At 56.1% G+C, this 57,671-nt stretch carries 48 protein-coding genes (2 of these 48 cut by a window edge); 29 read left to right on the top strand and 19 right to left on the bottom strand.

Annotated elements, in window-relative coordinates; genetic code table 11:
- The 9 genes from pgsA to hflX all read left to right on the top strand — a co-directional run.
- Positions 1-928, top strand: partial view of a CDP-diacylglycerol--glycerol-3-phosphate 3-phosphatidyltransferase gene (pgsA, locus tag Q0D41_RS01820; protein WP_294374318.1) — the 3' portion only. The gene continues 287 nt to the left of window position 1, outside the view; the window shows 928 of its 1,215 coding nt (coding positions 288-1,215); its start codon lies off the left edge, out of view; its stop codon occupies positions 926-928.
- 287 nt (positions 929-1,215) lie between these two features.
- Positions 1,216-2,247 carry a recombinase RecA gene (gene recA, locus Q0D41_RS01815; protein ID WP_294374312.1) on the top strand — a complete coding sequence of 344 codons (1,032 nt, stop codon included), beginning with the start codon at positions 1,216-1,218 and terminating at the stop codon, positions 2,245-2,247.
- A 43-nt stretch (positions 2,248-2,290) separates the two neighbouring features.
- Complete coding sequence (locus Q0D41_RS01810; RefSeq protein WP_294374309.1) at positions 2,291-3,145, top strand: regulatory protein RecX; 855 nt, start codon at positions 2,291-2,293, stop codon at positions 3,143-3,145.
- A gap of 240 nt (positions 3,146-3,385) precedes the next feature.
- Positions 3,386-4,915 (top strand): ribonuclease Y, encoded by a 1,530-nt coding sequence (gene rny / locus Q0D41_RS01805; protein WP_294374306.1) that lies wholly within the window; start codon positions 3,386-3,388, stop codon positions 4,913-4,915.
- A 62-nt stretch (positions 4,916-4,977) separates the two neighbouring features.
- On the top strand, positions 4,978-6,060 hold the full coding sequence (locus Q0D41_RS01800; protein WP_294374304.1) for a sensor histidine kinase: 1,083 nt from the start codon (positions 4,978-4,980) through the stop codon (positions 6,058-6,060).
- A gap of 181 nt (positions 6,061-6,241) precedes the next feature.
- Positions 6,242-6,535 (top strand): stage V sporulation protein S, encoded by a 294-nt coding sequence (locus tag Q0D41_RS01795; RefSeq protein WP_123219119.1) that lies wholly within the window; start codon positions 6,242-6,244, stop codon positions 6,533-6,535.
- Positions 6,536-6,578: 43 nt separating this feature from the next.
- Positions 6,579-7,937, top strand: a complete 1,359-nt coding sequence (gene miaB / locus Q0D41_RS01790; RefSeq protein WP_294374300.1) for a tRNA (N6-isopentenyl adenosine(37)-C2)-methylthiotransferase MiaB — start codon at positions 6,579-6,581, stop codon at positions 7,935-7,937.
- Entirely contained in the window at positions 7,930-8,883 is a 954-nt protein-coding gene (gene miaA / locus Q0D41_RS01785; protein WP_294374297.1) for a tRNA (adenosine(37)-N6)-dimethylallyltransferase MiaA, read from the top strand. Before miaB ends, miaA begins: the two co-directional genes overlap by 8 nt.
- A gap of 9 nt (positions 8,884-8,892) precedes the next feature.
- Entirely contained in the window at positions 8,893-10,188 is a 1,296-nt protein-coding gene (hflX, locus tag Q0D41_RS01780) for a GTPase HflX (RefSeq protein WP_294374294.1), read from the top strand.
- An 85-nt stretch (positions 10,189-10,273) separates the two neighbouring features.
- Here hflX and lexA read toward each other — a convergent pair whose 3' ends face one another.
- Complete coding sequence (gene lexA / locus Q0D41_RS01775) at positions 10,274-10,942, bottom strand: transcriptional repressor LexA (RefSeq protein ID WP_287538063.1); 669 nt, start codon at positions 10,940-10,942, stop codon at positions 10,274-10,276.
- 19 nt (positions 10,943-10,961) lie between these two features.
- Between lexA and Q0D41_RS01770 the strand changes: the two genes are divergently transcribed.
- The 4 genes from Q0D41_RS01770 to gdhA all read left to right on the top strand — a co-directional run bounded on the left by Q0D41_RS01770 (position 10,962) and on the right by gdhA (position 14,297).
- Positions 10,962-11,450, top strand: a complete 489-nt coding sequence (locus Q0D41_RS01770) for a hypothetical protein (RefSeq protein ID WP_294374284.1) — start codon at positions 10,962-10,964, stop codon at positions 11,448-11,450.
- A 286-nt stretch (positions 11,451-11,736) separates the two neighbouring features.
- Complete coding sequence (gene nrdR / locus Q0D41_RS01765) at positions 11,737-12,186, top strand: transcriptional regulator NrdR (protein ID WP_114615568.1); 450 nt, start codon at positions 11,737-11,739, stop codon at positions 12,184-12,186.
- Positions 12,187-12,239: 53 nt separating this feature from the next.
- The gene (dut, locus tag Q0D41_RS01760; RefSeq protein ID WP_294374277.1) at positions 12,240-12,683 is read left to right on the top strand and encodes a dUTP diphosphatase; all 444 of its coding nucleotides are present in this window, start codon (positions 12,240-12,242) and stop codon (positions 12,681-12,683) included.
- Positions 12,684-12,941: 258 nt separating this feature from the next.
- The gene (gdhA, locus tag Q0D41_RS01755; RefSeq protein ID WP_294374276.1) at positions 12,942-14,297 is read left to right on the top strand and encodes an NADP-specific glutamate dehydrogenase; all 1,356 of its coding nucleotides are present in this window, start codon (positions 12,942-12,944) and stop codon (positions 14,295-14,297) included.
- 140 nt (positions 14,298-14,437) lie between these two features.
- Here the strand turns inward: gdhA and Q0D41_RS01750 are convergent, their stop codons facing one another.
- On the bottom strand, positions 14,438-15,025 hold the full coding sequence (locus tag Q0D41_RS01750; RefSeq protein WP_294374273.1) for a zinc-ribbon domain-containing protein: 588 nt from the start codon (positions 15,023-15,025) through the stop codon (positions 14,438-14,440).
- Position 15,026: 1 nt separating this feature from the next.
- Complete coding sequence (locus tag Q0D41_RS01745; protein WP_294374271.1) at positions 15,027-15,701, bottom strand: hypothetical protein; 675 nt, start codon at positions 15,699-15,701, stop codon at positions 15,027-15,029.
- A 152-nt stretch (positions 15,702-15,853) separates the two neighbouring features.
- On the opposite strand from Q0D41_RS01745, the gene rnhA reads away from it, so the two are divergent.
- Complete coding sequence (gene rnhA / locus Q0D41_RS01740; RefSeq protein ID WP_294374268.1) at positions 15,854-16,330, top strand: ribonuclease HI; 477 nt, start codon at positions 15,854-15,856, stop codon at positions 16,328-16,330.
- A gap of 702 nt (positions 16,331-17,032) precedes the next feature.
- A complete protein-coding gene (locus Q0D41_RS01735; RefSeq protein WP_294374265.1) occupies positions 17,033-19,684 on the top strand; it encodes a hypothetical protein in 2,652 nt (883 codons plus the stop codon).
- Between the two features lie 97 nt (positions 19,685-19,781).
- Here Q0D41_RS01735 and Q0D41_RS01730 read toward each other — a convergent pair whose 3' ends face one another.
- The 6 genes from Q0D41_RS01730 to Q0D41_RS01705 form a co-directional block, all read right to left on the bottom strand.
- Entirely contained in the window at positions 19,782-21,701 is a 1,920-nt protein-coding gene (locus tag Q0D41_RS01730) for a heavy metal translocating P-type ATPase (protein WP_294374262.1), read from the bottom strand.
- Between the two features lie 21 nt (positions 21,702-21,722).
- On the bottom strand, positions 21,723-21,941 hold the full coding sequence (locus tag Q0D41_RS01725) for a cation transporter (protein ID WP_288483984.1): 219 nt from the start codon (positions 21,939-21,941) through the stop codon (positions 21,723-21,725).
- Between the two features lie 34 nt (positions 21,942-21,975).
- Positions 21,976-22,260, bottom strand: coding sequence for a helix-turn-helix transcriptional regulator (locus Q0D41_RS01720; RefSeq protein WP_294374464.1), 285 nt, complete (start codon positions 22,258-22,260; stop codon positions 21,976-21,978).
- A gap of 443 nt (positions 22,261-22,703) precedes the next feature.
- Positions 22,704-24,581 carry an MFS transporter gene (locus Q0D41_RS01715; protein WP_294374254.1) on the bottom strand — a complete coding sequence of 626 codons (1,878 nt, stop codon included), beginning with the start codon at positions 24,579-24,581 and terminating at the stop codon, positions 22,704-22,706.
- A 210-nt stretch (positions 24,582-24,791) separates the two neighbouring features.
- Entirely contained in the window at positions 24,792-26,000 is a 1,209-nt protein-coding gene (locus tag Q0D41_RS01710) for a helix-turn-helix transcriptional regulator (RefSeq protein WP_294374251.1), read from the bottom strand.
- 163 nt (positions 26,001-26,163) lie between these two features.
- Positions 26,164-26,346, bottom strand: a complete 183-nt coding sequence (locus Q0D41_RS01705; RefSeq protein WP_294374248.1) for a hypothetical protein — start codon at positions 26,344-26,346, stop codon at positions 26,164-26,166.
- 184 nt (positions 26,347-26,530) lie between these two features.
- Here Q0D41_RS01705 and Q0D41_RS01700 point away from each other — a divergent pair, with 184 nt between their 5' ends.
- From Q0D41_RS01700 to Q0D41_RS01690, 3 genes are all read left to right on the top strand, one after another.
- On the top strand, positions 26,531-28,126 hold the full coding sequence (locus tag Q0D41_RS01700) for an FAD-binding protein (protein WP_294374246.1): 1,596 nt from the start codon (positions 26,531-26,533) through the stop codon (positions 28,124-28,126).
- Positions 28,127-28,518: 392 nt separating this feature from the next.
- Positions 28,519-29,274: a DUF364 domain-containing protein gene (locus Q0D41_RS01695; RefSeq protein WP_294374244.1), complete on the top strand. Its 756-nt coding sequence runs from the start codon at positions 28,519-28,521 to the stop codon at positions 29,272-29,274.
- A gap of 973 nt (positions 29,275-30,247) precedes the next feature.
- Positions 30,248-31,306 (top strand): branched-chain amino acid aminotransferase, encoded by a 1,059-nt coding sequence (locus tag Q0D41_RS01690; RefSeq protein WP_294374241.1) that lies wholly within the window; start codon positions 30,248-30,250, stop codon positions 31,304-31,306.
- A gap of 468 nt (positions 31,307-31,774) precedes the next feature.
- On the opposite strand, the gene sstT is transcribed toward Q0D41_RS01690, so the two are convergent.
- From sstT to Q0D41_RS01675, 3 genes are all read right to left on the bottom strand, one after another.
- A complete protein-coding gene (sstT, locus tag Q0D41_RS01685) occupies positions 31,775-33,028 on the bottom strand; it encodes a serine/threonine transporter SstT (protein ID WP_294374237.1) in 1,254 nt (417 codons plus the stop codon).
- 378 nt (positions 33,029-33,406) lie between these two features.
- A complete protein-coding gene (locus Q0D41_RS01680; RefSeq protein WP_294374234.1) occupies positions 33,407-34,744 on the bottom strand; it encodes a dicarboxylate/amino acid:cation symporter in 1,338 nt (445 codons plus the stop codon).
- Between the two features lie 18 nt (positions 34,745-34,762).
- A complete protein-coding gene (locus Q0D41_RS01675; protein ID WP_294374231.1) occupies positions 34,763-35,617 on the bottom strand; it encodes an NAD(P)-dependent oxidoreductase in 855 nt (284 codons plus the stop codon).
- Between the two features lie 238 nt (positions 35,618-35,855).
- Between Q0D41_RS01675 and Q0D41_RS01670 the strand changes: the two genes are divergently transcribed.
- The 4 genes from Q0D41_RS01670 (at position 35,856) to Q0D41_RS01655 (ending at position 41,027) form a co-directional block, all read left to right on the top strand.
- On the top strand, positions 35,856-36,566 hold the full coding sequence (locus tag Q0D41_RS01670) for a response regulator transcription factor (RefSeq protein ID WP_294374228.1): 711 nt from the start codon (positions 35,856-35,858) through the stop codon (positions 36,564-36,566).
- Between the two features lie 3 nt (positions 36,567-36,569).
- Positions 36,570-38,093 carry a HAMP domain-containing sensor histidine kinase gene (locus Q0D41_RS01665; RefSeq protein ID WP_294374225.1) on the top strand — a complete coding sequence of 508 codons (1,524 nt, stop codon included), beginning with the start codon at positions 36,570-36,572 and terminating at the stop codon, positions 38,091-38,093.
- Between the two features lie 68 nt (positions 38,094-38,161).
- Positions 38,162-38,938, top strand: a complete 777-nt coding sequence (locus Q0D41_RS01660; RefSeq protein WP_294374223.1) for an ABC transporter ATP-binding protein — start codon at positions 38,162-38,164, stop codon at positions 38,936-38,938.
- Positions 38,928-41,027 carry an FtsX-like permease family protein gene (locus Q0D41_RS01655; protein WP_294374220.1) on the top strand — a complete coding sequence of 700 codons (2,100 nt, stop codon included), beginning with the start codon at positions 38,928-38,930 and terminating at the stop codon, positions 41,025-41,027. The genes Q0D41_RS01660 and Q0D41_RS01655 overlap by 11 nt, the downstream gene beginning before the upstream one ends.
- 73 nt (positions 41,028-41,100) lie before the next feature.
- On the opposite strand, the gene Q0D41_RS01650 is transcribed toward Q0D41_RS01655, so the two are convergent.
- The gene (locus Q0D41_RS01650; protein ID WP_294374218.1) at positions 41,101-42,555 is read right to left on the bottom strand and encodes a PLP-dependent aminotransferase family protein; all 1,455 of its coding nucleotides are present in this window, start codon (positions 42,553-42,555) and stop codon (positions 41,101-41,103) included.
- A gap of 157 nt (positions 42,556-42,712) precedes the next feature.
- Between Q0D41_RS01650 and pdxS the strand changes: the two genes are divergently transcribed.
- Together pdxS and Q0D41_RS01640 are read left to right on the top strand one after the other, a co-directional pair.
- A complete protein-coding gene (pdxS, locus tag Q0D41_RS01645; RefSeq protein ID WP_294374215.1) occupies positions 42,713-43,597 on the top strand; it encodes a pyridoxal 5'-phosphate synthase lyase subunit PdxS in 885 nt (294 codons plus the stop codon).
- Between the two features lie 374 nt (positions 43,598-43,971).
- A complete protein-coding gene (locus tag Q0D41_RS01640; RefSeq protein ID WP_294374212.1) occupies positions 43,972-44,640 on the top strand; it encodes a pyridoxal 5'-phosphate synthase glutaminase subunit PdxT in 669 nt (222 codons plus the stop codon).
- 86 nt (positions 44,641-44,726) lie between these two features.
- On the opposite strand, the gene Q0D41_RS01635 is transcribed toward Q0D41_RS01640, so the two are convergent.
- Positions 44,727-46,511: a hypothetical protein gene (locus Q0D41_RS01635; RefSeq protein ID WP_294374208.1), complete on the bottom strand. Its 1,785-nt coding sequence runs from the start codon at positions 46,509-46,511 to the stop codon at positions 44,727-44,729.
- Positions 46,501-47,160: an RNA polymerase sigma factor gene (locus tag Q0D41_RS01630; protein ID WP_294374204.1), complete on the bottom strand. Its 660-nt coding sequence runs from the start codon at positions 47,158-47,160 to the stop codon at positions 46,501-46,503. Before Q0D41_RS01630 ends, Q0D41_RS01635 begins: the two co-directional genes overlap by 11 nt.
- Before the next feature lie 424 nt (positions 47,161-47,584).
- On the opposite strand from Q0D41_RS01630, the gene mfd reads away from it, so the two are divergent.
- Positions 47,585-51,541, top strand: coding sequence for a transcription-repair coupling factor (mfd, locus tag Q0D41_RS01625; RefSeq protein WP_294374201.1), 3,957 nt, complete (start codon positions 47,585-47,587; stop codon positions 51,539-51,541).
- Between the two features lie 67 nt (positions 51,542-51,608).
- Here mfd and Q0D41_RS01620 read toward each other — a convergent pair whose 3' ends face one another.
- A complete protein-coding gene (locus Q0D41_RS01620) occupies positions 51,609-51,863 on the bottom strand; it encodes a hypothetical protein (RefSeq protein WP_294374198.1) in 255 nt (84 codons plus the stop codon).
- Between the two features lie 13 nt (positions 51,864-51,876).
- Here Q0D41_RS01620 and Q0D41_RS01615 point away from each other — a divergent pair, with 13 nt between their 5' ends.
- The gene (locus tag Q0D41_RS01615) at positions 51,877-52,530 is read left to right on the top strand and encodes a glucosaminidase domain-containing protein (protein ID WP_294374196.1); all 654 of its coding nucleotides are present in this window, start codon (positions 51,877-51,879) and stop codon (positions 52,528-52,530) included.
- Between the two features lie 149 nt (positions 52,531-52,679).
- On the opposite strand, the gene tatA is transcribed toward Q0D41_RS01615, so the two are convergent.
- Positions 52,680-52,997 carry a twin-arginine translocase TatA/TatE family subunit gene (gene tatA / locus Q0D41_RS01610; protein ID WP_294374193.1) on the bottom strand — a complete coding sequence of 106 codons (318 nt, stop codon included), beginning with the start codon at positions 52,995-52,997 and terminating at the stop codon, positions 52,680-52,682.
- 151 nt (positions 52,998-53,148) lie between these two features.
- Positions 53,149-54,030, bottom strand: coding sequence for a TerC family protein (locus Q0D41_RS01605; RefSeq protein WP_294374190.1), 882 nt, complete (start codon positions 54,028-54,030; stop codon positions 53,149-53,151).
- A gap of 253 nt (positions 54,031-54,283) precedes the next feature.
- Here Q0D41_RS01605 and Q0D41_RS01600 point away from each other — a divergent pair, with 253 nt between their 5' ends.
- Positions 54,284-55,063 (top strand): hypothetical protein, encoded by a 780-nt coding sequence (locus tag Q0D41_RS01600; protein WP_294374189.1) that lies wholly within the window; start codon positions 54,284-54,286, stop codon positions 55,061-55,063.
- Positions 55,064-55,417: 354 nt separating this feature from the next.
- On the opposite strand, the gene Q0D41_RS01595 is transcribed toward Q0D41_RS01600, so the two are convergent.
- A complete protein-coding gene (locus tag Q0D41_RS01595) occupies positions 55,418-56,323 on the bottom strand; it encodes a diacylglycerol kinase family protein (protein ID WP_294374186.1) in 906 nt (301 codons plus the stop codon).
- A 73-nt stretch (positions 56,324-56,396) separates the two neighbouring features.
- Here Q0D41_RS01595 and rnd point away from each other — a divergent pair, with 73 nt between their 5' ends.
- A complete protein-coding gene (gene rnd, locus Q0D41_RS01590) occupies positions 56,397-57,551 on the top strand; it encodes a ribonuclease D (RefSeq protein WP_294374181.1) in 1,155 nt (384 codons plus the stop codon).
- 95 nt (positions 57,552-57,646) lie between these two features.
- A protein-coding gene (locus Q0D41_RS01585; RefSeq protein ID WP_367113797.1) for a zinc metallopeptidase crosses the window boundary here: on the top strand, positions 57,647-57,671 show its beginning. It continues 668 nt past the right edge of the window; only the first 25 of its 693 coding nucleotides appear in the window; its start codon is at positions 57,647-57,649; the stop codon falls past the right edge of the window.

Genomic DNA, 57,671 nt, shown 5'->3' with positions numbered 1-57,671 from the left:
CAAATTCATGGATCCTTTGGCCGACAAGGTGCTCGTCGTTGCAGCGCTGCTCGTGCTCATTGAACTTGGGTCGCTACCGAGTTGGCCCGTGCTCATTATCGTCGCCCGCGAATTCATCGTAAGCGGCGTGCGCATGGTCGCCGCGAGCAAGGGCGAAGTCATTGCCGCCTCGTGGTATGGCAAGTTCAAGACGGTATTCCAAATGATCGCCATCGTGCTGTTCGTCGTGAAGGAAAGCCCCGCGATCACGGGCATGCTTTCGCATGAGCTCAATGTCACGCTCTATATCCTGAGCTGGCTTGTCATGGCGGCCGCCCTCGTGCTCACGATCATCTCTATGGCCGATTACATTTGGAAGGCTCGCCACCTCATTGGTTTCAAGCCTAAGGGCGGTCGCGCGCGCGTCATCAACAATGACGATATTGCGGCGCAGTCCGAAGTCGATTTTGACAGCGAGATTCGCGTTGAAGCGGCACGCGCTGTCGTGCAAAAGGCGCTCGCTGCGAAGGCGACGGTCGCAACGGCCGAAAGTTGCACGGGCGGCCTTATCGCCGCATCGCTCACCGAGGTGCCGGGTTCTTCGGCCGTGGTGCGCGGCGGCGTGGTGAGCTATGTCAATGACGTGAAAATGAAGAGCCTCGACGTTCCTGAAACTGCGTTCATCGATGGCAGCGCCGTGTGTGAAGACGTTGCCGTAGCTATGGCGCGCGGTGCGGCATCTGAGCTCGGCGCGGATGTGGCGTGCTCCGTTACGGGCATTGCGGGCCCTGGTGGCGAGGAGCCCGGGAAGCCGGTGGGCACGGTATGGATTGGCATCTCTTCCAACGGTAACGCATTCGCGAAGGAATTCCATTTCAAGGGCAATCGCGAAAACGTGCGCGCGCAAGCGACCCAGGCCGCACTTGAAATGCTTCTCGAAGCGCTGTAGTGCCTTGTTGTCGCGGGGAAAACGCGGCATTTTAGAGGGCATTCTGCGAGGAAACTGAGGGAAACGCATAGGAATCTTCAAGGGAAACCGATAGAAATAGGCGATAGTTCGCCTTTAAAAATGCGGCATCCGGGCAAGATTCCGGCAAGGTTTGCGTGCTTGAATTCGTTCAACGATTTCTTTCGCAACGATGCGAATTATTTTCGCGTCGCACTTGACGTAAGAACATCTGTTCGTAATAATGAGCGCGGTACATAAACCGGCTCTGCCGGCGGCAAGGAGATGTAATGGCTCAGACTCAAAACAAAGATAAAATGCTCGAGCTCACGACTGAGCGAATCGAGAAGAAGTTCGGCAAGGGCGCCATCATGAAACTCGGCAACAATGCCGAACACCTTGAGGTTGCCGCTATTCCTACGGGCGCTTTGCCGCTCGATGCGGCGCTCGGCATTGGCGGCGTTCCGCGCGGCCGTATTGTTGAAATTTACGGTCCTGAGTCCAGCGGTAAAACGACGCTCGCATTGCAAATTCTCGCCGAGGCACAAGCTCTTGGCGGCGTTGTGGCATTCATCGACGCGGAACATGCCCTCGATCCAACGTACGCCGCGCGTTTGGGCGTCGATATCGACGAGGTGCTCATCTCGCAGCCCGATACGGGCGAGCAAGGCTTGGAAATCTGTGACATGCTCGTTCGCTCCAACGCTATCGACTGCATTGTCATCGACTCCGTAGCCGCTTTGGTTCCTAAGGCCGAAATCGAAGGCGAAATTGGCGACTCGAGCGTTGGCCTTCAGGCCCGTCTTATGTCCCAGGCGCTTCGCAAGCTTGCCGGTTCTCTTTCGAAGTCGAATACTACCTGCATCTTCATCAATCAGCTCCGTGAGAAAATCGGTGTGATGTTCGGCAATCCCGAAACCACGACGGGCGGCCGCGCTCTTAAGTTCTTCTCGAGCGTTCGCATCGATATTCGTCGCATCGAAACGCTCAAGAATAAAACCAACGACGCTGTGGGTAACCGCGTGCGCGCCAAGGTCGTGAAGAATAAGGTCGCGCCTCCGTTTAGGCAGGCCGAATTCGACATCATGTATGGTCAGGGCATCTCTCGCGAGGGCTGCATCATCGATATGGGCGTCGAGGCTGGCGTAGTGAAAAAGAGCGGCGCTTGGTACACCTATGGCGAAGATCGCCTGGGCCAGGGTCGCGAGGCCGCCAAGGAAATGCTGCGCACCCATCCCGATGTTCGCGACGAAATTGAGCAGAAGGTTCGAGACCATTTCGAGATCCCCACGGTCAAGCCCTTCAGCGAAACCGAGGAATAAGCCTTTTACGCCCGCTTTTGCCCATGGCGAAGCGGGCGTTTTCTTGAGCGCAGCGATTGGGGCCGATATGCCGTATATCGATAAGCAATATGCAGAAGAGCTTTTGAAGAAATCCCAAGCCCATGCCAATGGCGGGCCTTTCCGCGCCGCTGGCGGCACAGAGCAAGAGGCGGAAAAACCTCAAGCTTACACCCATGACATGCCTTCGCGTGACGTAGATGGCGCGGGGCAAGAGGCTTGCATTGCTTGCAAGTCGAGTAGCGCCCGCTTCGGTTCGCTTGACCAAAGTAGGCTCCAGCCGAAGTCTCGCGCTCGCTCGCGTTTGCAGAATGCATCGTTGAGCCTCGAGCCAATCATGGCCGAGCGCACCGAAGACGAAACGAAGGCTTTCGAAAAAGTCACTCGCCTTGCCTGTGCGCGAGAGCGTGGTTCTCGCGAGCTCATCGATCGGCTTGTGCACGATGGGTTTTCGCGCCAAGTGGCGGAATCCGCCGTGCAGCGCGCCCTCGATTGCGGCCTCATCGACGATGTGCGTTATGGCTCCGTGCTTGTTCGTACGCGCGTCGCCCAAGGCCGCGGTCGCAAGGGCATTGAAGACGAACTCGATCGGGCTGGAATTTCCGCAACCGATATCCCTGGATGGCCCGATGAATTCTTTTCCCTCGGTGACTTCGATCCGTTTCGCGTCGCCAGCAATGACGAAGATGGGCTCATTGGTTGCTCGTTTGGTTGCGAGTTTAATGAAGAGCAAGAAGTCGAGCGCGCACTCGCGCTTTTGCGCCGAAAACCGCCGCGTTCCAAAAATATTCGGGCCTCCGCATATCGCAAACTCATGACGAAAGGGTACTCCTCGTCGGTCGCGAGCGCGGCAACTCGTCGTTTTATGGAGGAGAATTAAGGCGCTGAGCGATTTATTTCAAAACGGTGGAGGGAAAACACTCGAGCACGGTGTATCATAAAAGGGCTTGAGTGCAGTAGCGCCCACAAGGCGCTTTCTCGATATATAACAATCGCATAGCCGAACTCTTTCTCGGCGTTAGCTCTACTGTTGTGTATTCACTCATGCCAGGCATATGCCCGGCATTTTCTTTGCCGGCAGCCTGTCTTCGTATATGAAATTAGAAGAAAGGGGAGGCCGATGGAAATCGCACTTTTGATCGTCGGCTTGGCCGTTGGCATCGCCGGTGGCTATTTTATTACCCGCTACGTCGCAAATTCGTCCACCAAACGCGCCCATGAAGAGGCTGAACAGGTGGTATCTGAGGCGAAGCGCCAGGCAGAAACCATGCGCCGCGAAGCTGTGGTTGAAGCTAAAGACGAAGTGTTCAAAATGAAGCAGGAGGCTCAGGCTGAGCACAAAGAGCGCATGAAGGAAGTTCGTGCCGCCGAAAACCGCGTTTCTCAGCGTGAGGAATCCGTTGATCGCCGTGTCGAGAGCCTCGATGCCCGCGAGCATCAGCTCTCTTCCATGCAGGGTCAGGTCGAGCGTCGCGAGCGCGATCTGAACAGTGCCATTCAAGAAGTGAATGTGCGCCTCGAGCATGTCGCCGGCATGACGCCCGAAGAGGCGAAGAAGGAACTGCTCGACAACCTTCGCGATGAGGTTACGCATGAAAGCGCCGCCATTATTCGCGAGGCCGAGCAGCGCACCAAGGCCGAAGCCGACAAGAAGTCGCGCGAGATCTTGAGCCTCGCAATTCAGCGCGTCGCCGCCGATCACACGGCCGAAACCACGGTGAAAACCATCCACATTCCGTCCGACGACTTGAAGGGCCGCATTATCGGTCGCGAAGGCCGCAATATTCGCAGCTTCGAGCAGCTTACGGGCGTGAACCTGCTCATCGACGACACGCCTGAGTGCGTAACCATTTCGTGTTTCGATCCCGTTCGTCGTGAAATTGGCCGCGTCACCATGGAAAACCTCATCGCCGACGGCCGCATTCATCCCGCTCGCATCGAAGAGATGTATGCGAAGGCCGAAAAGCTCGTAAACCAGCAAATCCAAGAGGCTGGCGAGCAGGCGACGTTCGACGTCGGCATTCACGACTTGCACCCCGAGCTCGTTCGCACGCTTGGCCGCCTGCGCTTCCGCACCTCGTTCGGCCAGAGCGTTTTGAACCACTCGCTCGAAGTCGCGTATCTGTGCGGCGTTATGGCTTCCGAGCTTGGTCTCGATCCCGTTCCCGCTAAGCGCGCAGGCCTTCTGCACGACCTCGGCAAAGCCGTCGACCATGAAGTCGAAGGCCCTCATGCCGTGATCGGTGCCGACCTTGCTCGTCGTTTCGGTGAAAAGCCAGAAATCGTGCACGCCATCGAGGCGCACCACGCCGATGTCGAGCCGAACAGCGTGCTTGATGTTTTGGTCCAGGCCGCCGATGCTGTTTCCGCTGCTCGCCCCGGCGCCCGCAAGGAAAGCCTTGAGAGCTACGTGAAGCGCCTTGAGAAGTTCGAGGAAATCGCGAATGCCCACAAGGGCGTCGAACGCACCTACGCCATGCAGGCGGGTCGTGAGATTCGCGTTATGGTTGTTCCCGAAATGGTCGATGAAGCTGCTGCCGTTGTTCTGGCGCATGACATCGCCAAGCAAATCGAGGATGAAATGCAGTATCCCGGCCAGGTCAAGGTGGTTGTTATCCGCGAAAGCCGCGCCGTTGACTACGCGAAATAATTTCGAACGTTGAAGAGGCGCCATATTGGCGCCTCTTTTTTGTATGGTACGAGGGGCTTACTATGTCCGAATCTGAAAAGCTTGCCGCATTTCTCGACTCGCTGCCCGCTGGTACAAGGCTTCGCGTTGAAGACGATTTGGGCGATGGCTTCGTTCGCCTGCGCGTGTCGGAAGCCGAGCGCCGCCAGGCGAAGCAGGACATTCGCTGCGTTGAAGATGCGGTTATCGAAATGCTCCGCAATGCGCGCGACGCCCACGCCCGAACGATCATCGTTGGAACGTCGCGGTCTGGCTCTATGCGGCGCATCGTCATGGCCGACGATGGCGATGGCGTGCCAGAGCGTTTGCGCGATCGAATATTCGAACCTCGTGTGACTTCGAAGCTCAATTCTATGACCATGGACGATTGGGGCGTGCATGGGCGTGGCATGGCGCTTTATTCCATTCGGGAAAATGCCGCGCGCGCAGAATGCATCGCCTCCGTCGAAGGCAAGGGCAGCATTTTCCTTGTCGAGTTCGATTGCGCTAAAACGCCCGAGAAAAGCGACCAGAGCACGCCACCGTCGCTCGTGAAGCAAAGCGACGGAACGTGGACCGTTGGGTCGGGCCCGCATAGCATTTTGAAATGCGCATCGGAATTCGCGCTCGCCAATCGAGACGTGTGCACAACGTATCTCGGCAGTCTCATCGATTGCGCGGCGACAATGTACGCATTCGGCCGCCAGTTCCTTGGCGCGGACGATTCCGTGAAAACCGCCGCGCCCATCAAGCGTCTTGGCCTTATGCGCGATGCCGCCTCGCTGGTCGATGGCGCTCAGGCCCTCGGCATCGATATGTCTACGCGCAGCGCACACCGCATTCTTGCAGGGGAAATAGCTCCGCTCGCGCCGCTTCTCGAAACGCTCGATCGCGTGCGCGAGGGCGAGCTGGAATCAACGAAAAAGGCCGCAAAGCCAACTGCTTCCGCGAACCGCGACTTTCGCGGCCTCAAAATTGCGCCCGACGATTTGGAATCGTTTTCCTCGGCGTTGAAGAAGGCGTATGCCGAATTCGCCGAATCGTATTACCTCGAAGCCGACGTTGAGCCCTCAATACGAATATCGGGCGATAGCGTGCACGTGGCTTTCCCGCTTTCGAAGCTTTAGGGCAGCTTTGGGCAACATTGCCCATTGAACCGCACATTCCCGCGTGTGAGTAATGTGGCTCAAGCGTGCTCACGCGCAGTTCAGCCGCTCTATGCGGTACAATCGGCCAGATAAAAAGATGCTTGAGCCCCTAAGGCATACATGCAACATAACGCACTCTAAACATCGTAGAAGGACGCACATGCCAGAGCATTTTGAAAACGGGCAGCATGCAGGCTGCTTGAAGGTATCGTCGAAATCGTCACCTGCATCGGTCGCTGGCGCCATTGCCGGCATGATTAAAGACGGTTCGTGCGTAGAAATTCAATCGGTCGGCGCGGGTGCAGTGAACCAGGCGGTGAAGGCCATCGCGATTTCTCGCGGCTTTCTGTCGCCCATCGGCATCGAAATCGTTTGCGCGCCGTCGTTTGCCGATATCGTGATCGATGGCGAATATCGCACCGCCATCCGCTTCAACGTCGAACGCCGCTCGTAAATACCCGTACAACAGATCTCTATAGAAAGAGGTAGCTCGCTGTATGCTGTCTCCCATTTCCGATAAGACCTTTTTCCTGCAAGTTTTCGGTTGCCAAATGAACGAACACGATTCCGAGCGAATCGCGGGCATGCTCGAATCGCTCGGCGCGATTCAGGTGCCCGAGCTCGAAGAATCTGAAATCGTCGTATTCGTGACGTGCTGCGTGCGCGAAGCCGCCGATACGCGCCTTATGGGCCAGGTCGCCTCGATGAAGAACATTCCGCTTCCGCAGGGTAGCAAGCTCGACAAGCGCATCGTGTGCATTGGCGGCTGCATCGGCCAGCGCGACGGCGCGAAGCTCATGGAAAAACTGCCTCATGTCGATGTGGTGTTCGGCACGCAGAATATCGATCGCTTGCCACGCCTTATTGAGTCGGTGCTGGTGGGCAAGGGACACCAGGCCGAAGTGTACGAGGCCAGCGAGAAATTCGCCACCGACCTGCCCAGCAAGCGCGTGCACACATGGGCCGCATGGCTGCCCATTACCTCGGGCTGCAACAACTTCTGCACCTATTGCATTGTGCCTTACGTGCGCGGCCGCGAAAAATCGCGCACCATCGAAGACGTGGCCGCCGAAGCGCAGGCGCTTGTTGCCGATGGCGTGAAGGAAATCACGCTGCTCGGCCAAAACGTGAACTCCTACGGGCGCGATTTGTATGGCGAGCCGCGCTTCGCCGACGTGCTGCGCGCGGTGGCCGCCACGGGCGTCGAGCGCATTCGCTTCGCAACCTCGCATCCGAAAGATTTGACCGACGAGGTCATTGCGCTGTTCGGCGAGCTGCCCAACCTCATGCCCGCGCTGCATTTGCCGGTTCAGTCGGGCAGCGATCGCGTGCTCAAGGCCATGAACCGCCGCTATACCGCCGACCACTATCGCGAGCTCGTGCGCAAAGTACGCGCAGCCAACCCCGATGTGGCGCTTTCGACCGACATCATCGTGGGCTTCCCGGGCGAAACCGAGGAAGATTTCCAGGCCACGGCGAACCTTGTGCGCGAGGTGGGCTATGGCCAGGTGTTCACGTTCATCTACTCGAAGCGCGAAGGCACGCCGGCGGCAAAAATAGACGATCCAACGCCGCATGAAACCATTCAGCGCCGCTTCGACGAGCTTGTCGACATCGTGCAGGAAGGCGCCCATGAGCAAAACCAGCGCTTTACCGGCCGCGTGCTCGATGTGCTTGTCGAGGGCACGTCGAAGCGCGATGAAGACGTGCTTGCGGGCCGCAGCCCGCACAATGTGACCGTGCATGCGCCCATTCCCGCTGGTAAAACCATCGACGAGCTAGAGGGCACCATTGTGAAGGTACGCATCGACGAATCGCTCACCTGGTATTTGTCGGGCGAGGTCGTCGATGCCTAAGACGAGCGGAAAGCCGGCTCTTGAGCTGTCGCAGCCCGTTATCGTTATTGTGGGACCCACGGCGTCGGGCAAAACCGATGTCGCGCAGGAAATCGCACGTCGCGTAAATGGGGAAGTGGTATCGGCCGACTCCATGCAAATTTATGAAGGCATGGATATTGGCACGGGTAAACTGCCCGCGGCCGAGCGCGTGGTACCGCACTGGGGTTTTGATATTCGCAAGCCGGGCGAGGCATATTCGGCGTCGCTGTTCCAGGAATACGCGCGAACATGTTTCGCCGACATCGATGCGCGCGGCAAGCGCTGTGTGCTCGCGGGCGGCACGGGGTTCTATGTGCGGGCCGCAATTGACGACTACGATTTCGCGTCGGGCGAGCAGGTAGGCAACCCCGTGCGCGAGAAGTGGGCCGCGTTTTTGGCCGAGCATGGCTCCCAGGCGCTTTGGGATGCGCTCAACGAGCGCGATGCGGAAAGCGCCGCCATCATTCATCCCAACAACTCTAAACGCGTGGTGCGTGCGCTCGAGATGCTCGAGCTCGACGGCGTTTCGTACGCCTCGCAGCACAAAGGGCTTGCCACGCTCGGCCAGGTGGTGCCTGCGCTCTTTTTCGGGCTTTCGGTTGATCCGGAGCTTTTGAAAAAGCGCATCGACGCACGAGTCGACGGCATGTTCGAAGCGGGGCTCGTCGATGAGGTTCGCGCGCTTTGCGAGCAAGGCTTCACCGAGGCGCTCACGGCGCGTGAGGCTATTGGATATAAAGAAGTAGTCGCCGCGCTCGAAGGCCGTTGTTCCATGGAAGAAGCCTCCGAGGCCATCAAGCTTGCTACGAGGCGCTATGCGAAACGCCAGCGTTCATGGTGGCGCCATGACGAGCGGGTGCGTTGGGTCGCCGCAGACGATGGCGACGTCGCGCGCATGGCCGATGAAATTCAACAGTTGCTCTAGGAGGCCTGCGTGTCTTTCGCCGATTCACTTTCTACGATGGACGAGGGTTGCGAACGCGCCATTCTCGTTGGCATTCAACTCAAGGGCGACGATGCCTCAACGCTCACGTCGTCTCTTGAGGAACTCGCGCGTTTGACCGACACGGCGGGCGCCGAAGTGGTTGCGACCACCTACCAAAAGCTCGATGCACCAAACCCGCGCACATTCGTCGGGTCGGGCAAGGCGGAAGAAATCGCCGAAATGTGCCATGCGTATGCGGCTGATATCGTGATTTTCGACGATGAACTCACGCCGTCGCAGCAGAGCAATTTGGAAAAGGTCGTGCCGAAGGATGTGAAGGTCATTGACCGAACGGCACTCATTCTTGATATTTTCGCGCTGCATGCCACCACGAAAGAGGGTCGTCTGCAGGTGCGTCTGGCACAAAACCAGTACCTGCTGCCGCGTTTGCGCGGCATGTGGGCGCATTTGGCGAGCAATCGCATGGGCGGCGGCGTAGGCTCGCGCTTCGGCGAGGGCGAAAGCCAGCTTGAGGTCGACCGTCGCATGGTACGCAAGCGCATCACGTCGATTCGCCGCGAGCTCGAGCAAGTTTCGCGCATGCGTGAAACGCAACGAAGCGCGCGCTATGCATCGGGCGTATTCAAAATCGCCGAGGCAGGCTACACGAATGCGGGCAAATCGAGCCTGATAAACCGCCTCGCCGGTGCCGACGTGCTGTCCTATGACAAGCTTTTTGCCACGCTCGATTCGACCACGCGCAAGCTCGTGTTGCCCGAAGGCCGCGAAGTCACGCTTACCGATACCGTCGGCTTCATCCAAAAACTTCCCACGACGCTCGTCGAGGCGTTCAAGAGCACGCTCGACGAAATTCGTGGCGCCGATTTGGTGCTACACGTGATCGATGCATCGTCGCCCGAGCGCGAAATGCAAATGAAGGCTGTCGAGGAAACCCTGCAGCAAATCGATGCGCAAACCATTCCGCGCATCACCGTGTTCAATAAAATCGATTTGGTCGATGACACGCAGGCGGCGGCGCTTGCTCGATTGCACCCAGGTGCGGTGTTCGTGTCGGCGGCAACGGGGCAGGGGTGCGACGAGCTTATCGAGGCCATCGCGCGCGCCGCTACGGCTACGGAAGAAACTATGAATGTCGTTGTGCCGTTTTCGCGCGGCGATTTGGTATCGCTCGCTCACTCGAAATGCACCATCATAGCTGAGGTGTTTGATGAAGATGGAGCGAATCTCACGGTTCGCATTCCTCGCGATTTATTGAGGCAATTTGAGCCCTATAAAGCTTCGTGAGAAATGTAAGGCCCCTGGTACTTCGTTGGACAACGGAGCACCAGGGGCCTGCGTAATTCTTGCTACGATTTAAGGTTGCAGCGATTTAGAGACGACGAAAGACCGCGACGACTTTGCCGGCGATGGAGACGTTCTCGCGCACGATGATGGGCTCCATCGATGAGTTTTCGGGTTGCAAACGCACGTGACCCTTTTCTTTATAGAAGCGCTTCACCGTTGCGCCATCGTCGACAATGGCGACCACGATATCGCCGTTGTTGCAGGTGGGTTGTTCTTTCACGGCAACATAATCGCCATCGTTGATGCCGATTTCGATCATGGAATCGCCGCGAACCTTCAAGAGGAACGAGCTTGAATCTCCCACAATTTCGACGGGCAGGGGAATGGTTTCCGTTACGTTCTGCTCGGCAAGAATGGGCAAACCCGCAGCAACGTTACCAACAACGGGAAGCGAGACCACATCGGAAAACGCCCCGGCACCGACTGGTTCGAGCTCGGGTTCTTTCGCCTTTTGCTCGCGACCCACGATGGTAATGCATCGAGACTTCAAAGGGTCGCGATGGATGTAGCCCTTTTCCTCGAGCGTTTTCAAATGCACATGCACGGTAGAAGGCGAGGAGAGGCCTAACCCGTCGCAAATATCGCGAACTGTAGGGGCAATGCCCGTTTCATCGATTTGCTGTTCGATGAAATCAAGCACAGCCTTTTGCTTCTTCGTTATTTTCTTGGTGTTCTTGACCTCTTCGGCGCCCATGCGAACTCCTGTCGAACAAATGTTTGAAAAATCATTGACACGAACTTTTGTGCGATTTATTATAACCACGAACAAAGGTTCGTTGCAAGTGCTATTCGAAGGAGTTGTCATGAAAACGGTTGTTAACAGCGCAAAGCCCGCTTATCCCTCATATGACCAGGCCGATTTCTTTGATGGCACCGCGGCGCGCAAAATCGAACATGGGGCTCGCATTATTCCGGTCGACCGTCGTTCCGTTCTCGCGTCTGAAGCAAATACGCAGGGAGCAACGCGTCGCAGCGAAGCAAATGCCCGCGCGTACGCTCCTCATGTTCAAAGCGCTTCAACGGCAACGTTCCGCGACGATCTTGCATTTTCGATACGTGCTCTTGGCGCATTCGAGCTTCTTGGTCCCAACAACGAAACCGTCGCTAACCATGCGTCGATCAAAGCTGCGCCCTCGTTTTCGAAGCTTACTGCCGCAGGGTTCGTCGCGTTTCTTGCAACGCTTTTCGTTATCGCGATTTAGCTCCATCTTCGCCCGCCGTCGTTTTTGCTGCATTAAGCGACGGCGTGGCGCTGCGTACGTCGTTCCCATTGCGACAATGCATCTGTCGCCGTACTCGATCGCCTGGCGTTATATGCAACTTTACGGTGGGTCGATTCGGGTTTTACGGTTCGCCGCGCGCTCTTACTTATCGTGTATATTCTTTTTCGTTTCGGCGGCTTTCGCTTCAAGCGTGTATCATGAACGACATATTGTCGATTCGTACGCTTGCTTCGCTCTGTGCGAGGTGGGTATGATTGGAGGGCATATGCGCTGCCCCGTTTGTGGCCACCCCGAATCTAAAGTCGTTGATTCTCGTCCCTCCGATGAGTTCAACTCAATTCGCCGTCGTCGTGAATGCCTGAAATGCGGAAACCGTTTTACGACCTACGAACGCCTCGGTGATAACCCAATTATCGTTGTGAAATCTGACGGCACGACGCAAGTCTTTGACCGCGAGAAGCTTTATCGCGGCATTAGCATCGCGTGCGCTAAGCGCCCCAATATCCCGAACGAAAAGAAAGCGGAAATTATCGACGACATTGAAGCTGAGCTTCGTGCCGCAGGCCGCCTCGAGATCAAATCGAAAGATCTTGGCGATATCGTTCTTGAGCATCTGCGCGGCCTCGATGATGTTGCCTATATCCGATTCGCGAGCGTCTACAAAGATTTTCAAACCGTTGAAGAGTTCCGCGAAGCACTCGAAGGCCTTCAATAGGCGATTCCAGCTCGCTTCATATGCGCTGCATGAACAATAGGAAAGTTGGCAAAATGGCATCTCTCACTATTCCCATTACCAAACTTCGTGATGATGCGGTAGTTCCATCGTACGCGTATCCTGGTGACGCCGGCGTTGATTTGCGCGCCGTAGAACCTGCGACTCTTGCCCCGTTTGAACGCGCACTTGTACCCACGGGCCTTGCGATTGCAATCCCTGAAGGATATGCGGGTTTCGTTCAGCCCCGCAGCGGCCTTGCGATTAAGCAGGGCGTTACCGTGCTCAATACCCCCGGCCTCATCGATAGCCATTATCGCGGCGAGCTTAAAGTTGCGCTTATCAATCTTGACGCGCATTCAACTTTTGAAGTCGCACCGGGCGATCGAATCGCCCAACTTGTCATTCAAAAAGTCGAGAATGTCGAGTGGAACGTCGTTGACGCGCTCGACGAAACCGAACGCGGCTGCGGCGGCTTCGGCAGCTCCGGCGTCCAATAAACGCTTGCACCTTTTATACCTTCGAAACGGCCAGAGCTCTTCGCGTCGCGCAAGCCTCTGGCCGTTTTTCTTAAACGGTATTGCTCACGGGGCAAACGGTAGAAATGTTCGATATTTTTACTGCACTCGAAACTTTCTCGCAATGCGTAACATTCACGAAACACGCGCCACGTATGCTAACCTCATCAGAAGGGGAGACGCATTAGGCGTCCTGCGGCCTTGGCCGACCCGCATTAGTATTGCGTAAAGGAGAATTGCATGTCCTACGCCGAACGAATCCTTGAAGAGCTCAAGGCCAAGAACGCCGACCAGCCCGAATTCATTCAGGCAGCCACGGAAATCCTGAGCACGCTTGGCCCTGCGCTCGATGCTCATCCCGAATATGAAGAGAACGCTCTGCTCGAGCGTTTTGTCGAGCCTGAGCGCGTCGTGATGTTCCGCGTTCCTTGGGTCGATGATTCTGGTAAGGTCCAGGTCAATCGCGGCTATCGCGTCGAGTTCAACTCCGCCATTGGCCCCTACAAGGGTGGCCTTCGCTTCAACCCCACGGTTACGCTCGGCATGCTGAAGTTCCTGGGCCTGGAGCAGATTCTTAAGAACAGCCTCACCACGCTTCCAATGGGCGGCGGCAAAGGCGGTTCCGACTTCGACCCCAAGGGTAAGTCGAACAACGAAATTATGCATTTCTGTCAGTCGTTCATGACTGAGCTGTGCCGCCACATCGGTCCCAACACCGACGTTCCTGCGGGCGACCTGGGCGTTGGCGGCCGCGAAGTTGCCTATATGTTCGGCCAGTATAAGCGCATTCGCAACGAGTGGACCGGCGTGCTTACCGGCAAAGGCCTCTCGTTTGGCGGCTCGCTCGCTCGCACCGAGGCCACGGGTTATGGCCTGGTGTACTTCGTTGACGAATATCTGAAGTCGAACGGCGATTCGTTCGAGGGCAAGAATGTCGTCGTTCACGGCTCCGGCAACGTTGCGATTTACGCTGTTCAGAAGGTTTCCCAGCTCGGCGGCAAGGTGCTTGCGTGCTCCGACACCCATGGTTGGGTTGAAGACTCCGAGGGCATCGACTACAAGGTGCTCGAGAACGTTTACAACAAGAAGCGTTCTGGCCACGACAAGGGCGTTACGCTCGCCATGTATCTCGACGAGCGTCCGAATGCTATTTGGCATGCCGAAGACGGCCGTGGCGTATGGCAGCTTCCTTGCGACATCGCGCTTCCGTGCGCTCGCGAGAACACCCTGCTCCTCGAAGACGCTCAGGCGCTTGTGGCCAACGGCTGCAAGGTCGTAGGCGAGGGCGCCAATATGCCGTCTACCATCGAGGCGACCAACTACTTCCTCGAGAACGGCGTTGCTTTCATGCCCGGCAAGGCAGCGAATGCGGGCGGCGTGCTCGTTTCTGGTCTCGAAATGAGCCAGAATGCCGAGCATCTCTCTTGGAGCTTCGAGGAAGTCGATGGCAAGCTCGAGCAGCTCATGCGCGGTATGTTCCATAACGTTGACGACACCGCCAAGAAGTACGGCCACGAAGGCAACTTCGTCATGGGCGCTAATATCGCTGGCTTTGAAAAAGTCGCCGACGCCATGATCGCTCAGGGCGTTTGCTAAAAAAGCGATTTCTTGAATTAATCAAAAAACGCAGGTCATATGGCCTGCGTTTTTTTGTTTCCTAAACTAAGAGACCGAACGTCAATGTTCCAGCATTCGGAATAGCGGATTCTGCAGAATGGCAAAACCTTGAGCGGCTCCTATTCGGCTTTGCACTCGCTCGCAGCATTGGCCTCGGCTTTAGGCGCATCGGAAGCTTCGCCTGAGGGTGCGCCCTCGGTTACTTCGACTTCACTTTGGGCTGCCTTTTCGGCGGCTGGCTCATTGCCGCTTTCCGCTTCAGTCGATACGGGCGCAGCAGGCTCGGGCTGAACGTCGATAGGCATCGGGTAACCGCAATGCATGCAGAACTTCGCATCGATGCCAACCTCGCCTCCGCACTCGGGACATGTTTTCACTCGTCCTGCACGACGGGCGGCTTCTGCTTCCGCTGCGATGCGCTGCAGTTCGTCGGCGACATCGGCTCGTTCTTTGGCGATTGCATCGAGGTCGGCCATCATTTGCTCGCGACCCGACAAAAGGGCGGGGTCGGCTTTGACCGCTTCTATCACGCTTTCGCCCAAAGCGGCGCAGGCATCTTTCCAACGACGATCGATTTCGCCCTGCTTAAAACGCAGATTCGCGCTATCGGCCATGCGTCCCGCGGCGGAGGCGCCCTTATTGAGCATATCGCCAGCTGCAGCCGCGCTCTTGTTGAACATATCGTTCAAATCGTCCATAAAGCCCATGCTAGTCCTCCTTCGTAGGTGATGGCTCCATCATAGCAACGTAAGCAGAATAGGCCGCGCTTCGTGTCGAAACCGTAATAGAACGTTTTGCGCCATCTTCGAAGGTGCGTTCAAACGTCACCTTGCTCGGCAGCAGCGCTACACATGCACCAGAGCCAAGCATGTAGCAAACGCACGTCACAATGCCGTAGACAAGCAAGGTCGATTCCTCACTAAACGACATAGAAGCAGCTGCGGCAACAACTTCCCACACAACAAGGGCGCATACAACTCCCGCAACAAGGGCGTAGACATACGTCCAGAACGTTCGGGCGTCTTCCGGCGCGCGTAGCGTTGCTTCAGCTGCGATAATCAAAGCAACGATACCCGTTGAGGAAAGCGTGGCGAGGAGCTGCGAACTCGAATGGCCCAATACCGTGAAATCGCACACATACAGCACCAAGCATACGGCAATAATGGCAACAGAAGAGATGAGCGGCATCGAACGCTTAATGCGATTGGCAAGGGGAGTCTCTTCGGCCATGGCCGTTGTCGCCTTTGCGCGAACGAGTTTTCCATGCGGGTGTCGCAGGGTGCCCGTTTTCACATTCCGTCCCAAACCGGACATCTCGTCGTTTTTCACAACGGCCCACGCGACAAGTGCGATGATAACAACGGCTATAACGATAATCTGCATAACGTTCCTTTCGATACCTCGATGATTGTACCTTCACGAAGGCGCGGCATGCTCTCTTGTTGCCTTTTCGATGGCATCGTTCGTCAAACGTGTATACGTGTTACCATCATCTGACCAAAATGCGAATTTGAGCTTAAGAAGAAAGGCCGCTCATGCATGTAACCATCTATTCCGACGGATCATCGCGCGGAAACCCGGGGCCGGGAGGATACGGGTCGGTTCTGCATTACACCGATCCCTCTGGAAAACTGCATGTGAAGGAACTTTCGCAGGGGTTCGATTGCACGACCAACAATCGCATGGAGCTTTTGGGCGTTATCGCCGCTCTTGAAGTGCTTAAACGTCCTTGCGAGATTGACGTCATCTCGGACTCCCAATACGTGGTGAACGCCTTCAACCAGCATTGGGTCGAAGGATGGCTCAAACGAGGCTGGAAAAACGCAAAGAAGGAGCCCGTGAAAAATGCCGATCTTTGGAAGCGTCTCCTGAAGGCGAAAGAGCCTCATAACGTCACGTTTCATTGGGTGAAAGGTCATGCGGGGCATCCTGAAAACGAACGCTGCGATGAACTTGCAACGACGGCGGCCGATGGCGAAGGAAGGATTAAGGACGAAGGTTTCCAGGCTTAATTGGGCACATGAGGCACATGTACCATGAGCCGATGAGGCTTGGCGATTTCAGCATAAGAAAAAGGAGGCGAAGTGCCTCCTTTTTCTTATGTTTTATTTTTCTTCGACTGAGAATGCTTCTTGGATTTCGTCCCTTCATCGCCAACAACGACGAATTGCGGCGAATCAAGGAGGAATTCTTTCAAAAAGGCCGCTTCATCTGCCGTGAGCCTATGCCCGGTCTCATGCGAATGCATGCTGCGCGGCTCCTCTGCGGTTGTGCCCATGCTTGCTCCTTCTCCCCAGGGCGCGCTCGAACATTCCCCTTATTGCGCCACCCATCGCGTCACTACGCGTTTCATCTGCGAAATCGTCTTTTCTTCAATACCTACTATAGTTGTATCATTTCCAATCTTGACTCTGCGATGCTGGTTTCGCGGGAGACGGTTCTATTTAACGGGCAGCGGTCATGCGGGGTTTTAGACGCACCATAGATGCTTAGATGTGTGCAAAACGGCATATCGCAGAGGGCAGCCTGTACTCTATTCGAGCGGTATAATGTTCGAACTGAAACGACGGTCGAAATTTCGACCCACATCAAAGAGGTGCTCGTCGATGGGATCTCCCGTAAAACTCAGCTTTTTTGCAAAACGCGATGTACTTCGCTGCGTTCCCTTGATGCCTTCGGGTGCAACGTATGGTTACATCTCGAGCGGCCTCGCCATGCCTAAGGGCGGAGCGTGCTACGTTGCCGCTTTTGACAATCCAGCGAATACGAGCAAGGCGCGCATCGTTGCGTATATCGATTGGTTCGGTCGAGCGTATTCCTGCGATGAACCCCTCGACCAAGAACCGCTGCGCGACCCCGATTTAGTTGTGTACACCTGTGAGAACAACGTCGAATCGGCGGGGGCCAACAACGAAAACGCCGACGCCACGTCACCGGCACGTTTGGATGTGTTTCTCGGCGATGGCTCGCGTCGAACGGTTGCCGAAGCCAGGGTCGCGAACGTCGAAAACACCAGGAAAGCCGAGTTCAGCTACACGGCAATAGACGATTCGTTCCCTGGGAAATTCGAAGTCGCAAACCCATTGCGCTACCTTGAGTTTATGTCGATCGCCTATCTCGCGTTCGTCGAATTTGCGCGCTGCACCGAGTGGGAGCCCAAATCCGCATCGGGCGATTCGAGCGCCCATGGGGCCATGCCCAATGAGGCTTTCGATTTGGCCGCCGTGTTTTCACGATTCCAGCAATCCGATTTTTTTGACGCGATTAATCGAGAGGTCCTGGAAGCGGAGACGTCATGGACCGAAAACCCCGAACGTGCGCGCGGTATTGAGCGATTTTTGGTGAACGGCCTGCGCGACAGCGGCCTCGTCGGTATCTCCGGCGACGCTTTAACGGTCGAAGGGGCGGCCGAGGGGCCGAATGCTCGCCTCATTCGCACGTCGCGATACTCGAACCTGTTCTTTCTCGACTTCGTGTACAACACGCAAACCGAATGTTTGGAAGATGGCGCTTTCGCCTCGTGCGACGCCACGCGCGAGATACGTCACAAGCTGTTGCGCGCTGAAGGAGCCCTCAACAGATTCCTCATGGTGTCCAACTTCCTCGAAAGCGAAGAGGACGACACATTCGAGCAAACCGAAGAAGAGATTTCGAAACTCGCCGATTCCTTCGTCGAATACCTCTGTGTGCAAGCGCCCGATCCGAATACGCCGCTTGAAACAACAGGACGTTGGGATACCCACATCGCAATTGCCCAAGCGGGGGAGTTGTGGCGCGCGCCCTACCGCATTCCCTATGAGTTTTGCCTGAACGAAGCATGCACAGAAGTCGGCTTTAATCTTGCCGTACCCTGCAAATTCGCCATGGCGCAAACTCATTGGGACAGCGATGTTGACGATTATCTACCGTATACCTCTTTTGAATTGAACGCGACTGAGGCGCGCTATGCCGCGCATGCTGCGCTTTTGGCCGCGTCGAGCGCATTTCACGCCTCGGCCTCAATTGAAAAGGTTTGCGTGAATTGCCTGCGCGACGGAAAGAGGGACGACATCGTAATTTCTGCTGAATTCGACCGCAAAACGCTCTGCGAGGCATATTCGGCAAGCGAGGCGAATGCATTCAAGGAACCCTTCGAGACCCTTTCGAGGTTCAATGCGCGTTTCAACCTCGAAGGCGATAATGGGCTCCGCCGCATTGATAAACTTTTCTCTCTTGGCCAGGACGCTTTTAAATCGAGCTTTGAGCGATTGGTGGCAATCGACACCACGCCATTCAATGAAAAGGCGCGCGACATGCTCCATGTTGATTGTCCCATGCGCATGTCCATTTTCGAAGACGGCCAGCGGCGCGCGTATGCCGATGAGGTTTCAGCCGCGCTTGATGCTGGCGTCGAAAACGCCGAGCTCGCCTTGAAGCAGATTCATGACCGCACGGAAGATTTGCTTGTGCGTGACATTTGCAATAGGCTTTTGGCCGCATTCTCCGAAGGCTCTTTAGGGGAAACGTCGTTTCTCGAGGTGAAGGAAGCGTTCATGGATGCATACGGCCTTAAGCCCGCCATGATGCGCGCTTCGTCGCTCATGCGCGACGACGATCCGGCTGCCATTGGGCTCCTTGAGGAATTAGCCGCGCAAGGCGATGCCATTGACGGTTTCAGCGACACCTCGCGCGTATGCTATCGCTATTTTGACAGCTACGAAACGCGCGCGATTTATGCGAAACGATGCCTCGACGACGCGAAAGGCCGCATCGTGAGCCCTCTTGCCGACGAAGTGTTTCTTGCGCACGATTCCCTTGCACAAGAGCTCACAACGACGATTACAGGCGCCGATGAGGCGCTCAGGCATGCGCAACGCTGTATAGAGCTCTCTCCGGCACGCGCCTATTCGTACTTACGCGCGGCTCGAGCGTACTTCATGAAAGACGACTACGAAAACGAAGTGAAGATGTGCTGCAAGGCGCTCGAAGTCACATGGAAGGTCGACGACGCCGGACTCGCGTTCTATTGGCTCGCGTATTCGTTCTGGAAACTCGAGAAGTACGATGCCGCGGTCGCTTGCTATAAACGCTGCAGCATGCTTAATTCCTACATGGCCGCCGAGGCGAAAGCTGAACTCGACGAGCTGCTCTCGTCGGTGAAGGGCCTTAAACGCCACAGTGTTGAGGAGGACGAGGCGATTCTTCAAGCACACGGCGTCCCCTTGAATGCTTTGACCGAAAACGCCGAATTCCTCCTTGCTGCCGCGAGAGAAACGATTGACTCGTCGGCGGTTTCCCTCGGCTGTATTTTGGCGGCGGCGGCAGTTCGCATCTCTCGCGACGATGCGATCGTCCCCGCGCTTCGCGCCTTGAATGTGACGATGTAGCGCAAAAGCCGTCGGGTCCCAGACCAAAAGAAAGCTCCAGATGCTGCTGGCAATCTGGGGCTTATTGTTTGCAGGGTTTCATTGGCCCACGCGACGGTTACTGGAACTTCTTCACGTTCATGCAGCGCATGGCGTTAAGAATGGCCAGAATTGCCACGCCCACATCGGCAAACACCGCCATCCACATATTCGCGATGCCCACGGCGGCAAGCACGAGCACGGCAAGCTTCACGCCCAAGGCAAACACGATGTTCTGCCATACGATACCCATGGTTTTGCGCGACAAACGAATCGCTTTCGCGATATTCGACGGCTTATCGTCCATGAGCACGATGTCGGCCGCCTCAATGGCAGCATCGGAGCCCATCGCGCCCATCGCAATGCCGATATCGGCGCGGGTGAGCACGGGCGCATCGTTGATGCCGTCGCCTACGAAGGCAAGCTTGCCTTTCTTGCTTTCCTCATCCAGCAAGCGCTCAACTTCCGCGACCTTGTCTTGGGGCAGAAGCTTGGCGTGGAATTCATCCAGGCCAAGCGTCGTGGCAACGGAACGGGCGACTTCTTCCGCATCGCCGGTCAGCATCACCGTTTTGGTCACGCCCGCTGCATGCAGGTCGGCGATAGTTTTGGCGGCATCGTCTTTCACCATGTCGGCGATAACGATATGACCCAGGTATTTTCCGTTTTCCGCAACATGCAGCATCGTTCCGACGAGCTCGCAGTTGCTGGCATCAATATCGAGGCTCGCCATGAGTTTGTCGTTGCCAACGCTCACGTGCGCGCCGTCGATTTCAGCCTGTACGCCACGCCCGCTTACCTCACTCGCATTCGACACGCGGGCTTCGTCGACACGCTCGCCGTACGCTTGTTTTACCGACATCGCGATAGGATGGTCGGAATACGCTTCGGCATGAGCCGCCAGCTCAAGCAGGCGATCGCTTTCGACGCCTTCTGCGGGATGAACAGCAACAACGCCGAAGGTACCGCTCGTAAGCGTACCGGTTTTATCGAACACGACCGTATCGACCGAGGCAAGCGACTCCAAGTAATTGCTGCCCTTGATCAAAATGCCAAGCTTGCTCGCGCCACCAATACCGCCGAAAAACGAAAGCGGAACGCTGATGACAAGCGCACATGGGCAGCTCACTACGAGGAACGTAAGTCCGCGGAAAACCCAATCGCTCCACGCGCCGAAGCCGAGCAGGGGAGGAAGCACCGCCAACGCGAGCGCGACTCCGCATACTGCAGGCGTGTAATAACGAGCGAAGCGCGTGATGAAATTCTCGGTATGGGCCTTCTTTTCGGCAGCGTTCTCGACCAGCTCAAGAATACGACTCACTGTTGACTCGCCAAAGGGCTTCGTTGTTTTAATGGTAAGCAATCCTGTGAGGTTCACGCAGCCAGAGACCACTTCGCTGCCCGCTTCGATGGCGCGCGGCACACTCTCGCCGGTTAAGGCGGCCGTGTCGAGCTGGGAAGATCCTTCCACAACGATGCCGTCAATCGGCACGCGCTCGCCCGGCTTTACAATGATTTCGCTGCCAACAGCAACGCTATCGGGGTCAACCTGCTCCAAATCGCCGTTCGCGTTACGCACGTTCGCGAAATCGGGGGCAATGTCCATCATCGCCGCGATCGATTTGCGGCTTTTGCCGACCGCGTATTGCTGGAACAGCTCGCCCACCTGGTAAAACAGCATAACCGCTGCGCCTTCGGCCATATGGGGGCCGGAGTCGGGGAAGAATACGAGCGAAAATGCGCCGATCGTCGCAACGGCCATAAGGAAATTCTCGTCGAACACCTGGCCGTTTTTGATATTGCGCGCCGCTTTGAGAAGAACGTCGTAGCCGGCAATCGCATACGGAATAAGGTACAGCACGAATTCCGCATACACCGCATTGCGTTCGCTGCCGAGCCAAACGGAAAGGGGCAACAGCTCCGTTAAAGCGAATATCAGCGCAAACGAAACGAGCGCAAGAACAATGCGCTTTCTCCAGCGCCTCAATTTCTTATTCATGGCAATAATCCACCTTGAGATTTATCGCACGATCTCGCAATCGGGTTCGATTTTTCTGCAAATAGCCTGCGCTTCGTCCATGATTTCGTCGAAGCGCGCATCGTCGGCCTCGACGACGAGCTTCTGGGTCATGAATGTCACTTTGGCATCGACAACGCCATCGATTTTCTTGATGGCGGCCTCCATTTTCGCTCCGCAGTTCGCGCAATCAAGTTCGTCGAGCTTAAACGTCTTACGCATGGCTTGTTCCTTTCACTCATGCGGGTTAATAGGCTTATTCGCAAATATGGGTCATGCCCTGAGCGATCATCGTGTATACGTGGTCGTCGGAAAGCGAGTAGATTACGTTTTTGCCATCGCGCTGGAATTTCACCAGGTGGGCCTGCTTCAACGTGCGAAGCTGGTGCGAAACGGCGCTTTGCGTGGCGCCGATAACCTCGGCCAAATCACTTACGGAGAGCTCACGCCCCATAAGGGCATACAGAATTTTGATTCGCGTCGTATCGGCGAAAACCTTGAAGAGGTCTGCCAAATCGTAAAGCAGCTCTTCGTCGGGCATATCGGGGGCCGTTTCATGAACCTGCTCGCAACCGCAGCTGCAGGAAAGGCGAGGTTCTTGAATGGCCGGTTCTTCAACAATAGTCTGTGCCATGCTTGCTCCTTTATGAGACCAAACAAACATATGAACAACTGTTCATAAGTATAGATATAAGAACGGCGCTGTCAACAAAGGCAGCGCCACAATTTCAAGTATTTTGCTTCGCTTGGCGAAAAGGCGCCCGCAAGAAGAGGAGCGCGCAGAGGGGCCAAGTTCCTTACACGGGGGAGAACCGTCCTAAGCGGCGGCCGGTTGACCCCCTTCGGGCCTCGTTCCTCGCACGGGGAGAACAACCCGCTTTTGAGGCCGGAAGGAAGCACCCTGTCTAACAGACTCGTTCGCGCAATTCCCAGGGGCGCGAAACAGGCTCGACGCTCGTGTCGGGGCATCGTGTCCAGCGTGCGCTATTCCTCAATTCCAGCCAGCGCGTTGTTCATCGCGTAGCGAATGACGTCGGATCGACTCAGCATTCCGACAATCGCGCCGTTCTGCATGACGGGCACCTTCTTCAATTTATGCTGCGCCAAAAGCGTGCATGCCTCTTGGAGCGTTGCGTCTTCAGGAATGCTCACGACGCGTTCCGTGGCAATATGCGAAACAGGAAGCGCGATAAGTTCTTTAAGCTTCTCGTCGAACGTTTGGCTATTTGCCGCCTCCATGAGCGAATACGAGCTCGTAATCGCCGGATGGCATTCGGAGAGGTACCGCATGATGTCGCCGTCGGAAATAAAGCCGATTGGGACACCGCCGTCATTCACGACCGGCATGCCGCTTACTTTGCGATTGACCAGCTCATGCATGACTTCCCCAACAGGCATGGTGCCCTTTACGACAAAGGGGGTCTTTTCCATAAGCAAGGCTATTCCCGTGGGTTGCTGGGCTTGAACGTGTTTGGGGGCAGCGTTGTCCCGTTTTACCGCGGCTCGGCAGAAGACAGTGGCGCCAATTGCCGACACGAGAGCCAAAGCGGCAGCGAAGCATACGGCAACGGCAAAACCCTGGGCAACAGCGGCGTTTTCCAGTGCGCCGGAGTTCAGTACGGCGTTTTCCGACGAGGACATAAGTCCGATGTAGAGCGAAGGACCTGCACACGCGGCGATTTGCGTGAATGTCGTCATAAGGGCAACGCCGAAGGGGTTTTCGCGCGGCGGAAGCGTACGCAAACCAGCCGTTTGAGAAGGAGAAAGCGTCATGCCAACGCCGATGAACACCAAAGCCGACGCGAAAAACATCGCAACAATGGAGTACGACGAGGCGAGCGTTGCCATGAGCGCAAAGCCCACGGCAACGCTCGCAAAACCAAGAGGGATAAGGGGCCATCCTCCGCGTTTGTCCATAATTCGGCCGCTCACCAGGGTCGATACCGCGTTGCACAGCACGGGAATGAGCATGACCACACCAGCCATGAATGCCGTTATGCCGCATGCGCCTTCAAGATAGAGGGGGAGCAAAACGCTCATCGAGAACGTTGACATAAGGGAGACCAGAGCGAAAACCGCAGCGGGCCAAAACGAAACGCGACGCATGGGAGAAAGCTCGATAAGCGGATATTGGCAGGCGAGCTGACGGGCGACAAAAGCCACGGCTGCCGCAACCGCGACAACGAGCGAGACGGCTCCGAGCATCGTGTCTATCGCGATTTCCGCCAAACCAAACGAAAGCGCGAACAACGTGACACCCGAAAGGGCCACCGAAGGCGCATCAAGATGCGCTTCGCTGTTTTCGAGGTCTTTCACATAGATGAAGCCCAAAACAACAAGAAGCACCATAACCGCAATCGGTGCAATAAATATCGAGCGCCACCCCAGATTCGTGACCAATGCGCCACATACAACAGGGGCGAAGGCAGGGCCAAACGTAATGGTGCATCCACCCAATGAGAGATACGATCCAAGCTTATTCTTCGGCGTCACGGCCAAAATCGTATTCATCATAAGAGGGATGAACACACCCGAACCCACCGCTTGAATGATTCGCGCGACTAAGAGCATGGCGAAATTCGTTGAGATGAGGCCTAGAACCGAGCCAGCCAAAGTAAGGCTACTCGCGGCAAAGAACAGCGCTCTCAGCTTAATGCGACGATAGAAGAACGCCATGCACATAACGACAATCGTTGAGGCGATCATGAATCCCGTTACAAGCCACTGCGCCGTAACTGAGTCAATGGCGAACTCGTCCATGATGGCGATAAGGCCCATATTCACGAGGTTCTCATTAAAGCCAGCCAGGAATGCTCCGCCGTATAAAACTGCCAAGAGCATGGTCGATTGTTTTCCCTGCATACCAGAAAACTCCTTATTTGGGCGCACGAAAGGCGCCGCGTTGCTGCGGATACATGCGAGCCCGAAGGCCCAACAGCTGGACTTACGTTGTGAAATGCGGGGCGAGATATACGCCAGAATGCATGGTGAACTGCTCACTGCGCGAGTGATTGTAGCGAATTTCAACTCGCAGGAGGGCTCTTATTCTTGAATCTCCACGCGAGGGGCGCGTTAGCGGCTCTCGAGAAGCTCGATCAATTCTGCACGGCTATGCACATCGAGTTTCTCGTAAATATGCCGAATATGAGTGCGCACCGTGGCAGACGAGAGCACGAGTTTTTCTTCGATCGATTTCGCTCCGTGACCCGTGGCCCACAACATGAAGACCTCGGTCTCGCGCGCGGTGAGGCCGAACTTCTCGGCGACTGCGGCAATGCGTTCATCCATGGTTGGCGCGGGTTTTTCCGCATTGGGCTCGCAGGCTTCCACGTCAAGCTCGCCCTCTTCAACCGGCTCAAACACAAGCGCATTGTCGCGGTCGGAAAACATGAAGCCCGCAATAACGATGAGTATCACGATGGAGCTTACGCAGAACGTCACCATCATGGAAGGAAATGCGAGCGCGGCAATTTCGCCGAGCGCCATGCCAGTATGAATGGCACACCGCCCAACAGCGAAAATCAGAAGCGCCGAAAGCCTCGAGGAACGGGCGATTTCGATGAGCAAGACCCATGTGAGCATATCGATGAACATCGAGCCGGCCGAAGCGGCGAAGTACGCTGTTGCCGAGTCGGGCTCGTTGAATACCGTAAGCGCCGCAACGCCCAGCGCAAAAAGCGGCGCCGCCGTTCTATAAAGCGGCCCGAGCTTGAAGCTCGTGTGGGGCAAAAAGAGACTGTATACAAGAAAAATGGCCGCAATCGCGAACGTCGATGCCGCCACAATAAAGGGGTCATGGTATACAGCCGGCGCTTCGGCGCCCGTATACGTGCGCAGGCCGCCGCTCACTACCATGGTCAGAAGAATGCCCGCAAGCGCGCGAGACGAAAACGGGCCGCACAGCAAGTCTTTAATATCACGAAACGCATTGACGCCCTCGGGGCTTTTTGCCGCATGCGAGCGAAGCGTGAATGGATGGGGCCCGCGATTAGGACACATCGCCATCATGCAAACCGAAAGCAGGGGCAAGAAAGCAACGATCACGCCCGAAAGGGGAGCGGGAATGAGCGAAATCAGGCCATACAGCACGCCCGCAAGCATGAATGATCCGGCGGTGAGCCCCGCAGCCTCGCGGGCATCGAGTGTACAGAACAAAACACCCCAGCCGAGTGCGAGCAGGGGAGTCGAAAGCCCCGGTAAAAGAGCTCCAAGCATAAGCGACGCAGCAGCGCTGTCAATAACCTCGGTCGCGTAGAACATCGACCCGAATGCCGACACCATGGCCGCAGCCCAAAGGACATTGATCGAACGTCCGGCACGCTCAAGCCTGTTATGATTGAATATGGCTACCGCGAACGTCGCGCACCCCGCGAGGCCCGAAATGATATGCAACCATGTAATGGCCGTTTCATCTCCATTGGAAAATGAGACAACGGTCGCCGAATTAAATGACAAATAAACCCATGTCCAATACAGGCCAAAACCAAGAAACCACGCTTTGTTCGCGCACGTATGATTCGATGAATGCGCCAAGGCCGCCCTCCCAAGCGTCGGCTTTTCGTAAACGGTACTTTATCACGACGAAGCGCACGTTTTTCCCACGTTGGCGTTCTATGCAATCATCCATGGCTTCTACCAGGCCTTTTACTTAATCCGATGAAAAAATCAACAGTAATTGATGATACGAATTGCTTCTATTTTCTTGGGAAATGGACAATTCCCATCGATGGAATATTCCAGCGATGATGCCAAGATGCATGCCAGACGACAGGCGAGGGGCCTGTCAATCACGTCATCAGGGAGGATACATCATGGGTATCGAAACCAAGGGAATGTCGCGTCGTTCGTTCCTCGGCGCAGGCGCAGTCGTTGCCGCTGGCGCTGCTTTCGCGGGCCTTGCGGGCTGCTCGCCTTCGGGCGAAACGAAGGGCGCTGAAGCCACGAGCGCTGCTGCGGCCGGTGAAACCCGCGACCTCGGATCCGCTTCTTTTGAGCTTACCGCCGACACCAAGCAGGCCGACGAGACCAAAGAAGTCGACATCGTCGTTGTCGGTTCTGGAATGGGCGGTTTTTCTGCCGCGCTCACCGCAATTGAAGAAGGCGCGAAGAGCGTTGTGCTTCTCGAAAAGAACAATTCGCTCGGCGGCTCCACCAATATGGCTGAATGCCCGGCAGGCGCACGTCCGTTTGAATACACCGAAGAAGAAGCTCGCGCAGCAGCCGCAGGCGCGCAGGCCGATAGCTATGGCGTAAGCGACCCCATGCTTCTTTACAGCATGTTCCGCGATGCGAAGGAAAACTTCGGCTGGCTGTTCGACACCCACGGTATCGGCTGGACGAAGCAGGGCCAGGCTCCCGCATTCTACGAGGGCGGCAATGGCAAAATCGCCATCGAGAAGCTCGCTGCCGCTGCTGAAAAGGAAGACGGCCTCGAGGTTCTTACCGAAACCCCGGCGACGCAGCTGTTGCTTTCCGACGAATACACGGTCGAAGGCGTGCGCGCCAAGACGAAGGACGGCAAATACGTCGATTACAAGGCCAAGGCCGTCGTGCTCGCAACGGGCGGCATGTCCACGAACAAGACCCTGCTCGCCGGGTACACGAGCCAAGACCTTGATAAGACGATTGGCTGGGGCCAGGGCCAAGACGGCGACGGCCATCTGATGGCCGAGCAGACCGCCCACGGCCGCGCAAATCACCTCACGGTCGACTCTCTGTTCAATAACGTGAAAGATTTCAGCTATGACAGCGCCCTTGGCGTATGCGTCGCCATGCAACCGAGCAATTTCTGGGTGAACCAGGATGGTCTACGCTTCATGAACGAGAACATTTCTTCGACCGCCGTTTCTGGCAAGGTTGTTGAAACTCAGGGTAGCGTATGGTCAATCGTCGATGCCGACGGCATTCAGAAATACGCGGAAGGCGGCTGCCAGCGTCATTACTCGGGCTTCGCCGACAAGCTTGTAGGCAACGCAATCGATGGCCTGCAGGATGAAGTCGACAAGGCGGTCTCTGGCAACGACGAGTGCTTCAAGGCCGATACCATCGCCGATCTCGCCAAGAAAATTGGCGTCGATGCCGATAACTTGGCCGACGAAATCGAGAAGTACAACACGGGCACCGATGCCGAATGGGGTAAAGAGGCAGAAAACATGTGGCCCATCGCGACCGCGCCGTTCTATGCCTTCCGCATTTCCTCGGGCATGTTGAACACCTCGGGCGGCATTCGCATCAATACAAATGCCCAGGTCGTCGACGATCGCTATAAGCCCATCGCTGGCCTCTACGCTGCTGGCGTTTGCACGAGCGGCTGGGACGGCGAGGTCTATGGTAACGGTACTTGCCAGGCAAACGCGCTGTTCTGCGGCCGTACCGCGGCAAAGCACATCGTGAAGAACCTGCTCTAGCATTGTGGCATCGCGGTGAACCTGCATCGGCCTCGCGAAGAATTCGCTTGAGTTGGTTAATCCGCAACGAACAGGCTTCAGGCAAGCGTAACCTAGCCTTCCATCATGGCCGTCCTTCGGGGCGGCCATGATTCGCTTAAGCGTCGAATGCAATTCTGGGTTTTGTTCAAAAATGCCCTCGAATGTGGCATCAAGTTCGCTATAGTTTCATCATTCGAATGACGATCGGAAGAAACCTAACGAAAATCCCAGGTCAGATGCGTGGGTACTTTTTGGAAGGAAGCAGCACGGTTGAAAAATGCCACATTCGACCCCATTTTTCGACAAGAACCCCCACACACGCAGCTGTCGCTTGCCTTAAAGGAACGCAACATACGAAGATAGGAGCCCTCATGTCCGCTTGGTCCCTTTACGATGAACTAATTGACGCCATGCCCTCAGGCATCACCGTGCACGATTACTGTCTTGGCGCGCATTGGACCTACATCGTGGCCGATTGCGGCATGGGCCTCGCCAAAACGGTGCGTGGAGACGGCAAGGGCCGATTCAAGCAAAGTCCCGTCGACGTCGACCTTAAAACGCTTGCAGCATTGGCCAAATCATGGAACTGGCTCGAAGCGAGCCTTGGGGTCGCGGCTATCAATGCCTATTATGCGACCCCCGATGCCATTGAGTCCCTTGGTGGCACAATCGACGAGGGCGTTGCGGAAAGCGACGATGTGAGCAACCCCTTCCATCGATTGAAGGGGCGCTATACGGGCCGTAAGGTTGCCGTCGTGGGTCATTTTCCGAACGTCGATGAAATGCGCAAAGTCGCCCAAGTAACAGTACTTGAGCGCAATTGCACGTCGCCCACCGATACGCCCGACCCCGCATGCGAATACATCTTGCCCGAGCAAGACTACGTGTTCGTAACGGGAACATCGCTCACCAACAAGACGATGCCACGCCTGCTGGAACTCTCGCGCGAGTCGAAGCTGTACGTTCTGGGCCCGAGCGTCGTGCCCGCACAAGTTTTCTTCGAACGCGGCGTGAACGGTTTAGCTGGGAGCGTTGTCGTAGACGCGAAAGCGGCTCGAGCGGCCGTCAAAGGCGGCAGCAAAGCGCAATGGCGCGCGGGAATTAAGAAATTCATGATTGAGGCCTAGATTTCCGAGCGTGGTAGAAAACATAGAGCCTCCTGCTAGAAAGGCTCGATCACGAAGCATGGTTAGAGCATAAAGCCCCAGCACAGTTTAAGCATGAAACGCCGAACGGCATCTGAACATGAAGCATGTATTGCGGCTGGAAGCCTCGACCCATGCTCGATTGGAGGCGTCGGTCCCATGCGCGATTGAACAAGAATTGCCCATGTCGAGCCGCATGATGAATCGCAAGTTCGATCCCACACGCGGTTAGGAAGCGAACCCCAACCCCGGTTGTGAGTGGAGCCCGAATCACGGTGGGGCACAGAACCCAATCACGGTCGAAACGGAGATTTTTCATCGCGGCCGAAGCAGAAAGCCCCAACACGGCCGGCGGATGAAGCGCGCCAATTCAACCCAATCGCGCCGCAAGGTTCTTAGCGCAGGAACGCCGCTCAATTGAGCGGCGTTCCTTGTCAGTGCTCCTTATTGCCCTAAGGAGAGTGGCGAGATGGCATGCCAAGGGGGTGGGGCAGAGGCCATTCGCCTTACGGATAAACAAGTTAAGGGCAACATCCGGGGAATGGGCGGGGCGGCAGTGCGCCAAGGGGGTGGGGCGCGTGGCGCCGCCCGCCTCTCGAGTTAGCGAATCGTTGAAGAAGCGAAGGAAGAGAAGGCTTCTACGAGTCCGATATGCTGAGCGGAAAGGGGGTGCCCGCCCAGCGTCTCGGTCGCTTTCAAGGTGGATGTTAACCACGGGTAAGTTTATACAGGCTAAGTTAACCCGTGTCAACACTTTTTCGAAAGAAAGTTTCCTATGGTGAATAATTTCGCCGAAACGCCCCGCAACCCATATTTCATATACGATTGTTTCGACCATGTTAATTCGTCTAACATTTACATGGATTGAGCCGCCAATAGCCAAAAGACTTTAGCATGCGACAGTGCGCGGGTGTAAAGTAGAGACATATTGAACGTACGTGTTGAAGGAGCAACCATGACAGTCGAGAAGAAAGACCTTGACTGGGGCAGCCTCGATTTCGGCTACCGCAAAACCGACTATAGCTATGTCGCCAATTGGAAAGACGGCGAATGGGACGAAGGCGGCCTTACTGCCGATCATGAAATCCACCTTTCCGAGTGCGCTGGCATTTTTCATTATTGCCAGGAGGTCTTCGAGGGCCTCAAGGCATATACCACCGAAGATGGCTCCATTGTATGTTTCCGCCCCGATATGAATGCTGAGCGCATGTACAACTCCGCCCAGCGTCTCGAGATGCCCGGCTTCCCGCAAGAGCGTTTCATTGAAGCCGTGAAGCAGGTTGTGAAGGCGAACGCTGCGTGGGTCCCGCCGTTTGGCTCTGGCGCCACGCTGTATGTTCGCCCGTTCATGATTGGCTCTGGCGAGGTTATCGGCGTTGCTCCCGCACCGGAATACCAGTTCCGCATCTTGGTAACTCCCGTCGGGCCTTACTTCAAGGGCGGCTTGAAGCCAATCACGATTCGCATTTCTGAATACGACCGCGCTGCCCCACACGGCACCGGCAACATCAAGGCTGGCCTGAACTACGCCATGTCGTTGCGCCCCATCATGGAAGCGCATCGCCAGGGCTATGCCGAGAACCTGTACCTTGATTCCGAGACGCGCACCTATGTTGAGGAAACCGGCGGAGCAAACGTGCTGTTCGTCAAGGGCGATGGCACGCTCGTTGTGCCGAAGTCGCACACCGACTCGATTCTGCCCTCCATCACGCGCCGCTCGCTCGTACAGGTCGCCAAAGACCTCGGCATGAACGTCGAAGAGCGCTTCGTCGAGTGGGCTGAAGTCGCTTCTGGCGCATTCGTCGAATGCGGCCTGTGCGGAACCGCCGCCGTTATTTCCCCTGTCGGTCAGATCGACAACAAGGTCTATGGCGCCAATGAGGAGGTCACCTTCCCGAATGGCAAAGACGAAATCGGTCCCGTGATGAAGAAGCTTCGCGAAACCCTCACGGGCATTCAAGATGGCGCTCTGGAAGACAAGCACGGCTGGGTCTGCAAGATCGACGTCGACTAGCTCGAATCGTAGACAAGCTTGCCTGAAAGCCGCCCTTCGGGGCGGCTTTCTCATATCCCCGCCTCTTCCGCCCAGACTGCGCGATATCGCTCGACACAGCTCGCTACCGCTTCGCCCTACGAGCTTCGCTATGCGCTCGCTTGACGGCGTTTAGTTCGAAATCGAAAAAACGAACACCGACGCCATGCAATATCGCATCGTCTGGGCGGAAGAGGCTGCATTCGAAATCCGTAAGCGCGTTCGAGTTTGCCCCAGATGAATGCCCGCATCTTTTCATTCTCGAAACGCTGCCTCGCAAAGGTCACGCAAACACTAAACCGCCAAACGAAATCACGCCATCACTCATGACCTCGAAGCTTTATATATTTCAGCAACGCGTCAATGAGCATGCGGCAGAGCGAAGACCAGGCAACAAGAAAAGAGCCACCCCGTAGGGTGGCTCTGTAATCGATTGCGCGTATGCGAATCTTATTTATCCCACGTCTTGGGATCGACCGTCTGGCCAGCCTTAGCCATATTGCGGAATTCAGAAGCGGCGGTAAACATAACGTCGGAAGCAGAATTCAAGGCAGTCTCGCAGGAGTCCTGAATAACGCCGATGATGAAGCCAACGCCGACAACCTGCATCGCGATGTCGTTCGGAATGCCGAACAGCGAGCAAGCCAGGGGAATAAGCAGCAGGGAGCCGCCAGCGACGCCTGAAGCGCCGCACGCAGACACGGCAGCGAGCACCGAGAGAATAACCGCAGTCGGAATGTCGACCGAAATACCCAGCGTGTTAGCCGCGGCGAGCGCCATAACGGTAATGGTCACCGCAGCACCGCCCATATTGATGGTCGCGCCCAGCGGAATGGAAACGCCGTAAGTGTCTTTGTTGAGGTGCAGCTTCTGGCACAGCGTCATGTTCACCGGAATGTTCGCGGCGGAGCTGCGAGTAAAGAACGCGGTAAGGCCAGATTCGCGCAGGCAACGAAGAACGAGCGGGTAGGGGTTCGTCTTGGCAATAACGCCAATCATGATGGGGTAGGCGACAAGCGCGACGAAGAACATACAGCCCACGAGTACGGCCAAAAGCAAACCATACTCGGTGAAAATCTCGATGCCGTTGGTGGAAACCGCATCGTAGACCAAGCCGAAAATACCGAACGGAGCGAAGCTGATGATCCAACGCACGACCGTTGCGATAGCGTCGGAGATGTTCGTGAAAACAGCCTTGGTAGCCTCGGTCGCTGCGCGCAACGCAATGCCAATCAAAATGCCCCATGCAAGAATACCCAGGTAATTAGCGTTGGCGAGCGAATCGACAGGGTTCGCGACAACATTCATGAGCAGCGTCTCAAGAACCTCGGTAATGCCCGAAGGCGCCGCCTTCTCGGCAGCCTCAACGCCCGAAAGGGTAAGCTCGATGGGGAACAGCTGAGACGCGATAACGGCAACCAGCGCCGAGATGAACGTGCCGAACACATACATAATGATGATGGTCTTCATCGATCCATCGGCATGGGCATTCGCCAAGGCGGCAATAACCAGGAAGAAAACCAGAATAGGAGCCACAGCCTTCAGGGCGCCAACGAACAGGCTGCCAAGAATGGTGATGCCCGCGATGGGCGAAGTGCCATCCATGTTCGGGAAAATGACGCCAAGAATAGCGCCAATGATCAGGAATACGAGGATTCGCTTGATCAGGCTGATATCGTTCCACTTGTTCCACAGGGTTTTCAAGGGGAACTCCTTTCTTCTCGTGCGGTGCGCGTCGGGGCCGCTCCTGCTTCGCGTGGCGACCTTCTTTTGATGGAGGGGCTTCGACGAGCGCCTTTTGTTGATTACGAAATGGTAACCGCTTCATCGCGCTAAAGCGCCAACTTTTTCACATTGCCAGAAATGCGGCGGAATGCGCGCTGCGAGCGGAAGCCAATAAGATGGGGCGTACGCATGCCGTAAAATTGCAGGCACGCAGAGATGGCGCGGTACGTCTAGCTTCCTTCGCCCAAGGGAGTTTTGGAAGACCTCGACGCATTGGATAAAATCGGTTCGCGATTTATGCGAGAGTCCGACATAGCGGGCGGCGCAATCGCTCGTTCGCGCCGCCCGTGAAAAAGCTTACGCCGCGTCAGGCACATCGACGTCTTTGCCGGCGTCGGGGTCGTTATATACATCCATATTGATGCGACCAGCTTGCTTAGCGACAACGGTAGTACAAACTGCATCGCCCGTAATATTCACAGCCGTGCGCGTCATGTCGAGAATACGGTCGATGCCCATGATGAGCGCGATACCTTCGAGCGGCAGACCGACCGAATTGAACACCATCGAAAGCGTGATAAGACCAACCGAAGGAACGCCCGCGGTTCCGATAGAGGCAAGCGTTGCGGTAGCGATAACCGTGGCGTATTCAACAGGACCCAGTGGCACGCCGAACAACTGCGCGGTGAACACAACGGCGACGCCCTGCATGATAGACGTGCCGTCCATATTGATGGTCGCGCCCAAAGGAATGGTGAACGAAGAAATGCGGCGATCGACGCCCATTTTGCGCTCGAGCGTTTCCATATTGAGAGGGATGGTCGCGTTCGAGGTTGCCGTTGAGAACGCGAACGCCATAACGGGGAAGAACTTCTTCAGGAACATGATGGGGCTCACGCGCGCGAGCAGCCACAGCATAATCATGTACACGACGAGGCACTGCACCGCAAGCGCGAGCAGCACGCCAAGCATGTATTTCACCATGGGCACGAACGCCTCAAAGCCCACGTTCGCAAACGTGCGAGAAAGCAGGCAGAACACGCCGATAGGAGCGACGTACATGACGATAGAGGTCATCTTCATCATGATGTCGTTGAACTGTTCAAAGAAGCGGTGCACCGTTTCAACCTTGCGGCCCATGATGGAGATGATAATGCCCACGAACAGCGCGAAGAAGATGACAGCGAGCATATCGCCCGAGGCCAACGCGTTAATGGGGTTCTTCGGAATAATCGAGAGCAACGTGTCGGCGACCGTCTGATTGTTGCTTTGCGCCTTATCGAGGCTCGAGGTGTCGCTCACCAGAATGGAGGACATATCGACGCCGAGCCCGGGATTGAGCAGGTTGCCCATGCATAAAGCGACAGCAATAGCGAGCGCAGTCGTGCACAGATAGAAGATGAGCGTTTTCACGCCAATCGTGCCGAGCGTCTTCGTGTCGCCGATAGATGCCGCGCCGCACACGATGGAGCAGAACACAAGCGGCACAACAAGCATTTGCATAAGACGAATGAAGCCCTGGCCCACGACATAGAAGATGCCGTTCACGAAAATGTCGTCACGCACGGTTCCCGCAGGAATGACGTAATGGAAAATAACGCCGCACACGATGCCGAGCGCAAGCGCGATAAGAATGACTGACGTAAGGCCCAGCTTGCGCTGCTTCTTGCCAGCGGTTTGGTTTTCGTTGGTCATGGTCGACCTTTCTATGGGCTATTCGGCGAGCAGGCCGTGGGCGCCCAGGTAGTTTTTCACATCGTCTTGCCACGAAGGCATGGAATACACACCCGTAAGGCGCATCATGAGGTTATCGAGCTCAATGCGATAGGCCTCGGCGGGATCTTGGCGACCAACAAGCGTCGTGGTAGGAACGCCTGCCAAATCGCACACGTGCTTCGCGAATTCAAAACGGCTGCACAAGCCCTTATCGGCCGCATGGAACGTGCCGAATTCGTCGCATTCAAGCGCGGCGACGATGAACTCGGCCAATGTGTCGACCGACGTGGGGCTTGCGTATTGATTCGTAGGCACTTCGACAGTTTGACCCTCGCGGCACGCTTTCAGAAGACGAGCGATAAGATCGTCTTCATTGGCCGTATATACCCAGCTTGAGCGTACGATAATATGGCGAGAGCACAGCTCGCGAACCAAGCGCTCGCCCGCTTCTTTCGACTTGCCGTAAATATGCGGAGGCAGGGTTTTGTCGAACTCGTTAATGGGGTGGGCGATAACGCCAGGGAACAAGTCGTCAGTCGAGAGATGCACGAGCGTTGCGGCAGAACTCGTCGCAGCGATGGCCAAATTGCGCGCGCCGAGCGCATTGACCTTATAAGCCAAATCGGGGTTCGCCTCAGCGTCTTCCTTACGCGCCATGGCAGCGCAGTTGATGATGACTTCGGGGCGATAGGTGTCGGCATGCTGCACGACCGTGGTGAGATCGGTAATGTCGACCTCGATGTCGGTTGGAATGATGGTGTAGCGCGAATGATCGAGCTTATGCTCAATGGCGCGACCTAATCGCCCGCTTGCGCCGGCGATCCATACGACCGTTTTAGGTTCAATGAACATGGGAATCCTTCCAGATGATTTGGAAACTGCAAAAGTATACGCCACTTTTGCACGCTAAAGCGCTTCGATGGCAATTTTCCGTACGATATGCCGACATGCCCCAATCGCATCGAATCCCCAACCAGCTTTTCGCTTCGTCTCGATATAGAGCTCACCTGACATTTGCCTTACTTTCGAGGACCGCGCACCTTCAACGTTTACCCCGAGTGCAATAATGCACAGTGAAAAGGAGGGCACTATGGTAGAGAACAGCCTGCGAGACAAACGCATTCTGGTAGTCGATGACGAGCCCCAACTTCGTCATATGATCGTGGACGTGCTTCGCGCTGAGGGGTTTTGCGCGATTTCACAAGCCGGGTCGGTCATGGAGGCGCTTGCGGTATTCCGCGAAACAAACCCCCAGCTTGCGCTGCTCGATGTCATGCTGCCCGACGGCGACGGCTTTACGCTGTGCGAATACCTGCGCTCGCTTTCCGCAGGCACGCCATTGCCCGTGATGTTCCTTACGGCGAAAAACGAGACCGAAGATCGACTCGCGGGATTGCGCACGGGCGCCGACGACTACATTCCGAAGCCTTTTTCGCCCCAGGAGCTCGTGCTGCGCGTATGCGCCGTGCTTCGTCGCTGCTATCCCGCCCAACCCGATACGCTTCAGCTCGCAGCATGCACGCTTGACCTGTCGAATGCAGAAGCGATTCGCCCAAACGGTGAACGCGTATCGCTCACCGTGAAAGAGCGCGAAATTCTCACGGCGCTCGCGCGCAATGCGAACCGCATCGTCACGAGCGAAGCGTTGTGCGAAGCCGCCTGGGGCGACAGCTTCGGCTATGGGCAATCGCTCATGACGCACGTGCGACGCATTCGAGAGAAAATCGAGGACGATCCCTCGCATCCCGCATCGCTCGTAACGGCGAAAGGCCTTGGATACAAACTCATCGTTCAGGGGTAGCGCATGGGAGCCTTCAAGAAAAAAGCCCCAACGCCCACCCGCGATGCGGCCGCCCAATGGCGCATCAATCGCACGCGCCGTCAAAGCTTTGCGCCTGCGTATTTCGCGAAGCAAGCCTTCTTATTCATCGGCCTTACGATGCTGGTGTTCTTCGTCGACATCGCGATATATATCGTTTTCCAGTTCGCGATTTACAACAATCCCGATTATGACGGATCGCCTAACAGCACCACCTTCGAGGTTGCCGACAATCTCGAAGCAATCGAAGACGAGGACGGCGCGACGACCTATAAGCTTTCCGACAATACCGCCTCGTGGCTCGATCAGCAGAACGCGTGGGCACTACTCGTGGGAAATGACGGCACGGTTCTCTGGAGCCACAATGCACCCCCAGAAATCGCGAATCGCACCTATACCCAAAACGACATCGCAAATGCCGCGCGCACGTTCTACCTCGAAAACTACCCAACGTTCTTTGGGACAGGCCGTGACGACGGCACCATTATCGTGGGATACCCCACAGACGAATACGTGGCGTTCCCCGTCAAATACCTGGGAAACCGCGAGTTCGTCGGAATACTTGTTCTGGGAATAGTCCTCATCTATCTCGACGCGCTCATCTTCTTTATGGTGTATAGCCTATCAAGGCGGCGCATGCTCAAGGCGATCACACCCGCCGTGGAAGCCCTTGACGATTTGGCCCATGGAGTACCAACGCATATGGAGATGAAGGGGCCCCTGGCCGATATCGCCGAAAGCGTGAATGCCGCAAGCGCGATCATCCAGCATAAAGACGAAGCCCGCAAGCGATGGGTTTCAGGCGTAAGCCATGACGTGCGCACGCCTCTCGCCATTTCGATGGGACATGCCGAGCGCATCGCGAACGCGACGAACGCGCCGGCCGAGGTGAGGGAGTCAGGCGAAGTCATCGTTCGCCAAAACGAACGCATTCGAGACTTAGTCGAAGACCTCAATATCGTCTCGAAGCTCGAGTATGATTCGCAGCCCATGAATATCGAGACTATTCAGGTGGTTCCTTTCGCCCGCGGCATTGTGGCCGATTACCTTAACGCCGGCATCGACGCGCAATACGAACTCGAGTTCTTTGACACGCCGGCGGTGCAAGAATGCACTATACAAGCCGATGAGCGCCTGTTGCGCCGAGCCGTGCGAAATCTCATCGACAACGCGATGCGGCACAATGGCGAAGGGTGCAAGATTGCACTCTCGCTCGAAGTCGAACCTTCAAGCATGCTCGCCATCACGGTCGCCGACAACGGACGCGGCTGCGATACGTCGCGCATGGCCGCCCTCATGTCGCAAGCATCAACGCCCGATGCGAGCTACGATGCCCATGGCCTGGGACTCACGCTCGTGAGCCGCATTTCAATCATGCATGGCGGATACGTGTCGTTCGCAAGCGAGCCTGGACGAGGATTCACTGCGACCATGCGCATACCCACCGCAATGCCGCAGAGCGAGCCGCCGCGACTCGAAAAGCGAGAAAGTCAGGCAAACGTAAGGTAGGCGCAAGGGCGCCGAAAGAAGCGTTTCGTACCTTTGGATTATCAGGTAAACCGAAGGAAGGAAACGCCATGAGCCACGTGCTTGAAGTCGACAACGTCGTAAAGCAATACGGAAAATCGAGGAAGGAATCGGGGGCGGCAACCCTCGCGCTCGCGGGAGTCAGCTTCTTCGTCGACGCAGGGGAATTCGTCGCCATCATGGGTCCTTCGGGATCGGGCAAGTCAACGCTGCTCAACTGCATCTCGACGATCGATACCCCGACCTCGGGATCGATTCGCGTCGCCGGACGAGACGTCACGAAAATGCGCGGGGGAGAACTCGCTAAATTCCGCCGCGACCAGCTCGGCTTTGTATTTCAAGATTCGAATCTGCTCGACACCCTCACTGTGCGCGAGAATATCTCGCTCGCGCTCACCATTCAGAAGAAACCGACGAACGAAATACCTTCCATGGTCGACGAAATCGCGACGAGGCTCGGCATTGCGGAAATCTTGGAGCAATACCCCTATCAAATCTCGGGTGGGCAAAAACAGCGCGCCGCAGCGGCGCGCGCGGTTATCACGAAGCCAAGCCTCGTATTGGCCGATGAGCCGACCGGCGCGCTCGATTCGAAATCGTCCAAGCAGCTGCTTGAAACGTTCTCAACGCTCAATCGCATGGGCTCGACGATAGTCATGGTGACCCACGACGCCTTCGCGGCAAGCTGGTGCTCGCGCATCATCTTCATTCGCGACGGTGCGCTCTATGGCCAAATCCAACGAGGCGCACTCAACCGCACGCAGTTCTTCGAGACTATCGTTGCTGCGACCACGCAGATGGAGAGCGAGGCCGCCAATGCTCGTTAAGCTCGCCTTCGCGAATGTGCGCAAATCGGCGCGCGATTTCGCCGTCTACTTCTTCACGCTCGTGCTGGGCGTAGCGGTTTTCTACGCGTTCAACTCCATTGCCGACTCCTCAGCGGTGCAAAGCTTGCCGACCGACGTCTCAAGCGTCGTGGACCTCCTTTCCGAAATTATTGCCGGCGTTTCAGTCTTTATCGCTATCGTGCTGGGCTTTTTAGTGCTTTACGCCAATGCGTTCCTTATTCGCCGCCGCAGGGCCGAATTCGGCATGTATTTAACGCTCGGCATGGGGAAGGGCGATTTGCTGAAAATCTCGGCATGCGAAACGCTCATCGTTGGCACCGCGTCACTTGCGGTTGGCCTGCTTGCAGGCGTTGCGCTTTCGCAAGCGCTCACATGCTTGTGCCTTTCTATGATGGCACAGCCGGTTGAGGGCGTGACGTTCTCGTTTTCGACGAAGGCGTTCGCGATGACCGTCGCGGCCTTTGCGGCCATCTTCGCCGTATCGATGCTTTGGAATTGCGCACACCTTGCCAAATCGAAGCTCATCGATTTGCTCGCAGGATCGCGCAAGAACGACAAACCTCGCTTGCGCAACTTGCCGCTCTCGTTCATCCTGTTCATCGCGTCGCTCTGCATTATTGGTTACTCGTATTCTATGCTGCTTCGCACGGGGCTTCTTTCCGACGACATGTCGAACCTACTCGTAGAAACGATTCTCGTATGCATAGGAACAGTGCTGCTGTTCTTCTCGCTTTCGGGATTTCTGCTCAAAGCCGCCCAGATGATACGACCGCTCTACCTGCGCGGACTGAACATGTTCTTCCTGCGCCAGCTCGCATCGCGCATCAATTCCACATTCATGAGCATGTCGGTCATCGCTATGACGCTGTTCCTCGCGCTCACAAGCGTATGCGGCGGCATAGGAATCGTCGATGCCATGCAGAAGAATGCCGAAAGCGGCATACGATGCGATGCCTCGTTCACCAGCTATTACGCCATGAATGTCTATGACGAAAACGGCAACATGGGCACGCGGTCGCTCGTCAACGAATTCGTCGAAGAATCGAACTTCGATGCAGCCGTCGGCCTCTCGAAGCTTACCAAGCAATATGGGGCGCCTTCGTGGAACAGCATGGTGGAAGATTCCGCGCAAATCAACTTCTACCCAAGCGATGTGTCTTTCGATACGCTGCACGACCTCACAGATCTCAACTTGCTCGACTCGGTTGGCGCGGGTCTGATCACTGAAGACACAACGCAGCAGAAGGCATACCTTATCAAGGCGTCCGACTTCAACGCAGCCCGTGAACTGTGCGGCCTTGAGCCGATTGAGGTCAACGATGGCGAGTGCCTGCTCTGGTCAGATTTCGCCACGACGCAGCCGTATTTAACAAGCGTGGCCGCGAAGCAGCCGACCATCGCCATTGGCGACACGCAGCTAAAGGCGCAGCGCGAGATCGCAACCGATACGATTGAGTGCACGAGCATAAGCACAAGGGCGTTTCAGATCGTCGTTCCCGACGACGTCGCAACAGGCGAGCCCGCCATGGCGGTTTTCGACGCACGCATCGCCGATGGCATGCAGGAACCATTTGCTGATTTCTGCCAAGCCTTAAGCGACAGGAACAATGCGGAAGAAGGCTCCTGGCCCCTGTATATGTACCAAAACGTCGCGGGCGTGCAGGCCGAGAGCCACAACCTCACCGCGCTTGTGAGCTATCTCGCGATGTACATCGGCTTCATCATGGTCGTGGCCTGCGCGGCGATTCTCGCCATTCAGCAGCTCTCAGACGCAAACGACAACGCGCGCCGCTACGAGCTGCTCGCAAAACTGGGCGCGCCACAACGCATGATTTCAGGGGCGCTCTTCAAACAAGTGCTCATTTGTTTCGCATTTCCCCTAATCGTGGCAATGGCGCATACGATCTGCGCCATGCAAACAGTGAAAGACCTCGTACTCGTATTCGGCAATTTCAATCTGAGCGCAACCGCGCTTTCAACCGCCGCGATCTTCCTTGCAGTGTACGGCGCATATTTCCTCGTGACGTACTTCAGCGCCCGTGCGATCGTCATGCCGAAGCGTTCGTAGCCGCGCACGAGAGCGGATAGGGGAGAAATCCCCTTCCGCGAACGCGCACGAACGCGGCTCATTTAAGCTTGCGTCAACGAACCGATGCGTGCGCCCGAGCAATCGCAAGCGCCGCACTTCGCGCTTGGTCCGTCGATAATTGAAGGTATTGAACGACGTAACGACAGCGGTTCGTTGCGTCGTTTTCATTCATACTGAATTCCCGAAGCGACGGCATGCGCACCGAATTATCAGCAAGGCTTTCGGCGAATCGAGCATCATCGATTTCGGGAAAGCCAAGAACGAAATGCAAGCCAGCATCGTGTCCCGCGACAGAAAAGCTACCTTGCGGCAATGATTCTTTAAGCGTGGCGAGGAAGGCATCACGCACGTCGCGGGCATGGGTACGCAAACGATTCACATGCCGCTCGAATTCGCCGCGCTGCATGAAGCGGGCGAGAGCAAGCTGATCAATCGCCGGCACCGTACACGAATAGAACGCCATCTCGTCTCGATAACGGCGAGCTAAATGGTCAGGTAGCACCATGTAAGCAATGCGAAAAGCCGAGCCGAGGCTTTTTGAAAACGTGTTGGTATACAAGACGCGCTCAGAAGCATCGATTCCCTGAAGCGTAGGAATCGGACGCCCAGCCAGGCGAAACTCGCAGTCGTAATCATCTTCAATAATGTAGCGGCCAGGCACCTCGGTCGCCCAACCGAGCAATTCGTGACGTCGACTCACGCTTGTCACGATACCCGTGGGGAACTGGTGGGAAGGCGTGATGTGCAGCGTGTCGACGCCCGCCGCGTGAACCGAAGCCATCGACACACCCGATGCATCAAGCGGAATAGGGGAAAGGCGCACATTATTTGCTCCATACACCCTGCGAAGCCTTTGATAGCCAGGGTCTTCAACGCCGACGGTTCTGTTTCGGCCAATGAGCTGCACGATAAGGTTGTACAGAGTTTGCGCACCTGAACCCACCACGATATTCTCGGGCGGAGCTACGAGCCCACGCGTCTGTCGGAGGTATCGCGATATCTCCTCGCGAAGCGCCATGCACCCCAAAGGGTCGCTCTCGCCAACGAGCGCAGATGCGGGCTCCTGCGTAAGCGTGTCGCGTAGCGCCTTTGACCACGAAGCTAACGGGAAAAGGCTTTCGGGAAGCTGGCCTTTCGACAAATCAAATGTGTATGAGGGCGAAAAGACCGGCTCATTTTCGCCTTTATGTTCAAATGCATCAGGCATGAAGGTACCCGCGGGTGCGACGCCGCCCTCCTTCGTTAGGGCGCGAGTATTCGAGCTTGAGATATATGCAGCGAAATAACCGCGGCGTGCACGCGATTCGACATAGCCTTCCGCAATGAGCTGGCGATAGGCGCCTTCGACCGTGACGATGCTCACTCCCAAATGATCGGCAAGCTTACGCTTTGAGGGGAGTTTTTCGCCTGCCGCGATGGAGCCATTTTCAATGTCGGCACGCATGCAATCGTACAGATACGCGTACAAAGATTCTTCCCCGCGTTGGTCCATATCATAGGTAAGCATGGCGCCTGCTTTCAAACTGGCCTTATCACTTTAGCTAACTAAAGCAATCTGGCATTAATCTGACCTTAGTAAAACAATGCAAAGTGGTGCTACGAATAATACCAGTAACTCGATAGGATTTCAGGCATTCCAAACAAAGCCCGAAAGGAAGGCCATCATGACTGAACCTACCGAAAATCGCTCGCAGCTCAACCGTAACCTCGCCCAAATGCTCAAGGGCGGCGTCATCATGGACGTCACCACACCCGAGCAAGCGCACATCGCCGAGGAAGCCGGCGCGTGTGCCGTTATGGCCCTGGAGCGCATTCCTGCAGACATTCGCGCAGCTGGCGGCGTGTCGCGCATGAGCGACCCTAAAATGATCAAGGGCATTCAGGAGGCCGTAAGCATCCCGGTTATGGCGAAGTGCCGCATTGGCCATTTCGTCGAAGCTCAAATTCTTGAGGCGATTGACATCGACTACATCGACGAGTCTGAGGTGCTTTCGCCCGCCGACGATGTGTACCACATCGACAAGACGAAGTTCGCCGTGCCGTTCGTGTGCGGCGCGCGCGATTTGGGCGAAGCCCTTCGCCGTATCGCCGAGAGCGCATCAATGATTCGCACCAAGGGCGAACCGGGCACGGGCGACGTCGTTCAGGCCGTGACTCACATGCGCGCTATGCAGAGCGAGATTCGCCGCGTGGCAGGCATGGCCGAAGATGAACTCTTCGAGGCAGCCAAGCAGCTTGGTGTTCCGTATGCCCTGCTCAAGGAAGTGCATGACAACGGCAAACTCCCCGTTGTCAACTTCGCTGCAGGCGGTGTGGCGACCCCGGCCGACGCGGCGCTCATGATGCAGCTCGGCGCCGAGGGCGTATTCGTGGGCTCCGGCATTTTCAAGAGCGGCAACCCCGCAAAGCGCGCTGCCGCCATCGTGAAGGCCGTCGCGAACTACACCGATGCAAAACTCATCGCCGAGCTTTCCGAAGATTTGGGCGAAGCCATGGTAGGCATCAACGAAAGCGAAATCGCCCTGCTTATGGCCGAGCGCGGCAAATAATCCAAGATGTCCGTCCCTTGAATTGCCGCATTCGCGTTCAATGCCTGAGCTCGCACGAACAGCACATTAAGTGCTGTTCGGCTCGTGCGGAAGAACGCGACTCCAGCAATTCGAGGAGCTTCTTTTATTTCAGATTCTTTCGGTAGATTATCTAAAGCGACATTCGGCTATCGACGGCTGCCCAATACGAGAGCGCGTTGTCCATTCTCGCTATAGGAATCCATTGAAACGTGAAATGGAGAGATTCGCGAGTCGCCCATGGGATTGGATGGCAGCGTCCGCACGAGCCGAACAGCACATACGTGCTGTTCGTGCGAGCTCAGGTATCGTCTGCCATACGATTCCATGGGCGACTCGCAGATGGAGTTTCGAATATGGCTAAACCTCTTATTGGCGTTCTGGCCGTCCAGGGCGCCTTCATTGAACACGAACATAAGCTTGAGCAGCTGGGCGCGCAATGCGTCGAACTTCGCCAGGCGAGCAACCTGAACCAGCAATTCGATGGCATCGTGCTTCCCGGCGGCGAATCAACCGTGCAGGGTAAACTGCTCCGCGAACTTGGCATGTTCAACGACCTGCAGGCTCGAATCGTAGGCGCCATTCCGGTGCTTGCGACCTGCGCTGGCATGATTCTGCTTGCGAACGAAGTATCCCAGGGCAAGGGCACGGGCGCCAAATCTCTTTCGACGTTCGCAGAATCGGTCGCTGGCTCCACCCTGCACGTGACCGGTAACACGCCCGATCCCGCTGCGCCGCCCTATTTCGCCACCATGAGCATCAAAGTTCGTCGCAACGCATACGGTCGCCAGTTGGGCAGCTTCCGCGCTATCGAAGAATTCGAGGGTCTCGGCGCGGTTCCCATGACATTTATTCGCGGCCCCTTGGTCGAAGAAGTGGGCGAGGGCGTCGAGGTGCTTGCTCGCGTGAACGGCGATATCGTCGCGGTTCGCCAGGGCAACCAGCTTGCGCTTTCATTCCATCCCGAGCTCGATGCCGACAATTCCATTCACCAGCTGTTCTTGGATATGGTTAAGGGCAAGTAGCCATATGCTCCGTGCGCTTTAAGTCTATATCGCTGGCACTTATATCTTAGAGTGGGGCAGGAGACGATCACCTGCCCCACGTTCGTTTAGGCAAGAGAAATTCTTACCGCGATATTCGGAATATCATTTGCGCCAAACGCGATTGCAAGGTCGTTTCGGCTTAAAAGCGAATTGCTCACTTCGTAATAGCAATCGACCTTCATTGATTCGCCGGGCTCAAGCGTCGCCACGTCGTTATCGTACCAGCCGCACGTAGAACCGTCGTTCTTTGCGCCAACGAACATCAAGGGCGCTACGGAGTTTCCTGCGCTATAGAAGGTCGCACTGCCATCAATTCGGCCAAGCGACTGCATAGAAGGCACCCTAAAGAGTTTGCGCTCGTCGGAGCCGTTGGCCAAGGAATAATTCACATGGATGATGCTTGCCCCATCGCTTGCTTTCCAATCCGAACCGATGGTGAATCCGCAGCGCTGCTCGATAATCCTGTTCCAATAATCCAGGGGAGCCATGCGTGCAATCTCGGTTTTTTCGACAGGCGTGCTTTCTGGCAGGCAATCAACAAGCTCCGTTGAAATTCCGTTCACCGCCAAACTCGGAGTCTGTTCGCTCTTTGAGTCCAACATCGTTTCGGAAGATTCGTCCGTTGCAGCACTCGCGTAGGTACTCAGAACTTCGCCGTCTTTGCCGATTTCGACTTGCACGCCATCTTCCAGGAAGTCTCCCGTGCCATCATTGGGCAACTTCATAGGATCGTCGGTAGTGTTTGCGTATTCATTGATGGGCTCATTCGCATAGGGAAAGGCCTCGCTGGTCGATGACGCCACCTCGCCGTACACGGTTCGCAACACGAGAGCGCTATCGGGTACTTCTGCGCCATCCTCGAGAAGCGTGGGCTGTATCGCCAGAGCCCCCAAGTCTTCACCGCTACCATCGTTCCAATCGGCCAGGAAGTTGCCGGCATGAAGATTGATAACTTGGGTTGATGTATGCCCGTCTTCAAAGGTGACCGTCACCGTGAGTTCGGCGCCTTCAAACGCATTCGCAATTGCTCCGAATTGGTCGCGCATGGAATCATCGGACGTATCGGAGTCGCCCACCTCATCGGTCCATAATCCAAAGTAAGCACCCTCATCGCCTTCGTCGTAATTGAGCTCGGCGGTTTGCCCCAAGCGCTTGGACATTTGAACCTGATAGGTTTTGTTCGGGTCGTCTTTGCTCAGCCCATCATTCGCAATACCTACCGCCACTTTGTCATACGCGCTCAGATGCTCGCCAAGCCCTCGCTTCAGCGGCTTCCATGTGGACGCTTCGTACAACAACTCAGAATTGCTCGCATAGCTCACGTTCTGAGTATCGTAGCGATACAGCATGCCTTTCGAAATATGTGCCTGCACGGTTTTCACGCCCTCGGCCTCTACCTTAAACAGGCATCCCGTGTAGGTGCCGTTATCATCCCATTCTGGCGAGCTTTGCGACAGATCGCTCGTATGTCCAAACACGATCATTCCGTTATCGCCCGCAGCAAGCGGCGATTGCGTACCGGCGGCATAGGCTTTAACCGTGAAATCAAGGTTGGCCGTCTCGAGCGCGCCCACATCGGCGGCGCCCTCATTCGTATGCATCATTGCCTGCACGGCTCCAAAACCCAAAGCCGCAAGCGCCAGGCACGCGGCAATGCCGTAGAACGGCTTACGCCCAAGCCCCATGAAACGTTGTTTCCGAGCGGACGCAGCGGGCTCAAGCGCGGCAGAGGCCAAGGCTGCATCGTTGTCGTCAAGCAGCTCAAGCGTGCGTTCCTTCAATTGTTCGGGCGCATGCACATCTTTCTGCGATGCGAGATAAAGAGCACGCAGGTCGTTATCATCGTTCATTGCTTCCTCCTTCTAGAAGGGAGTCGGTGTTGAAATGAGCGGATTCGCGAAAAGAGTCAGAAGCCGTATTCGAAGAACGTCTTTCGGGTGATGAAACTTTCTGCGCTTCAACCGGAGCTCCTATTCGTCCGTTTGTCTGCGGAAAACCTGCATCCTCGAGGGCATTCCTCATGGCGATACGTGCTCTATGCAGATGGCTGCGCACCGTCGCCGAACGCATATCGAGCATTTGCGCTATTTCCCCAGTCGAAAAGCCCTCGAAATAATGCAAATGAACAACTGTGCGCTGTTCAGGCGACAACCCTTGCATGGCTTCATCGAGCGCCTCTTCTTGCGGTGTTGTCTCTTTTCGCGCGCTCGTGTCGGGCGCATCGAACTCATCGGGCATTGCAGACACCTTCGTGCGCCATGCGCTCTTTTGAAGGTCTTTGCACGCATTGATGCATACGCGCAGCAGCCACGCTTTTACGTGTTCGGGATTGCTAAACGGAATAGGTGAAGCATAGAACCTAAGGAACGTTGTCTGAAAGATATCCTCAGCGTCGGGTGTATTTCGGCAGCGCGCGAAAGCTAAGCGATACACTGCATCGCCATGCACGCGCATCGCTTCAGCGCACCGTTTCTTTCTCTCTTCATTGTCGATACTCATTCGATTCCTTACCTGTCATGCGATCGCCGCGGTTATTCGTCGACGCCTCTAACACGAATAACAGGGTGTATATGTTGCAGCAGCTTCTTTTTTTGGCACAGATTCGTCCTTTTTTGGCACAGATTTGCGGTCGTGAACGATATTTTTCCCAGAATCAAGTGGTGCTTAAGGCGGTACTGAAGGAGACTAAGCATTGACCTGGTGTTTTACGGTTGACGTAAACTACAGCCCCTCACAAGGGCGTTCACAACCGCACATTTGTGCCACATCGAGCAAATTCGGCACCACGCCAAGCAAATGCGCGCCACATCGAGCTTCCATTCTGCTTTGTTATACTCAACCCATTCGGCCGCGCAATGCGGCTTTTGGTGTTTGGCAAGACGTATAGAACACAAACTATACTCATTAACGATAAGGCGGCAGCATGCTCATTGACGCGCTTACGAGAGCCCTCCGCGAAAGCGAAGCGCTTTCAGCGGTTTACAGCAAACTCGACGCAGGCAGCGACGCGGCGCTCGGCATCGCTTCATCAGCGCGCGCATTCGCCGTTGCGGCTCGTTTCGCCGACACGCCGCAACCCATGTTGGTCGTCGTGCCCGGCGAAGACGCCGCTTCGAACTTCGCGCGCTCGCTCGCGTCGTACGTAGGCGACGAAACCGTGCTGCATTTTCCCGCGCGAAGCGATTACCCCTTTGCGCCGAAGCGTCCCGACGCGCGTGAGGTGGCGCGCCGAACGGCAGCCGGCTGGGCCCTTCAACGCGGCGAGGAAAAAATCGTCGTCGCAAGCGGAGCTGCGCTCATTCGCGCATTGCCGCCCCATGAAGAACGTGTTTTCGCCCCCGTCATTTTCAATCGCGATACAGAACCCGTCGATGCCGCCACGGGCGAAGTGCTGACGTTCGAGGAAGTTGAGCGAGCGCTCGTCTCTCGTGGCTTCGAAAATACTGGCGACGCCATCGAAGGCCCCGGCACGTTTTGCGTACGCGGCGGCGTTATCGACGTTTTTCCAGGCGATACGGGTTTTCCCGTACGCCTCGACTTTTTCGGCGACGAAATCGACGAGATTCGCCGAATCGTGCCCTCCACCGGCCAAACGATCACATCGCTCGACGAAGCGCGCGTTTTCCCCGTGCGCGAATACTGCTTGAGCGGAGCTGCGCTCTACAAGGCCTCGAAAGCTGCGGCTAAAAAAGCGGAAACCGACCCTGTATGGCGCGAGATTTTCGAATGGATCGACTCTGGCAACGACCACGACGGCGTCGATGCAGCCTTGCCGCTCATGTATGACAACCTCGAAATTCTTGCCGACTATGCATCGAACACCGTGCTTACCGTGCTCGATGAGCCGCGCAGCATTATCGACGACGCCCTGCGCGCTTTCGACGACGCCTCATCGCGCGCCGCAGGCAGCCATATTCCCATTGACGGGCTCTATCTGCCAGCTCCCAAGCTCGATTTCGGAAGCAACCAGCGCTTCACGCTCGCGTCCATCATGCGCGTGGGTGGCGTGCTCGATGCCGAGCTCCCCGTAAAGCGCACCGAGGTGGCAGGCGATTCGGAAAAACTCCTCGCGCGCCTGCGAACGCTCGTAGAGCAGCATTACACGGTGGTTTTTTCGGTGCCGAATTTCCGCGCACGCGAGGACATGAAGCTCTTCTGCGTCGACAATTCACTGCCCATGCATGAAATTCTCGACTCGGCTCCCGACGAAAGCGACGACGCCGAGCCCGAGTACGCGCTCACGCCTGCGCAGGCCAAACGCGCGAAATCGCTTAGCGACCACCCCTGGTGGCATCGCAATGTTCGTGCCCTGAAAAAAGGCGTCGTGAACATCGTCGACGTGGATATTCCCCTGGGCATGGTCATTCCTGCGGCAAAAATCGGCATGATTTCGATCCACGACACGCAAGGGCGTGGCTCGAGCGTGCGCAATCGCCGCCATATCGACATCACCGAAGTCACGTTCCCGTTCAAACCGGGCGACTACGTCGTTCATGCGGTGCACGGCGTGGCGCTGTTCAAAGAAATCGTGCGCCAAGAAGTATCGGGTGTCGTGCGCGACTATCTGCTTTTGCAGTACGCGGAAGGCGATGCCCTCTATGTACCGGTCGAGCAGCTCGACCGCGTGACGCGCTACGTAGGGCCCGAAGGCGCAAGCCCTCGTCTAACACGCTTGAATACGAGCGACTGGTCGCGCCAACTGAACAAAGCGAAAAAAGCCGCAAAGAAACTTGCATTCGACCTCGTCGACGTATACACGCGCCGAGCGAGCGCGCAGGGCTTCCGCTATTCGCCCGACACGCCGTGGCAACGCGAGATGGAAGAGTCGTTCCCCTATACGGAAACCGCAGATCAGCTTTCCGCCATCGCCGAAGTGAAGGCCGACATGCAGTCACCAAAGCCCATGGATCGCCTTGTATGCGGTGACGTAGGGTTTGGCAAAACCGAAGTCGCACTGCGAGCGGCCTTCAAGGCAACGCAAGACAACAAGCAGGTCATGGTACTGTGCCCGACGACCATTCTGGCGCAGCAACACTACCAAACGTTCAAAGACCGTTTCGACGAGTTCGGCGTAACTGTCGAGGTGCTTTCGCGCTTCCGTTCGCCAGCAGAAATGAAGGCGGCGCTTGAAGGGTTCGAGAAGGGGACCGTGCAGGTGCTCGTCGGCACGCACCGACTGCTTTCACGCGACGTGAACCCACATGACCTGGGCCTTGTCATCATTGACGAAGAGCAGCGATTCGGCGTACAGCACAAAGAACAGCTCAAGAACCTGCGCGAACAAATCGACGTACTCACGCTTTCGGCAACGCCCATTCCGCGCACCATGCAAATGAGTCTTTCGGGCGTGCGCGACATGAGCCTCATCCTTACGCCGCCGGGCAACAGACGCCCCGTCGAAGTGCACGTGGGCGAATGGGACGTCGATGTCGTAAGCGACGCCATTCGCCGTGAGCTGCATCGCGGGGGACAGGTGTATTACGTAAGCAATCGCGTGCGCACCATCGAAGAAGCCGTCCGTCGCGTGCAAGAAGCCGCTGGCGAAGCGCGCATCGGTGTGGCGCACGGTCAAATGGGCAAAGAAGAGCTCGAACGCGTGATGGAAGATTTCAGCGCGGGCGAGATCGATGTGCTCGTTGCCACCACGATTATCGAGAGCGGCATCGACAATCCCCACACCAACACACTCATTATCGAAGACTCGCAGCGTCTCGGCCTCGCGCAGATGTACCAGCTTAAAGGCCGTGTGGGACGATCGAACAGACAGGCATACGCCTACTTCATGTTCCCCGAGCACGTAAGCCTCACCGAAGAAGCGCAGCAACGCCTCGAAGCGATCAACGAGCATACCGACCTCGGCAGCGGCATGCGCGTCGCCATGAGGGACCTTGAGATTCGAGGGGCGGGCGACCTTCTTGGCGCAGAGCAAAGTGGAAATATGTCCGCCGTCGGCTTCGATTTGTTCGCGCAAATGATTTCAAGCGCCGTCGATGCAGCGCGCGCGGGCGAAGGCGCGGCAGATTCCTTGCCGCCGGCCCTTTCCGACATCACGGTGAACATTCCCGTACATGCCTACGTCGCGGAAGAATACATCCCCGATACCGACGAGCGCGTTTTGCTCTACAGGCGCTTGGCCTGTGCCAATACGCTTGGCGCCGTCGACGACTTGCGCGAAGCCACGCGCGAAGCGCATCCCGATATGCCTGAAGCGTGCGAAAACATGTTCCTACGCTCAAAAATTCGTGCATGGGCCAACGAAGTCGGCGTGAAAGTCATCACGGTTGTCGGCGGCAAACTCGCTGTCGAGCCCATCTCCGTGCCTGACAGCACGATGACGCCGCTTCGACGCGAAGGCGCCCGCTATATCGCCCAAACAAAAAAGCTCCAGGTTCCCATGAAGCATTTCGAAAACGAGCAACCGGAGAATCTCATGGAAGCCATATGGGAATTCCTTTTCAGCCTCAAACCGATCGATTCGGCGGGACTGCCGCTTGACGCCCCCGACAACGCCACCAGGAAAAAGCCGGCAAACCCTGCAGCGACGCGTTCCGGCAAAGCGAGCGCATCGAACGAATGCGGAACAAACACCGTAGGCACACGTCCAAAACGAGGGACATCAGACAGGGAGGCGCCGAGCGCTCCTACAAAGGGAAGGCCGAAAGCAACGAACACCTATGTCGGAGGCGCGCGCGTCACTCGCAAGCCAAAGGTGAGGCTCAATATTCCCACGCCACCGAAAAACCCCTCGGCACCCGTTGCGGGCGATGGCCGCCCCGTGCCTTTTACGCCCGACCGGCCCGCAATTGCCCCTGACGGAAGACCTGCGTCAAACGGGACGCGCGCTCGAGGAAACAAAACGAGAGGCACAAACCGCCGATGACGCAGCGAACAACAACAAACAGGGAGAAAAAGAAGCCCGCGACGAAGGCGTCCTCTTCATCGCGGGCTCAGCGAAACGCGCGAAGCGCAACGCCAAAAGCACGCAGCGCTCGAACATCGGCAGCCCAAGCCGCACCTCCATCGAAGAAAAAGTCATCGAGTACGCAAAGCCAAGCGAAATCAAAGTCAGCGTCTGCCGCGAACAGGAAAAAGACGCCAGCCAGCAGCACAGCCCGTGCAAAATCGAAAACGATTTCGGCAAATCGAAGCGTACAAGGCAAAGCTTCGGCAAGAAAGCAAGCGGCTAGAAAACGAACAACCAAGCAAAAGCGCACCGTGTTCACCTCGGTACATGACGCAATAAGCGCTGTAGGAACGCTCGCCGGCCATTTCTCCAAGCGCGTCATGCTCGCCTTCGTGGCCGCCCTCGTGTTGGCCGTTGGCGCCATCGGAACCGCCGTAACCACCGAAGCTCGAATTCAAGCCGATCTCGACGGCCTGCCAAGCTATATCACGGAAGACATGGTTTCAGAGGCACGGTCAATGCAGGCGCATTACGGCCACCCCGCCGGATGCACAATCGCCCAAATCATCGCTGAAAGCTCCTATCAGGGGGATTTGTCGCAGCTCGCCAAAGAAGACCACAATCTCTTCGGCATGAAATGGGCAAACTCCTTTGCAGGATGCGATGGGGTAGTGGGGGCCACGAATTGGGACACCAACGAGGAATACGACGGACAATACGTTCAAATCAACGACGCGTTCATCGAATTCGAAAGCGACAAGGCTTGCATCAAGTTTCGCTCCGCCGTGTTCCTGCAAGCTTCGACGTACGCCGATAACGCCCTTATACAGCAAGCCATAGCAGAACGCTCGTCAACGCTCATGGCTCAGGGGCTCCAAGACGCGGGCTGGGCAACCGACAGCAGCTACGCCAACAAGCTCATCGCGATCATGGACCAATACGACCTATATCGTTTGGACATATAGATACGACGTTGAGTCCATTCCCGCAATTTTTCAAATGAAAACGAAAGCGGCTCCCGCATCAGGGGAGCCGCTTTCTTCATGCAAGCCGTCAAGCGAAGGGAGGGAAGGTTGTGACGGCTGCTTCGTATTGGAAAGGGAGGAGTTATTAACTACTGGGCGTTTGCGGGTTCGGAAGCGACCGCCTCGGCGACATCGGCGGCAGGCTCTTCAGCCTTAGCTTCTTTCGCAGGAGCCTCATCCGCAGGAGCCTCGAGCTTTTTCGCGGCCGCCTTCTTCTTACGCTTCGGAGCCTCTTCTTCCTCAGCTTCCTTCACAACATCCTTGTCGTTGCCAAGACCCTCACGGAAGTTGTGAATCGTGCGGCCGAGAGAACGACCGAGTTTCGGAAGGTGCTTCGGACCGAAGATCAAAAGGGCCACAGCAAGAATGATGAGCAGTTCGGGAACGCCAAGACCAAGAATTTTCATAACGCATATCTCCTTATAGGTGCGGTTGCATGTCTGCATTGCCTGTTGACGCTTTGCAGAATACTCCCGCACCCTGTAAGGCGGCTATCATGCAGCCTTAGGAAACCCCAGTTCACAACGTCATCATTTGTCATGCACGTTGAGTATTGGCCTATTTTTCGACCTTTTCGCCCTCGCTGTCGCCAGATTCGCGACCCTCGCTGGAAAGCAATTCCGCCTTAACGGCATCGCTGGTCATGTTCTGCCAGCGCTCGTGATTCCACGTCTCAAGATTGGTGGAATGACGCATCTGAATAAGCTCGAGCACAACGGCAAACACCATGGCGAAATACACCATGAGCTTCTCCATGTGCATATCGAGCACTTCGATGCCGGAGTTAATACCAAGGCTATCGAGCAAGAGCAAAACGCCGATGACCGAGATGAAGACAAGCGCCAGAATCTTCATTTCCGTATGCTTGTTAATGAAGTTGGAAATAGGATCGATGAACACCATCATCACCACAATGGCGATCATAACGGCCATGATCATGATAATGAGGTGATCGGCAAGGCCTACCGCGGTAATAACCGAGTCGATGGAGAACACGACGTCCATCACCATGATGGTTGCAATGGCTTGCGCAAGGCCAATCTGGCGAAGCGATTTATGCTCTTCAGAATGCTCGGCCTTCTCTTCGGTAAGTGCCAATACGTCACGAAGCTCATCGATGCCCTTGTAGATAAGATAGGCGCCGCCGAGCAGTAACACGAAATCGCGCACGCAGAAGCCATGAGCCCAGAAACCGAGGTCGAGTGAGAACAGCGGCTTGGTCATATGCACGAGATAGCTTGCGAAACACAAGAAGATGCAGCGCGAAATCATGGCACCCAGAAGACCGAGCTTGCGACCGATGTGCTGCTTTTCGGCAGGAAGCCTGCTTGAGGTAATTGAAATGAAAACGATGTTGTCAACGCCGAGGACAATCTCCAAGAAAATGAGCGTGACCAGCGAAATCCATGCTTCCGGTGTGGTGAAAATCGATAAATCCATGGTGCTCCTTTCGGCTGGAACGCAAAAAGGAACACGACCCCTAAGCGCCCAAGCCATAACGTGCTTGCAGTAGCGCCAAGAGTCTTGTTATTTAAGACACGCCAGGTGAAATACCGGGTCTGTTGACGTGCCGCACCTCACGAAGAATCGCGGGTGCCAACTACTCCCCCTTAGACAAACGAGACGGTTTATTCGCCGCCTTCGCGTGAGTGATATAATGACGGAGTTTTTTGCAACCAAGAACAGGATTGCTATGAATTTCACGAAACTACCGTTCTCTAAACAAAAACAAATCGACGAGGGACCCGTTCGCACCATCGACAGCTCGTCTCTCGCACGACCGTTCGACCCACCAAAGCCCGTGCTTATCGTCTCGCTCGTTTTCGCCCTTATCGCGGCCATCATCGGCGGCCGTTATGCTTTCGGCGCAATCGACGGCATACTTCATGGCGCACAGCGCGACGCCGCCACTGTCGAAACGAATATCAACCGCGGAGTGTCGTACGATTTACCCATCATGGAAAACTACATTTCCCTCGACGATGCCACTATTGTGCAAACTTTCGCCGACGCCGGATACCAGACGTACAACATGCTTGGCGAAGGCGAAGAGGGCGTTGATGTCATGAAGATCCCGAGCGATGTGACGCTCGCCGATGTCGCGCTCGTTTACGCTAAGGGTGTTTCAAGCATGGATGCGGTAACTGCGTCGAAATACTTGGTAGGTTCATGGCGGTTTACGGTTTCGCACACTAATGGCACCGAGATGAAAGTGCGCTATTGCGACCTTGCCGCCGAAAATGCGCAAGATGCGGTACAGCACGCATGGCAAAGTGAAGGCTGGGCCGACAACGGCAATGTAACCATTACTGCCGAAGGTGTTGACGAAATCGGCAACACCTACCGCGAAGGCACCATTGAAACCGAGAGCGGCACGCATAGCTGGCGCATTTCCGTATGCGACCTTGACGGCGTGTACAGCATTTCCGGCCTTCCGAGCACCGCTCAGTATGTCGGCATCCGCATGAATTAGCCTGCTATACAATCTGTTAAATGCTCGTAGCCTTTAACAGGTCAGAATCAGCCAAAACGTCACAGCGGCGCGTCCACTGAAGCGATTCGTGGGCGCGCCGCTGTCGTTTAACACGCAGTGGCGCAACCAAAAAAACGACCGCACCTGCTCAATGCTCGTAGCGTTGTGCAGAAAAAACCTGTCGAACGCTCGTGGCGTTTAGCAGGTTTTTCAAAAGAGCCAAATCTGGAAACAAAAAAGCGACCCAGTGAGCACAGCCGCGCCCAACTAGATCGCTTCATTCAAATTCAGCACATTCACCAGGCTTATCACCTGTTAAATGCTACGAGCATGTAACAGGTTCAAGCACAGAGGTTATTCAAACAAGGCTTTGCCCTCGTCAGAGATCACAACGCGAACCGCCTTCGGCAAAATGCGCGCGACAAAAGGCGTCTTGCTTTTCGGAACTTCGCCGTCGTATTGAATCTCGAACGCAGGGTCCGCCTCAACGCGAACCTCTTTGCCCTGGTAAATCTCAAGAGAGTCGCCACGCTCCGGGAAATCCCCGTCTCGATCGAGCATCGCAGCGAAGACGGCGGGCAAAAGCTCGAAAGCGTTTTTGGCCTTCATGACAATCACGTCAAGCATGCCGTCACGCGGCTGATTCGTATGCGTGAACGAGATATCGAACTGAATCTTCGAGAAATTAATGACGAGCACGCCCAAGCCTTCGGTTTCGTGGCGTTCGCCATCGATGGTTACCGCGATTTTCGATCGCTGAGGAACAATATTGCTACCCGCGGCCAAGAAATACGCGACGGTACCGAAGAATTTCTTGTTCGGAGCCGCGCTTTCCATAATCGTCGCATCGTAGCCCGCACCTGCCATGATCATGAAGCCGTGCTTTTCGCCTTCGGCTTCGATTTCGGCGACATCGAAGTCAAGCGTCTCGCAACGCCGAGCGAGCTTCGCCAACGCGTGCGGCTCGTTCGGCTGAGCCAAGTTGAGGGAAAGCAGGTTCGCCGTGCCAGCAGGGTAGGGCAGAAGCGGCACGCCCGAATTCGCAAGGGCGTACGCAACTGAGGTAACCGTTCCATCGCCGCCCGAAGCAACGACCACATCGAAATCGCGCGCATCGTCGAGCAAATCGTAGATCGACGTGGTGCCATCGGTTGACCGCATGCACACCTCGTCGCCATCTTCCGTAAATGAACGCACAAAATCGTAAATGGACCCATCTCGGTATCCAGATGCGAGATTGTTGATGATAAGTGCTTTCATCGCGCATTCCCCCTCTCTACCGTTAAGATGGTACTACATACAAATCGAAACATACGTAACTAAAGGAAAACCGTTGTACATCACCACTCGCAAGCAGTTGGAACAATTCATCGACCGCGCCCGCGTCAGCGAAGTGCTCGCAGTCGACACCGAATTCCTCCGCGAGAAAACATACTGGCCCAAGCTCTGCCTCATTCAAATGGGAACCGAGAAGGAAAGCGTCGCCATTGACCCTTTCGCCTTCGACAGCCTTGAGCCCCTCAAAGAGCTTTTCACGAACAAGAAAATCGTGAAGCTGTTCCACGCCGCATCGCAAGACCTCGAAATCATCCATCACGAGCTCGGCGTGCTTCCCGAACCGATTTTCGACACGCAAATCGCCGCGTCGCTGCTCGGCGGCACGCTGCAGGTTGGCTACGGAGCGCTCGTTATGAGCGAATGTGGCGTGAAATTGAAGAAGGCCGATTCATTCACCGATTGGAGCCGCCGTCCGCTCGCCGATTCGCAAATCGAATACGCGCTCGACGATGTCGTGTATCTGCCCAAGATGTATCGCTCCATGACCGCCGAACTCGAAAAGCTCGGCCGTCTCCATTGGCTCGACAACGATTTCGCCGAACTTTCCAACCCCGAGAAATACATCGAGGACCCCAACGAACGCTGGCGCCGCCTTCGTCGCGTGAACCAGCTCTCTCGCAGACAGCTTTCCGCCGCGCGCGAAATCGCAGCTTGGCGCGAAACCACTGCGATGAAACGCGATATTCCGCGAAAATGGATCTGCTCCGACGAACAAATTGTCGAAGCATGCAAACGAGAACCGCGCACGCTCGACGACCTTTTCATGGTTCGAGGCATTCGCGGCGCCCTGAAAATGGACGACGCCCGTGCCGTATTGCGCGCATGCATCGCCGGCCTCGACGCGCCCAAGGAATCATGGCCCGAACTGCCGAAACCACCGAAGAGCGAAGCAAACGTCGACGCGCAAGTCGACCTGCTTTCCTCGCTCGTCAAGCTTCGAGCGAAAGAAAACGGCGTCGCATTCGGCGTGCTCGCGTCCCACGACGACCTCACCAAAATCGCACGCGGCCACTACGACCAAACCGACGTGCTCAAGGGCTGGAGGCGCACGCTTATCGGCGACGATTTGCTCGCACTCATGAATGGGGAAATGGCGCTCACAATTGAAGGCGGCGTGTTGAAAGTAACGAACGCTTCACAACAAGCCTAAAGCAAACTTCCGTTCGCTAAACTGTTCAACGACTCAATGCCGAAGCTCGGCATACGCAGCGCCTGTGGGGCGCATACCGCAAAGGATTGATGCATATGATTATGGTCGGAAACGATATGG

The sequence above is a fragment of the uncultured Slackia sp. genome, assembly GCF_934630525.1.
Lineage (GTDB): Bacteria > Actinomycetota > Coriobacteriia > Coriobacteriales > Eggerthellaceae > Slackia.
The sequence above is the reverse complement of the archived record's forward strand: the minus strand, read 5'-3'. Positions and strand labels throughout refer to the sequence as shown.

Excerpts from the sequence above, each read along its gene's own strand:
- Q0D41_RS01665 (WP_294374225.1), top strand. The coding sequence starts at position 36,570 with ATGGGAGCCTTCAAGAAAAAAGCCCCAACGCCCACCCGCGATGCGGCC.
- Q0D41_RS01690 (WP_294374241.1), top strand. The coding sequence starts at position 30,248 with ATGACAGTCGAGAAGAAAGACCTTGACTGGGGCAGCCTCGATTTCGGC.
- dut (WP_294374277.1), top strand. The coding sequence starts at position 12,240 with ATGGCATCTCTCACTATTCCCATTACCAAACTTCGTGATGATGCGGTA.
- Q0D41_RS01725 (WP_288483984.1), bottom strand. The coding sequence starts at position 21,941 with ATGCGTAAGACGTTTAAGCTCGACGAACTTGATTGCGCGAACTGCGGA.
- Q0D41_RS01640 (WP_294374212.1), top strand. The coding sequence starts at position 43,972 with ATGGCTAAACCTCTTATTGGCGTTCTGGCCGTCCAGGGCGCCTTCATT.
- Q0D41_RS01705 (WP_294374248.1), bottom strand. The coding sequence starts at position 26,346 with ATGGATGATTGCATAGAACGCCAACGTGGGAAAAACGTGCGCTTCGTC.
- nrdR (WP_114615568.1), top strand. The coding sequence starts at position 11,737 with ATGCGCTGCCCCGTTTGTGGCCACCCCGAATCTAAAGTCGTTGATTCT.
- Q0D41_RS01670 (WP_294374228.1), top strand. The coding sequence starts at position 35,856 with ATGGTAGAGAACAGCCTGCGAGACAAACGCATTCTGGTAGTCGATGAC.
- Q0D41_RS01605 (WP_294374190.1), bottom strand. The coding sequence starts at position 54,030 with ATGGATTTATCGATTTTCACCACACCGGAAGCATGGATTTCGCTGGTC.
- recA (WP_294374312.1), top strand. The coding sequence starts at position 1,216 with ATGGCTCAGACTCAAAACAAAGATAAAATGCTCGAGCTCACGACTGAG.
- Q0D41_RS01655 (WP_294374220.1), top strand. The coding sequence starts at position 38,928 with ATGCTCGTTAAGCTCGCCTTCGCGAATGTGCGCAAATCGGCGCGCGAT.
- lexA (WP_287538063.1), bottom strand. The coding sequence starts at position 10,942 with ATGGGCGCCGAAGAGGTCAAGAACACCAAGAAAATAACGAAGAAGCAA.
- Q0D41_RS01700 (WP_294374246.1), top strand. The coding sequence starts at position 26,531 with ATGGGTATCGAAACCAAGGGAATGTCGCGTCGTTCGTTCCTCGGCGCA.
- Q0D41_RS01680 (WP_294374234.1), bottom strand. The coding sequence starts at position 34,744 with ATGACCAACGAAAACCAAACCGCTGGCAAGAAGCAGCGCAAGCTGGGC.
- tatA (WP_294374193.1), bottom strand. The coding sequence starts at position 52,997 with ATGAAAATTCTTGGTCTTGGCGTTCCCGAACTGCTCATCATTCTTGCT.
- miaB (WP_294374300.1), top strand. The coding sequence starts at position 6,579 with ATGCTGTCTCCCATTTCCGATAAGACCTTTTTCCTGCAAGTTTTCGGT.
- Q0D41_RS01710 (WP_294374251.1), bottom strand. The coding sequence starts at position 26,000 with ATGGTGTCGGCATTCGGGTCGATGTTCTACGCGACCGAGGTTATTGAC.
- Q0D41_RS01735 (WP_294374265.1), top strand. The coding sequence starts at position 17,033 with ATGCCTAAGGGCGGAGCGTGCTACGTTGCCGCTTTTGACAATCCAGCG.
- Q0D41_RS01660 (WP_294374223.1), top strand. The coding sequence starts at position 38,162 with ATGAGCCACGTGCTTGAAGTCGACAACGTCGTAAAGCAATACGGAAAA.
- Q0D41_RS01715 (WP_294374254.1), bottom strand. The coding sequence starts at position 24,581 with ATGCAGGGAAAACAATCGACCATGCTCTTGGCAGTTTTATACGGCGGA.
- Q0D41_RS01695 (WP_294374244.1), top strand. The coding sequence starts at position 28,519 with ATGTCCGCTTGGTCCCTTTACGATGAACTAATTGACGCCATGCCCTCA.
- gdhA (WP_294374276.1), top strand. The coding sequence starts at position 12,942 with ATGTCCTACGCCGAACGAATCCTTGAAGAGCTCAAGGCCAAGAACGCC.
- mfd (WP_294374201.1), top strand. The coding sequence starts at position 47,585 with ATGCTCATTGACGCGCTTACGAGAGCCCTCCGCGAAAGCGAAGCGCTT.
- Q0D41_RS01600 (WP_294374189.1), top strand. The coding sequence starts at position 54,284 with ATGAATTTCACGAAACTACCGTTCTCTAAACAAAAACAAATCGACGAG.
- Q0D41_RS01770 (WP_294374284.1), top strand. The coding sequence starts at position 10,962 with ATGTTTGAAAAATCATTGACACGAACTTTTGTGCGATTTATTATAACC.
- Q0D41_RS01745 (WP_294374271.1), bottom strand. The coding sequence starts at position 15,701 with ATGCAGATTATCGTTATAGCCGTTGTTATCATCGCACTTGTCGCGTGG.
- Q0D41_RS01675 (WP_294374231.1), bottom strand. The coding sequence starts at position 35,617 with ATGTTCATTGAACCTAAAACGGTCGTATGGATCGCCGGCGCAAGCGGG.
- Q0D41_RS01730 (WP_294374262.1), bottom strand. The coding sequence starts at position 21,701 with ATGAATAAGAAATTGAGGCGCTGGAGAAAGCGCATTGTTCTTGCGCTC.
- miaA (WP_294374297.1), top strand. The coding sequence starts at position 7,930 with ATGCCTAAGACGAGCGGAAAGCCGGCTCTTGAGCTGTCGCAGCCCGTT.
- pdxS (WP_294374215.1), top strand. The coding sequence starts at position 42,713 with ATGACTGAACCTACCGAAAATCGCTCGCAGCTCAACCGTAACCTCGCC.
- rnhA (WP_294374268.1), top strand. The coding sequence starts at position 15,854 with ATGCATGTAACCATCTATTCCGACGGATCATCGCGCGGAAACCCGGGG.
- Q0D41_RS01720 (WP_294374464.1), bottom strand. The coding sequence starts at position 22,260 with ATGCCCGACGAAGAGCTGCTTTACGATTTGGCAGACCTCTTCAAGGTT.
- Q0D41_RS01650 (WP_294374218.1), bottom strand. The coding sequence starts at position 42,555 with ATGCTTACCTATGATATGGACCAACGCGGGGAAGAATCTTTGTACGCG.
- Q0D41_RS01635 (WP_294374208.1), bottom strand. The coding sequence starts at position 46,511 with ATGAACGATGATAACGACCTGCGTGCTCTTTATCTCGCATCGCAGAAA.
- Q0D41_RS01595 (WP_294374186.1), bottom strand. The coding sequence starts at position 56,323 with ATGAAAGCACTTATCATCAACAATCTCGCATCTGGATACCGAGATGGG.
- Q0D41_RS01795 (WP_123219119.1), top strand. The coding sequence starts at position 6,242 with ATGCCAGAGCATTTTGAAAACGGGCAGCATGCAGGCTGCTTGAAGGTA.
- Q0D41_RS01630 (WP_294374204.1), bottom strand. The coding sequence starts at position 47,160 with ATGAGTATCGACAATGAAGAGAGAAAGAAACGGTGCGCTGAAGCGATG.
- rny (WP_294374306.1), top strand. The coding sequence starts at position 3,386 with ATGGAAATCGCACTTTTGATCGTCGGCTTGGCCGTTGGCATCGCCGGT.
- Q0D41_RS01800 (WP_294374304.1), top strand. The coding sequence starts at position 4,978 with ATGTCCGAATCTGAAAAGCTTGCCGCATTTCTCGACTCGCTGCCCGCT.
- Q0D41_RS01750 (WP_294374273.1), bottom strand. The coding sequence starts at position 15,025 with ATGGGCTTTATGGACGATTTGAACGATATGTTCAACAAGAGCGCGGCT.